The following is a 57,671-nucleotide window of genomic DNA, read 5'->3' on the forward strand; positions in this document are numbered from 1 at the left end:
GAAGCGGCGGAACTTAAAATTTTGTGTTACGGTCAGTTTCAGCAAATTCAAGTTTCCGGCCTGTGCAGGCTCGATCATTTTGTTCAACAAAAAGCTATTATCCGGATTGTCAACTTCCTTGAAATAGGTGTAATTGTTGATCAGGAAATATTCCAGCTTTCCACTGAAGCCGATCTTGTCATTGGCATATTGGAAATTCAGGTTTTGGGTCTTTGTTTTTTCCAGATCGAAAGAATCTTCATTCCAGCTGTGGTACGAAAGGTTTGCGTTCTGGAAGATCATTTCCGGCGATTTATTCTGTGTGTAAGCGCCAATGCGCAACTTGCCGACTATGTCATTGATATGGATATCAGCGTAGGCTTCATAGAGAAAGTCACCGAAGTTCCGGCCTACGACGATCTGATTGGCCATTGCATTGACATCCACCTTATCCGAAAACTTATATCCTATGGCACCCTTCACCATACTGTTCTGAAAGAACTTGCTCATGGCACTATCGGCATACCAGATCAAATCATTCTGGAAGCCAAGTTCGACCTTCGCTTCATTCTTCAGGGTTTTCCCCCGCAGGTAAAAACTGTAGGTAAAATCATTGGATATCGTGGATATTTTCGTGGTATCATCCGTTCGGACGAGGTTGTTCATCGGGAAAGCATTGGCGATGTCCGCTTGATTCTTAAAGAAAATGTATTTCTGTTGGCGAAGGCGCGTGTTATGTGCAATGACATTCGTAGGGCGTATCTCGGCATCTGGGCCGTTACCACTGACGGTATCGATACGTCCGAGGTAATAGGATTGCCTTACAAAGAATCCCATATCCTTCCATTTATTGAAAGGCCGATTGGCTTGCTGACCATCCAACCGTACGGGATAACTGGCCGGTGATTTATTGGATGAGGTGTCTCGGAAAAGGGTATCATTCAGGACAGAGCCGTTTTCCGTCGCATCCAATGTATTAAAATTGAAATTCGTCAGAAGGTTGTAACGCTTGTTCGGCGATTCATACCAAGCGAATACAGCTCCTTTACGATCACTATATTCCTGGTTGTTGTAATATCCATCCGTATTGGTGGCGTGATATTCAGCACCGATATTCAGGTGGGGGTTAATATTCTGCGCAAGTTTGGCGCGGAAAACCTGATCATCAAAGAAAAAACCGACCGCATACAGTTCCGAATAGCGCGCTCGCGCACGATAATATTGGATGGAGTCCGAGGTCAACAAGTAGCGCTCCAGTGCATGGTAACCCGACTGGAAACCGATTGTCTTGTTGGGATTGAACAATAAATCTCGTGTGGCAAGACCATAGGAACCTAAGTTGATACTGGGATCCCAAGGCAGGTTTTGTTTGTTGTAATATTGAAAGTTGACGTGTGAGGTATCGATTTGATAGGTCTTTGTACCTTTCTTCATCGTTGCCAAGTTCGTATAGCGAACATATTTAGCCGTAAAGATGACGGAATCTTTCTTGTTATCCTCAGCATTACGCGCAGAATCCAATGCCGAACTGAATTCATCCTCAGTCTGGGCGTATAGTTTAGGCAGAAGACTAAACATGATCAATACAAACAGCAACCTCTTTAGCATACTCAATCTCAATCGGTATAATTTTATGCCTCCAAAAATAGCGCAAAAAACCAATATTATTGCATGGCAATCAATTCTTTTAGAATACTTGTCATTTTAGGTTCAGCCTCTGTAGCCACCTCAACGATTTCCTTCAGTGAAACCGGACGCAAATCTGGGTGAAAACCCTCATCGGTAATAACGGAAATCGCAAATACCGGTAGTCCCATGTGATTGGCGACAATGACTTCCGGAACGGTGCTCATACCGACAATATCGCCGCCGATAATACGCATATAACGATATTCTGCGCGGGTTTCCAGATTAGGGCCGGGTGCGGAGACATAAACCACCTTATGGGCACGGACGTGCAATTTGGCCGCAATGTCCAAGGCCTGTTCGATCATCTTGAAATTATAGGGCTGGCTCATATCCGGGAATCGCGGACCGAAATCTTCATCGTTGGAACCCCGTAACGGATTATCCGGCAAAAGGTTGATGTGATCCTCAATAATACCGATATCGCCTTTTTTAATGTCTGGGTTCAGCGAGCCCGAAGCATTGGATACGAAAAGCTTCTGGATGCCAAGTACTTTCATTACCCGAACGGGAAAGGTGATCTCTGGCATATCATAGCCTTCATAGTAATGTAACCTTCCCTGCATGGCCACTACTTTGCGACCGTTCAACGTACCGAATATCAATTTCCCGGAATGGAATTCCACCGTAGATATCGGAAAGTTTGGGATGTTTGAGTACATCATCTGATGCTCAATCTCGATTTCGTTGACGAGCTTGCCGAGGCCAGTTCCTAATATAATACCAAATTCGGGGGTGAAGTCGCCGATTTTGCGGCGTATAGCTTGAACTGCTGATTCAATCATAAAAAAAATGTGTGCAAAAAAATCTGTTCACTCAAACTTAAGAGATTTTTTTTGCACACACAAATTATGAATCGAGCAGGTTATGCACTATCGGTGGTGCTGATAACTTTCCCAGGGGAAGTTAACCACAACATGATAAATGTAATCAGGCCATTGTAGACGATCAGCTCAAAGCCAATCTTATAGGCTGTATGCGGTAATACATATTGCGTCAATAGGAAAATCAGGATCGGTGCGATAATACAGATGTAAAGCACCAAATTATCATTCACACGACGCTTGGTCAAAATACCGAATGAGAATAAACCCAATAGCGGACCATACGTATATCCAGCAATCTTGAAGATCGCAGAAACCACCGATTCATCATTGATAACATGGAACAACAGGATAACCATCAGCATCAATACCGAGAATCCAAGGTGCACAAAATTACGTTGTTTGATCAACTTGGGATCATTCGGGTTTTCCTTTTTATTGAAGTTCAGGAAGTCGACACAATAGGAAGTGGTCAGCGCTGTCAAAGCAGAGTCGGTCGTTGCGAAGGTTGCAGCGGTCAATCCCATCATAAAGATAATTCCGGGTAGAATGGAAAGATGTCTTAATGCAATTTCTGGATACAAGAAATCCGATTTACCAAGAGTAGCAATATCGATACCATTGGCATCGGCATAGAAATACAGCAATGCACCTACCGCCAGGAAGAACAAATTGATCACCACGAAGATCCCTGTAAAGGTCATCATGTTGGTTTGAGCTTCCTTGATGGTTTTCATGCTGAGGTTCTTCTGCATCAAATCCTGATCCAGACCCGTCATCGCGATCGTCACGAAGATACCGCCAATGATATGCTTCCAGATGTTCCGTGGATCACCCAAAAGGTTTTCCCAGATGAAGACTTTGGAATATGTACTTTCTTTCACTTTTTCGAAAGCTTCGCCCAGCGTCCAACCAAGGCCATCGGCCATAAAGTAGATGGAAAGCACCACGGCCAAAAGCAGGAACGTTGTCTGCAAAGTGTCGGTAATAATAATGGTCTTTAAGCCTCCTTTATTGGTGTATAACCAGATCAGCACCAAGCATACGGCGACGGTCAGGATAAAAGGGACACCCCAGGCGTCGAAAATATATCGCTGTAGCACGATGGCCACCAGGTAGAGCCTGAAAGCAGAGCCAATGGTCCTGGAGATCAGGAAAATCATCGCTCCGGATTTATAGCTCTTGAAACCCAGCCGTTCTTCTAGATAGGTATAGATGGAAGTGAGGTTCATGCGGTAGTACAGAGGCAAGAGCACATAGGCAATAATGATAAAACCTATGGCGTTTCCGAGTACGAATTGAAAGTAACTGAAGTTATTGGGTTCCGTTAAACCGCCAGGGGTATTTCCGACATCACCGGGTACCGAGATAAACGTTACGCCGGAAAGTGCCGTACCAATCATACCGAAGGCAACCATGTACCATTTGGCATTTCTATTGGCAACGAAGAATGTGGAATTGTCCGAAGAATTCTTGGACGTAAAGTAGGCTACCCCCAATAGCACTGCAAAATAAACCACAATAAAGGTTAAAAGGATAATCGGTGACATATGACGTCTCTATTATTTACTGTTTTTCAGGTTATAATTATCGATTGCTTTACGCACATTGCCGAATTCCTCGATCAATGTGGTCGCTGTTTCTTCATCAGTACCGGTTTCTGCCATGACCATGCGGACACCGCGTCCTACCAGTTTATGATTGGAAAGCTGCATATCAACCATTTTATTGCCTTTTACACGGCCCAATTGGATCATGACCGATGTGCTGACCATATTCAGCACGAGTTTCTGTGCCGTCCCTGCTTTCATGCGGGTTGAACCTGTAACGAATTCTGGTCCGACGATCACTTCAATTGGATATTTTGCACGAGCAGCTACTGGTGAATTGCCGTTGCAAACGATACATCCCGTTGCAATCCCTTTTGCATTCGCTTGATCCAGTCCGCCGATCACATACGGTGTTGTACCGGAAGCAGCAATACCGATCACGACATCCTGGTCATTGATCGCGTACTCTTCTAAATCTTTCCATGCTTGGTCAACATCATCCTCCGCGAACTCAACCGCTTTACGGATGGCTGTATCGCCTCCTGCTATCAAACCAATTACCCAGTCAAAAGGAACACCATAGGTTGGCGGACATTCCGACGCATCCAAGATCCCCAAACGACCCGAAGTTCCGGCACCTATATAGAATAAGCGACCCCCGCCCTTCATGCGCTCAACGATAACATTGACTAAGGCCTCAATCTGCGGAATGACCTTCTCTACCGCCAACGGAACGGTCTTATCTTCATTATTGATGTTCGTTAAGATCTCTTGGACACTCATTTTGTCCAGATCTTGGTAATTGGAATCTTTCTCCGTTGTGTTAATCATAGCATTCAGCATTTGCAATACATTCAGTAACTTTTCCGTAAATATGCGACTTTTTGACAAAAAACGCAAAAACACGCATCCTTTATTTTAGAATTCGTTTAATGGCACGAATTTATAATTTTTATTCTTCAATAAGTCAATCAGTCTTTCCAACTGATTAAATAATTTATCCGTTCTTCTCGGATCTGTACCTAAATGGATCAACACGATGTGTCCATTCAAGGAATTCCGCTCTTCAAAATCAAGCAGTTGCCTAATGATGGCCTCCGAGCTCAGGTATTTTTTGCCCATTTGCGGATAGGTATAATCTGCTGGCGTCCTTAAACCAGGAGTGAAGTTGTAAAGTGTCAATCCAAGTTCGGATGTCCAATCCGCAATGGTTTGATTATACCACTCGTAAGGTGCAATAAACTCCTTGACATCGGCAATGCCGATCTTACTCAATTTCAACAGATTATCCTGAAGATCCTGTCTAAACTCCGCTTTTGTAACGAGCAGACTATCCCTATCCTCCCAAGGTGCATACAGCAGGTGCCTATCGGAATGCGGACCAATCAGATGCCCCTTATCGTATAATTTCTTGAGCAATCGTGCAGACTTTCCATCTTCCAGAAACCGCCCCGTTACAAAAAAGCTTCCCTTAACCTTCGTTCTCTCCAGTACTTCCGCGATCGGTTGTAAGCCTTCCCGAAACTCATCTCCCGTAAAGACAAGACTAATCTGTCGCTGGCTTGCATCACCTTTGATGATAGCCCCATGGCTATCTTTTATTCTTTTTTTTTTGCTTCATGTTCCTTTGCCGACAGCAAATAAATCAGTGAAGCTGTACCGTCCATGGTCGGTTCATTGGTGCTATAATCTCCAAAATCATCATGGTAAACCACCAAGTCACTTTGAAAATCAGCGTAAGCATCTTCTTTATATAATTTGATTCCGATCAGGTTTTTATAAATAGTTGAATATACCGGTCCATCGACCAATCCACCGTCAATTGGGTACCCGTGTAAATAAGTAAACGCTGAATGAGGGTCCTTTGGTGTATCGCCATGTGCCGGTAAACCATAAACCATACTTGTTCCCCAAGGATTCACCCCAAATAGCCAGTCAATATTGGCTTGCTCCAATTCGGCATACGCTTCATCACCGCTGGCCTCCCGGTACCAAAGGCACTGGATAGCAAAGGATGTCGTCAAATTGTTGCTGCACCAGATGAATGGGACACCGCGATAGAACATATTTTCCTTTGCGCGTCCGTAAACTTCTTCAATGCCCTGTTTGTAATAGGCTAAAACTTCCTCACGTTGTTGTTTATCGGAAGTCTTTGCCAGTTCATAATGGCCGAGATTAATAAATGGATAATATTGATAATGATTTGCCGTATCGCGTATCATCCACGGCGTAACTTTTTCTTGCCGTGCATATTCCATTGCTTTCTGGCGGTAGTCATCCTTACCATGCAAGCGAAACATGGTCGCTTCGGCAAGTTCCATATCATCCACCCAATTGTCTTCCGCATAAATATAAGGTGATTTAACCGAAACTGTCTGCGTGACACCTGGTTTCTTGTATGCATATTGGTAAGCCGTTCCGGCCTTTTCCTTTAACAATGCAGCATAACCGCTATTCTGGTCCTTTAACAGATCATGCCCCAGACCAAAAGCGCTTACAAATTTAGCTGCCGTGGAGCTGGTTCCCGTTGTATTGTTCATGAACTTGCCGCGCTGTTGCGGATTTCCGTCGATGAAATAAACCGGGCGTTCATGCCCGCGGCCATAAACGGAATCCTGTCCGGGCAACCGCATCTTGGTGTGATCTCTATCATCAGCGATCTGATTGTACATAATATTTGGATCTGGATGCATCTTGAGCAACCAATCCAATCCCCAGATGGCTTCATCCAACACATCAGCGATTCCATTCTTCCCATCCAATCCATTGGCCTGCTTCTCATCTCCGAATACGGATGGAAAATCCCGGTAGGCCGCCAAAAGATGGTATGTTGCATTCGCAGAGGTCGTGGCATACTGCAGGTAATCCGAAGCATCGTGCCATCCACCACCAACATCCACCCGGGTACTGTCCGGCAAACCTACAGCACTGGCGTACATGGTAAAGCCATCATGGGTATGACAGCTATCCTGCAGGAAAGGGTTGAACAAGGTGCGTTGCTGCCGCATGTACCGCAACGTGAAATCCGCCGCACCGGCATAGGCATCAGCTGCTATTTTAAAAACAGGAGATGTTGTCCCGTCGTCAGCTCGCAGAAAAAATTCTCCTTTCCTGGAAAAATTACTGAAATCCAAGCGATAGCCTTTTGTAAATGGGCCGTACTGCCCAAATGCTTTCCCCGATTTCCCTTTCAGAACAACTTTTTTTGTTCCCGCATCCACTACAGCAAAGGAGCGGATACCTTTATCTTGTTTGGTCACCCAAACAGCCACTTTTTTGCCCTTGGGCAAATACCCCATTTGATTGATTCGGATCCAAGCATTTTCCTGCGCAGCCAATTGCAACACAGAAAACAACAATAAAATAAACGAGAATAGGTTTTTCATAGTTGGTTTAGATGGTTAGGAGCATAATCTTGCCATCCATTGTGCTGACAGCAATTTTATTTTTCAGCACCAGTGGTGGATTGATCAACGCATTGGATAGTTTATAGGTCCATACGACCTCCCCTGTTTTGCTATCCACAGCCGTCATCACTCCCTTATCACTGGGTACAAAAGTATATTTTTTATCGGAATAGATTGCCGTTGGTGCCAATTCATAAGGCATCTTTAGTTTTGCTTTCCAGCTAACGTTCATATTTTCCGCTGTAACGGGCACCCCGATCAGTTCCCCGTCCATCGTCTTGGCATACACCATTTTCCCATCTTTGGATAACCCCATGGATTCCCGAACCCGGTAGGCATCCTGCTTTTCACGCCAGATGGTCTTTCCGGTTTTTAGGTCTATGGCTGTCATATAGCGATCCGGGGCAACGATAAAAACCCGATTGTTGCTGACAACGGGGTAACAGGCTGCTGCTGAGAACATGCGATTGGCGTGTCCATTGTGCCACTCCCATTGCAATTGTCCGGTACGTTGGTCAAGGGCATAAAAACCATTGCCCCAACTGCCAAAGATGACTTTATTGTCCGCAAGCGTAGGTAAGGTAGAGACGTAACCCTTCACGTGGTCAAAAGTCCAGACCACTTTGCCGGATCGCACATCGATGGCACGGAATACCCCGTCCGAAGCACCGATATACGCAATTCCTTTCGCTACTGCCGGTGATCCAAGTACAGCTTTGTCAGCGGCGACCTTCCACCGGAGCTTTCCTGTTCTGGCATCCAGACCATAGATAAAATGATCCGAAGAGCCAACAACAATCGTTCGTTTATGATAGGCCGGGGTGGAATACACTTTTCCCCCTGTCTTGAAGCTCCATACTTTCTTCCCGCTTTTGAGGTCCAATGCATACACATCCCCTACTGTATTTGCGGTAAAGAGCAGCTTCCCATCCGTACTTATTCCTGCACCAATATCTCCGTAGTCGACATAGGACCAGGCTACTTTCGCCTTGCTGGTTTGGTTTACCCCAAAGTCTGGTCGCTTATAATTTATAGAGGAATCAATATCTTTTTTAAGGGCAATTTTCAGCCAATGGTTTTCAGTGAGGGTCTGTGGCTTCCGCACCTGGAAGAATGCAGAATCTGCCGTCACCGTAATGATATTGTATCCACCTACGGAATCTTTCGCGCGCAGGTTTGATCTGCTCATGATTCCCTGTACCCCATCCCAGTCGTATAGCTTATTGCTGTGGCCATGTCCACAAAGGGCAAATTGGATATTCCTAGCTTTGATACGATCGATGTTTTCATACCAATTGTTCAGGGATGAATCCAACGGATAGTGGTTGATGGCGATCAAGGGTTTCGAAGGGTCAGCATGTACCTGGAAAATGGAGTCCATCCAGACCAAGTTTTCTCTTGGGATCTGCCCCGGACTCATGCGCATATTCGGCCCAGAGGTAGTTCCGATAAACTGGAAACCTTTATGTTCAAAGAAAAAGGTTTCTGCACCGAATACCTTACGGAAGCTGTTTGCTCCGCTTTCGGACCAATTGCTGTCGTGGTTTCCGGGAACCACATATAGCGGGAGATTCAAGCTATCAAGAATCTGCTTGGCCAATGCCAGTTCGGCATCCGATCCAAATTCAGTCACATCACCTGAGAGGATGACGAAGTCAATATCCTGCTGGTGATTTAAGTCGAGAACAGTTCTCCGTAAATCATCAGCTCCGGTCGCTCCACCAACATGGGTATCTGTAACTTGGGCAAATTTGAACGTCTGTGCGCAAAGGGCAATTGGAAAGAGCAGTAGCAATAAAAAGATTTTCTTCATAACGGTATTATAAAGCAAAAGGTCAATTTCTTGACCTTTTGCAATGTTATTCATTCGACTACCAACCTGGTGTCTGTGTTAATGTATATCCTTGGTCAGCATAAGCCTGAACCAAGCCTACACTTACAGGAGAAAGGTAATTTTTAGGTTGTACCGGTAGGCGGTTCGTGAAGTTTCTAACCACATAGAAACCTTCCATTTCCGCATCGTTTGTACCGTCATAGGTAACGATCGAGCCATTGGCCTTTTTCACCTGCAATCTATTTTTGAAGGCTGCAAGGATCTTGCCCGGATTCGCCTTGTCGCCAAAATCACGAACGCCGATCACCCATGAACCCAACTTATAGTTGTCTTTGGTGAAATTCAGGTAATCCAACTTTTTCCAACGGCGGATATCCTGGATCCGTGCATATTCGAATACGAATTCCATACGTCGCTCCCGGCGGATTTCCCACATCAATTGTGAGACATCAGCGTCCTTGTTCGGATCTACCGGAAGTTCACCCAATAGCAATGGTGCGGTTTGCTTAACGCCTTTTGCTACAGCAGCAGCATCCAACGGACGCAAGCGGATCGCATTGATGGAACGGTCCAAGTCGCCTTGGGAAACCGCTGCGCCACCATAAAACTCAGCAAGGATCTGTTTCGCTTCCACCCAGTTCAACACAACCTCTGCATAACGAGCCACAGGCGCGTCGTTGGTGTTGGTATTGGATGCCCACTTCGCAGGATAAGCTTGTCCTGAGTTCAGGAATGTCAAAGCCTCTCGACCTGCAAATTTATGTGCATATACCAAGGTACCAACAGCAGGTGCATTTACCGTATCCATAAAGGTAGCTTCAAAACGTGGGTCACGTGTTTTCACCAATTCCTTCAAGCGGAAGTTATCCGCATTTTCAACGGAAGAGCTCTGGAAAGTTTTACCATCGTTACAGATGAAGGATTCAATCAGGTTCAGGTTCGCTGAACGCGGTTGGTTTTCCGTACCGTTACTGTACGATGCGACAGCGTGTCTGATACCCAATGCGTCATCGTATGTTCTGAAGAAAATAACTTCTGGATTACTTGCTAAACTTTCAGAAGCGAATAAGCTCTTGAAATCCGCACCGAAGTTGAATTTTCCGGAATCCATTACATATTGCGCTGCATCGCGAGCCAATTCCAAATATTTCTTGGCGCGTGTTTTATCCAGGTTGTGGTAATGCTGCCATGAACCTTCAAACAACATCATGTTGGAGATCAAAGCTGCGGCTGCATAACGGTTTACATTGCCCACACCATCGTTTTCACGCATGTTCGCCAACACGTATTTGAAGTCCTCATAGACATGGTCCATAACCTCACCACGTGGTGTACGGTCTTTATATTGCGCGTCGAAATCGCTAGGCTGCACTTCTTCAGCGTAATAAGGAACATCGCCAAAGTTGCTCACCATACGGCTGTAGTCGTATCCACGGAAGAAACGGCCAACTGCAGTCCAGTGTTTGTATTCATCCTCAGTGAGTTTCGATTTCGAAAAAGTCTCGATACGGTTCAGCATCAAGTTTGCTTTGCGGATCCACACAAAGTTCCAATCGGTACTTGGGTGCTCGGCACGCAACACAGCAGGCGTTTTGGAATTCGAACCGCCCGAACCTGTCGGGATGTTGGATAACAAGGCCAATTGCTGGTTTTCGGATGTTAAATCATCCGAAAAGTTATAACCCGTTAGCGGAGCGTATGCCGTTCCAAAGCCCGTATTGTATCCCACAAAGAAGTTGGTGTAAAAATCGTTGGCAAAGAGACGCAAGTCATTCTCATTTCTCCAGTAGGTGTTTTCGGTATCCACCATGGAATTCAGATCTGGCCTATCCAAAAGCGTTTCACAACTGCTGAAAAGCAGGGCAGAACCGATAAGTAAATATGATAATTTTTTCATTGTCTTAGAATTAGAAGTTTAATTGCAAACCAAATGAAGCACTTTTGAAGGTAGGCGTACCTACACCCGTTCTGCTACCGTTGTAGTTATCCTCATTGAACATGGAGAATCCCGAAACCACTTCTGGATCGATCGGAAGTCCGTTCAAGTTATCCCATGTGAAGAAGTTCTCCAACGCTACATAGATACGTACGTTTGACAATTTTGCCGGAGCGATAAAGCTCTTCGGGAAAACATAACCCAAAGTAATGTTCTTGATACGTGTATAGGATAAATCCAATAAGTATCTGGATTGTACTTGCATATTATTGGCATCGTTGCTACCTGCGTTATTGAACGCTGCAGGGTAAAACGCACCTGTATTTTCTGCTGTCCAATAATCATCCACGAAAGTTGCTGGCATCGCACCATCCGCTGTATTGAAACCAGGGATCGCTAATGCACCACTACCCCAGATTGCGCGCTGGCCTGTTCCTTGAAGGAAAATCGAGAAATCAAATCCTTTGAAATCTGCACCAAGACGTAAACCGTAGTTGTAGCGAGGGGTTGAGTTACCGATGATCTTACGGTCACCTGGGTTATCCACGGTACCATCACCATTATCGATCTCACCATCACCGTTCAAATCTTTGAATTTCACGTCACCAGGACCGAAATTAAATGTATTTGTGCTCTCCAAGAACGGTTGATAAACACCATTTGGATCTTTCAATTGGTATGCTTTACCATCACCACGACCATAATATTTGGTCATATCCTCTGTCAAGTTGACCAAAACAGGCTTGCCATCTGCACCTAGGTTGAAATCATCCATTTGGTATAAACGATCTGTTTCATAACCCCAGATATCTCCATAAGCTGAACCATCATAGTAGGAACCCGTTAAGCGAGAAGTCGTTACGTTATAGAATCTGGACACCGCATCATCAAAGTTTGCGCGGGCATTGATACCCAATCCATTCTCAAAACGGTGATTGAAATCTACAGCAACCTCATAACCTTTGGTCTTCAATGTTCCGAAGTTTCCTTGAGGAGCTGATCCACCGATCGTCCAGGTTGTACCTTGAAAGCCGGTAAACATATGGTTGGTGTTACGTACGTAATAATCGAATACAAACCCCAACTTATTGTTCAAGAAACGAGCATCCACACCCACGTCGATCGTTTCCAAATCTTCCCATGAGATATCCCGCAGACTGAATGTTGGCGTAGGTACCGCATAGTATTTATTGGAGCCTCCGATCCACGTTGTTTCAAACGGGAACATATTCGGTGTATATAAACTTGGTGGAACTGCTTGGTTACCGATCACACCGTAAGATCCTCTGAATTTCAAGTGTGACAAGGCTGGCTTAGCCCATTCCATAAAGTTTTCTTCCGATACCACCCATCCAGCAGATGCCGAAGTAAACCATCTCCAGATCAATTCATCTACGAATTTCGAAGATCCGTCATAACGCGCATTGGCCTCGAAAAGGTATTTGTTCTTATAGGCGTAGTTCACACGGCCAAAGAAACCTACCTGACTGGTCCAGAACGTACCACCACTTCCGGTCACAGTTCCTGAAGCCAGGTCAAACTGTGGATTGGTTATATCCAAAAGGTTTGTTTTCTGTGTCCAGTTGTATTTACCATAGTCTGAGACCAAGTTGGAACCGACCATAAACTTAAAGTCATGGCCATTTTCCAGGTTCAGGTTATAAGTTGAGAAAGCATTTAAGGTGTGCTTGTATTCATACGCTGCACGGGCATAGACGTGGTCAGGGTTGGAACCTGGAGACGTATACATTTGATTCAACAAATCGTATGCAGGCATTGCTCCCGGCGCTCCGGCACTAACAACAGCACCTGTGTTATCCACATATACTTGGTTACCTTGCGCATCCAAACGCAATACAGGAGCAATCCAGCTGTTCGCAGCTGTAAAGCGTGTTCCTGGTCTGAACCAATCGTAATCTTCATTGGTAAAGTTATAATCGACATCTAAGCTCCAATTCTTTGTCATTTTAACGGTCGCACCTGCATTCAGGTTGATGTAGTTTCGTTTCATGGATGCTTCATTGGACGCTTCGTACTCCGACCATGGGCTACGGATTGGGTTTCCGTGCTCATCATTACCCATTGGATAAACGGAAGACCATCTGTACATGTAGTACCATGGATCGGCCGTCGTGGAGTTCGTGGCGTATGGATATAATTTCTTACGTTGGGAGAACATCGCTCCTGCACGCAAAGTCAGGTAATCATTTACATCCGTTGACAAACGCACAGCTGCATTTGAGCGTTTAAATTTATCTGAGTCGCCTGCTTTCAACATACCGCTCTGTGCGATATGACCAAAGGTAGCCGTAAATTTAGTTTTTCCAACCGTACCATTGAAGGCCGCATTGTTGGTAATGGTCGGTGCCCATTCACGTACCATATAATCGTAAGGATCGTAGGTACGCAAACCAATCTTGCGGGATGCGTTGGTAGGATCAACGATCCAGTCACGGCCGTAAACCGTTGGATCATCTTTACCAATGGAATTCCCGTAGGTATCATGCCATTGTTTTGCCAATTCATATCCTTCAGGCGTTACATAATAAAATGCCCCTGAAATATTGGAACCAACACGCTCCATGGCATCCTTGGTATATTTCAACGCATTGATACCACCCATTTCGTATTGCTTGTATGGGTTTTGGAAAGAGAAGTTATTGGAATAGGTAATATCCAGTTTCTCCCCTTTAGAACCTGTTTTTGTTGTAATCAAGATCACACCGAATGCTGCTTTAGCACCATAGATCGATGCCGAAGCAGCATCTTTCAATACGGTTATGGATTCGATATCATCGGGATTGACATATTGAATACTTGGGATCTCCACGTTATCCAATAAAATCAATGGATTTCCGGCAGCTTGTAAGGACGCTACGGCACCACGGATTTTAATGGTCGGGTCGGAACCGACCTCGCCACTAGGTACGGTCACCGTTAAACCCGGTGTTGTACCTTGGATACCACGGCCAATGTCCGCAATCGGACGGCCTTCCAAGTTGTCCTTTACAGAAATGGTGGAAACTGCGCCAGTCAAGTTTCCTTTTCTTTGTGCACCATAACCTACCACGACAACCTCATCCAGTACATCACTGGAAGATTGCAACGTCACGTTCACCGTTGAACCGGTAACCGTAACCTCGGTGGATTCATAACCCACAAATGAGATTCTTAATTTCGAACCTACTGCTGCATTGATGGTGAATTTACCTGCATCATCGGTAGCTGTCTTCACAGAAGTACCGATTACGGAAACAGTAGCGCCGGCAATTGGTCCATCAGGTCCGCTAACTGTACCTGTTACGGTATTTTGCAGGACTGATGAAGCTTTTGTCCATCCAGCGTAGTTTCCTAGTGCTGAGTTGCCAGTACTTCCACTGAAAGAAGCATAAGTCGGCATCGTCAAGCCCAGAGCGAGAGAAAAGAGTAGAAGTCTTCGCATTGCTTATTGATTAATAATTAATAATTTGTTTATCATAATCCGGTTTCAGGCTCATAATCAAGATAACCGTTGTTTTTTATATACCCCTAGATCCCCCTACCACATCACGTGGCCTGATATGCGAATAGGCCCAATTTAAATTGAGCCTTCACATGCTTGTTTTTCATTCAAAGTCTGGGTAGATCAAATATTTTTTACGCATTTTTTTGTACGCCTCCAATTCAGGTTCCCAGCTCTTGCGAATTTCCGCTTCGGTTTTGCCTGCGAGGATCTGTTTTCGTAATTCATCTGTGCCGGCCAATTTATCGAAGAACTCTGGCCGTGCGAAGAATTTGCTTTTATCTGGCATCTTATTGTAGAAGTACAAAATATATTCTAATGTGAATTTCTGATCATCTGCGTTCAGGCCACGAAGATCAAGTCCATAATTGACCTCATTCTTGCCCTCCACATGTTTGCTCATCCCGGCCTTTTCACCTGGTGTGAATTTGAAGTCACCATAAACAGGATTGGTATACCCTACAACCTGGAATGGCCATTCCGTTCCGCGGCCGACAGAAATATCCGTCCCTTCAAAAAGACATAACGAACTGTATAAACGAACGGAGAGATGATTCGGTAAACTTGGCGATGGAACAACAGGGAGTTTGTACATACTGCTGTGGGTGTAGTTCTCCACAGGGATTACGGTCACCTTACATTGCTTCCCGCCTTCTAGCCATTTTTCGCCGTTGATCATATTCGCCAACTCCCCTACGGTAAGACCGTGGATCATGGCGATTTTATGGTATGATACATTGGATTTGAATTTATCATCCTTGCGGACTGGTCCATCGACCTGGTCGCCGCATGGATTCGGTCGGTCCAGGACGATCAATTCTTTATTATGCTTCGCGCACAATTCCATTACGCGATGCAATGAAGTGATATAAGTATAGAACCGTGCGCCCACATCCTGAAGGTCAAAGATCATCACATCGATGGATTGCACGATGGAATCTTGCTTTTCATTACCACCATATAAGGTGAACAGGGGCAATCCGGTTTTGCTATCCACATCATTGCTCACCTTTTCCCCACGCTCGATATCGCCACGGAAACCATGCTCCGGCGCAAAACCAAATTTAAGGTCTACCTTTTCGCGAAGAAGCACATCCACTAAGTGCTCTTTTCCTGCACCAACAACGGAAGTCTGGTTACCCATCAATCCAACCTTTTTCCCTTTCAATAGGGGCAAATAGGCGGAAAGCTGATCAGCTGCAGGAATCAATGTCCCTGAAGCAACAACAGAAGTATCCGAACTGGTTTGCACCTGTGCTTTAGGTGTTTTGGAAACGCCACAACTGTTCGTTAACAGTAAGCTGGCTAATATGGCGATGGTATAGATGTTTCCCATTAAATTATCTTTTGATTAAACAGTGGCTATTTCTGGAAATCGAGATAAAATTAGCACAAATAACGCATAATAAAGCAATCAAAATCGGAAATTAAAGGCTTATGGGCAAAAACACGCACAAAACACGCATAAATCGGAAAGCAGTAAAACTGATTAGCCCGTACTTATAAAGCAATAATGCTTGAAATTTAGCCATTTAAAGCGTTTAAGCACGCAAACGATTGCACCATATAGTGTAAATCATACACATTTAAGTAACATTTAAGTGACAGAATAAAGGGGAAAATCGATCTGTAAAGAAAAAGGCAGAAATGAATACAATCCTTTCTGCCTTTTCCCAAAACAGGTTCAAACCCTGCGCTATCTTTTTAGGGTTATTCCACTTCTTCCCCTGCGTAATCGCCTTCATTACCCAATCTATCGATAGGCTTGATGGCCACTGCGTTTAATTTATGTCCATATTTCGTTTTCGGCACGCTCCATTCGGTCTGTGGCGCATCGAAAATCTGCATATCCCAAGTGTCGCCGTATCGAGCATAGGCTACCCATTTGAAAACCTGCTCAGGCTGCTTGTGTAACCATTTCACGAATAAACTGCTGCTCTGGTTTGTCAACAATAAAGTTGGTTTCAGAATCGGATTTGCCGGTAACCATGGAGACGCAGGCACTAATGCTTTTTGCGAATAAAGTCCTTCATGCAGGGATTTCAAGAGCACCGGATTTTTGGTTAAACCCGCAATACTCCAATGCACAGCACCCACACTGTTCGGCACCACTTTGCGTGTGACCGCAATCTGTCTGCGGATTTCCTCCGCACGGTTTGCAGCACGTACTTCCACGGTATTCAATCCTGGCCAAAGATGGCGATTGTGTTTGTTCTCCGATTGCCACCATTTCAATAAAGCAGTAAAACTCTGTCTCGGTGGGTCAATAGGCCAATAAAGCTGCGGCGTAAAATAATCGATCCAGCCTTCGTTCAGCCATAGTTTCGCATCGGCATAAAGCTCATCATATTGGGAGGAACCTGTGATCCCTGCAGGATAGCCGGGCTTCCAAATTCCAAAAGGACTCAGACCAAACTTTACGAATGGTTTTTCCGCCTTGATTTCAGCATAGACGCGTTTGATGAATTTATTGACATTGTCACGTCTCCAATCAGGACGCGATAGCGAACCTCCACTTCTGCGGTATTCTCCCCATGTTTTATCATCGGGAAAATCAGCGCCGCCATTGTAGGTGGCATAAGGGTAAAAATAATCGTCAAAATGCACGCCATCGATGTCGTAACGTTTTACGATGTCACGAACCACGGCAGAAGCATGATCCTGGGTTTTCTGACTAGATGGATCAAACCAATACATACCGTTGCGCAGTCGGAGCACATTGTCTCCGGATCTACGCACCATGGATTCACTGGTGACCTGTCCCCCATTACTGTGATGTGCACGATATGGATTGAGCCAAACATGCAGTTCCAAACCACGTTTGTGCGCTTCTTCTACCCAGAATTCCAACGGATCGTAATACGGGCTTGGCGCTTTTCCGGTTGTTCCAGTCAGGAAATACGACCAAGGCTCCAGATCTGACTTGTACAAGGCATCGGCTGAAGGACGCACCTGAAAGATCACGGCATTGAAATTATTGTCCTTCAACAAATCCAACAGGCGGATTGCCTCTTGTTTCTGCTGCTCGGTACTTAAGTTATTTTTTGATGGCCAGTTGATGTTGGCTACAGTAGCGACCCATGCAGCCCGGAATTCCCGAGGGGCTTTCGGTAAATTGGCCCGAAAGGCAGGTTTCTCCACAGGTTTCTTCTCTTCTACCTTTTTGCTGGTTTTATTTGGTGCTTCCTTCTTCTGTTCTTTACCGTTTTCGGCTGTCTTCGGATTCTCTACCTGTGTTTCGGTAGCCACGGGATTTGGTTGTTGCAATACTTTTCCCTGTTTGTTTTTAGAGCCACATGATGCTATGATCAGCACACATGCGAAAAACAAACAGAATTGAATCATTCTTCTCATCATATCTTTTTTCTTAACACACAAAACTACGTTTTTATGCATTAACCTGTTAATTATTAGTCTTCTTTATCACTTAAACGACCTGTTCCCCCTGAAAAAGAACACGTTTCACCTGATATTCGTTATCGAAAAACAACACATTGGCAATCGATCCGCTGTTCAGGTTTCCGATATCGTGGCGGTCCATCAGCCGTGCTGGGTATAGGATCGCCATACGGAGGGCTTCATCGAGTGGAATCCCCACTTTTTGCACACAATTTCTGACAGAACCCAGCATGGTCATTGCCGAACCCGACAGCGTGCCATCGGGAAGTACAAAATGGTCTCCATTGAGCACATGTTTGTAAATTCCTTTTTCACATGCCCCAACCGCATCGGTAATGAGGAATAGCCGCTCGCCCATCATTTCCTTGGAAATGCGAATGGCCTCAAAATCGACATGTACCCCATCGGCAATAATGGAGGCACACACCTCATCATGGTTAAAGGCAGCTCCCGGCAGCCCAACATCCCGATGATGTAGCGGGGACATGGCATTCCACAGGTGCGTCACGGTACGGACCCCATGATCAAAGGCCAAGGTTGCTTCTTTATAGGTTGCTGCCGAATGTCCAGCAGAAACCAATATCCCCCGTTCGATCAGGTAATCGATACACTCTTGGTCATTCACTTCCGGCGCAATCGTCATCATGGTTACCCACTCCTCATTCCCCTCCAGCACATCCGACAACAATCCAATGCTTGCTTTCTTGATCAACTCTGCAGGATGGGCACCGCGTTTGATGGGATTCAGGAAAGGCCCTTCCAAGTGCAATCCCATGGAAACCTTTGGTGCAGCCTCCTTATACACGGTAATGGCTTCCCGGAATACATCCAAAGTGTTGGTGGCCAACGTCAGGTTAAATGCGGTACAGCCCTGCTGCAACAACTGCTGTTCAATCCTTGCAATCGAATCCTTGGTCAGATCTGCAGAAAACAGATCCTGGCCAGTCCCATAGATCTGCAGATCGATCAATCCCGGACAGATGTTTGCCCCTTCCACGTCGACAGTGACATAAGATTCAGGGACCGCATCCTGAGGAACGATGCCCGCAACCTTATCGTCATCGATCAGGAGCGCATGCTGTTCGTATCGCTGGTATTCGGTATAGATGATACCGTTTATATAGGCCGTTTTGCTTTTCATATCGCAATTTACTTATTGTCCGCTTTTGTTGAAAATCCAATCACCTAATCGTATATTAGTCAACATAATTTTACGAACTTCGACTACAGAACGTTGGATGATCCATAAAATTACATGCAGATCCTGCAGGATACGAAACAATTTGAATACAATACTATGTCAAAAAAAGAAATCTTAAACACCGACAAAGCACCGGCAGCCATTGGCCCCTATAACCAAGCCGTAAAGGCTGATAGAACCCTGTACGTTTCAGGGCAAATTCCACTCATTCCAGAAACCATGGAATTGATCAGTACGGGTGTTGCGGATGAGGCACACCAGGTCCTTAAAAATGTGGGTGCCATTCTTAAACATGCCGGATACGATTATGGCGACGTCGTAAAGACCAGCATCTTCCTGAGCAGTATGGACTATTTTGCCACTGTGAATGAAGTTTATGCCGAATATTTCAAAGAGAACCAACCCGCACGTGAATGTGTCGCCGTTAAGACCCTCCCTAAAGAAGTGAATGTGGAGATCTCGGTAATTGCTTTTAAGTAGTTAGTACTTAGTATTAAGAATTAAGACCTAGGGTGGGCATGGAGGATGCTAACCTTAGGTTTTTTCCCACTGTAATAGGTGTCTTTACTATATTGGAAGGCTTAACTATTTGCGTTTACAGAAGGACCTGCTATCTTCCTTAATCTACCATAATCAGCTTATTTTAAGCTTCTTCTTCCTGTCAAAGCCCGTTCATTTGTAGCGGTTTCCTCCCCAACATCGTTCATACTTTTAATAAACACTAACGTTATGAAAAGACTAATGTATGTATTAGCGGCGGGGATATTCCTATTTACCGCCTGCAGCGAAGGGGAAATGAACGATCTGCAAAGTCAGGATGAGCACGAGTTGAGCTTACTCTATAAAAAAATCATAGACCTTTCAAATTCAGAAACCTGCACGGATGAGCAGGAATGGAAATTCACGGCAATTGGCAGCAAAGCTTGCGGTGGACCTACTGGCTATATCCCCTATTCCCTCAAGCTGGATACAGCCGAATTCCTGGATCTGGTCAAACAGTATACCGATGGCCAAAAGGAATACAACATCAAATACAATATTGTTTCCGACTGCAAGATGGAGATGCCCCCACAGACTGTCCAATGTCGTGAAGGTAAGGCTGAATTGGTCTACATCAATATGTTTCCATAGGTAGAAATCCAGTTGTACCAACTCGCCCTTGGCAAGTTCTCCCAAAATTTATTAATTTAGTGGGGTTATCTAGCGCATGGCGGAATTATCTACAGCAACTCCCATAGAATATCTAAAAGGTGTAGGCCCTCAGAAGGCCGATGTACTCAAAAAAGAGCTGCAGGTATTCACCATTGGGGACTTGCTTCAGGTATTTCCTTTTCGCTACATCGACCGCACCAAATTCCACAAGATTCGAGAATTGCATCCCGATATGATCGGTGCACAGGTACTCGGTCGGCTCATGAGCCTGAAGGAAGTTGGTGAAAAGCGCGGCAAGCGCTTGATTGCGGCATTTAAGGATGACACTGGTATCATGGAGCTGGTCTGGTTCCAGAGTCTATCCTTTATTAAAAAAAGCTTAACCGTAGGATCAGCCTATATCATTTACGGAAAGCCTTCCGAATTCAACGGCATGCTTTCCATTACCCATCCGGAGATGGAACGCTATCAGCAACAGGAGAAGCGGATCGGGAATATGACGATGCAGCCTGTTTATTCTTCCACGGAAAAGCTCAAGAAATTCAATCTCGACAGCAAGGGTATACAGAAGCTGCAACAGGTTGCCCTGGAAACGGTATGGCGGGGGATGCAGGAAACCCTGCCACCTCATTTGCTGGAACGCCAAAAATTAATGGGATACCAGCAGGCCATGCTCAATATCCACTTTCCGCAGAATGAACAGCTTATGCACGCGGCGATCCGTCGATTGAAATTTGAAGAACTGTTCTTCATCCAATTGCGCCTGCTTCGGAACAAGCAACTCAATACCCAAAAATATAAAGGCCATCGCTTTACTGAAGTCGGCGAGAAATTCAATGCATTCTTCACGGAAAGATTACCCTTTCCCCTGACGAATGCACAGAAAAGAGTGATCAAGGAAATACGCACCGATTGCAATACCGGTGCGCAGATGAATCGCTTGGTACAAGGAGATGTGGGCTCCGGAAAAACCGTAGTCGCTTTGATGAGCATGCTCTTGGCCATTGACAACGGCTTTCAGGCCTGCATGATGGCTCCCACGGAAATCCTTGCTACCCAACATTACCTGGGGTTAAAGGAACTTCTGGGCGAAGATATCTGCACCATCAAATTGTTGACGGGTTCCACCCCGGCAAAAGCCAGACGCATCATCCATCAGGAACTCGAGGAAGGGACACTTGACATCCTGATCGGTACGCATGCCCTGATCGAGGACAAAGTGAAGTTTAAGAACATCGGTTTTGTGGTGATCGATGAGCAGCATCGCTTTGGTGTGGAACAGCGCGCCAAGCTATGGCGCAAGAACGTTATTCCACCACACATGTTGGTGATGACCGCAACCCCCATCCCGCGGACCTTGGCCATGACCATGTACGGAGACTTGGACATTTCCGTTATCGACGAGCTCCCTGCGGGCAGAAAACCCATCAAAACCGTCCATTTCTTCGAAAATCAACGGCTCCGAGTTTTTGGATTCATGCGAGAAGAAATTGCCAAAGGCAGACAGGTGTACATCGTCTATCCGCTGATCAAGGAAAGTGAAAAAATGGATCTGCTGTTTTTGGAGGCAGGATTAGAAAGCCTCATGCGGGAATTTCCCCTCCCGAATTACAAGATTTCCATTGTGCACGGGAAGATGCCGGTCAAGGATAAGGATTTCGAGATGCAACGTTTCGTCAAGGGCGAGACACAGATCATGGTGGCGACGACGGTGATTGAGGTTGGGGTGAATGTTCCGAATGCCTCCGTGATGGTGATCGAGAATTCCGAACGTTTCGGCCTATCGCAGTTACACCAATTGCGCGGACGGGTTGGACGTGGTGCCGAGCAGTCCTTCTGCGTACTCATGTCCAGCAATAAGCTCAGCAAGGAAGGCCGCACGCGTTTAGAGACGATGGTGCGTACCAATGATGGATTCGAAATTGCTGAAGTTGACCTGCAATTGCGTGGTCCCGGCGACCTTTCTGGAACCCAGCAATCCGGTGTACTGGAAATGAAGATCGCTGACCTGGCCAAGGATCAGGCGATTCTCGCAGAAGCCCGCAATCTCGTCATCCAGATCTTCCAAGAGGACCCCAATCTCCTGCAGGAACAGCATCAACGCCTCGCACATTATCTAAACAGAAGTAGCCCAGCTATTTCTTGGGACAAAATCTCGTAAATTCCGTACCTTTGTACACCTGTTTCCGAAATAAACAGCATAACAGCATAAACCTTTCGGTTCGTTTAGCTGTTAATTCTAAAATCAAACATACTGAATGGCAAGAACGAAAATATATGACACGGCGATAAAACCTGAAACGGCGGTATTGGTGAGTGTAATCACCCCGGATGTTTCAGACGAAACCGCAAAAGAATACCTGGAAGAATTAGAGTTTTTGGTTTCTACCGCTGGCGGTATCACCAAGGCTATCTTCACACAGAAATTATCCTTCCCCGACCGCGCGACTTTCGTCGGTTCCGGGAAACTGGACGAAATAAAGGATTTCATCAAGGCCGAAGAGATCGATATGGTGGTCTTCGATGATGAACTCTCACCCTCGCAACTGCGAAACATCGAGAAATACTTCGAGATCAAGGTATTGGATCGCTCCAACCTGATTCTCGATATCTTTGCCAAGCATGCCAAGACTGCGCAGGCCAAAACCCAAGTGGAGCTGGCGCAACTGCAATACCTCTTACCCCGCTTGACCCGTATGTGGACTCACTTGGAGCGGCAGCGTGGTGGTATAGGTATGCGTGGACCCGGTGAAAGTCAGATCGAAAGTGATAGACGGATGATCCTCAACAAGATCTCCCTCTTGAAGGAACGTCTCAAGGTGATCGACAAACAGAACGAAACCCAACGCAAGAACCGCGGAGAAATGATCCGTGTGGCACTCGTCGGCTATACCAATGTCGGCAAGTCAACCATCATGAACATGATCTCCAAGTCCGACGTACTGATCGAGAACAAGCTCTTCGCAACGTTGGATACGACCGTGAGAAAAGTCGTTATCGACAACTTACCGTTCCTATTGTCGGATACGGTCGGTTTTATTCGCAAGTTGCCGCACCACCTCGTGGAATGTTTCAAATCCACGCTGGACGAGGTTCGTGAAGCCGATGTCCTGATCCACGTGGTTGATATCTCACATCCCTATTTCGAGGATCACATCCGGGCGGTAAATGAAACCCTGAAGGATATTGGTGCGGTAGATAAGCCGATCATTACCGTATTCAATAAGATTGATGCCTACAAGCCTCCTGTGGAAACTGATGAGGATGGTGAAGAAATCAAGGTTACCCTGGACGATTTCCGCAATTCCTGGATGGCCAAGAATTCCGATCCGGCCATCTTTATTTCGGCAACCGATAAGATAAACGTCGAAGAATTTAAGGATAAGCTTTATGAGATCATCGTCAAGATGCATAATGCACGCTATCCGTACAACAATTTGCTTTACTAGTACCCAATCATGCAGAATAAACAAGTGCAATTTATAGACTGGGGTCTATTGGATTATCAGGAAGCCTGGGACAAACAGGAGGAGATTTTCGCGAAGACCCTGGCCATTAAATCGGACAACAGAATAAATAATACCTCGGTCTCAACCCCGAACTACCTGATCTTCACCGAGCATCCCCATGTATACACCTTGGGAAAAAGTGGCCATATGGAATACCTCCTGTTGGATGAGGAAGGCCTGAAGGAGAAGGAAGCAACGTTCTATAAGATCAACCGCGGTGGCGACATTACCTACCACGGTCCTGGACAGATCGTTGGCTATCCCATCCTCGACCTGGACAATTTTTTCACCGACATCCACCTCTACCTGCGCACCTTGGAAGATGCCATCATCCTGACATTAGCGGATTACGGCATCGAAGCGGGTCGCTATCCCGGCTATACGGGTGTTTGGTTGGATCCCGACAATGAGAAAGCGCGGAAAATCTGTGCGATGGGCGTGCGGGCATCCCGTTGGGTCACCATGCATGGGTTTGCCTTCAACGTAAATGCCGATTTGAATTATTTCGGCAATATTGTCCCTTGCGGCATCGACGATAAAGATGTAACATCCATGGAACGTGAGCTGGGTAGGAAGTTGGATATGGAAGAGGTAAAATCAAAACTTAAACAGCACATCGCCACGCTATTCGCGATGGAATTGACAACGGGGTAATCCCTCACTTTAGGATAAAACACCAAGGCCAACCATATACGGTTGGCCTTTCTTTTTGGTCGTTTATTATCCCCTGATTTTCAGCAATTGACCTAGACCTTGTCCGAGGTGTGAGCGTGGTCAGAGCGTGGTGAGAGCGTGGTGAGAGCGTGTCTATAGCACGCTCTCACCACGCTTGGACTTCGGACGCACCTCGAATGCACCTCGGACAAAACCCCAACAACTCACCTAGAACACACAGTAAATCAGCGGATTACAAAAACCATAAAATCATCAAGTCCTATTCTGAATTCTAGCTGCTAAAAAAGGACACGATGAAATGCTTCAAAAACATAGAAAAAAAAGATGTACAAAGCATTTATACAGCATTTCCAAAGCGTAACCACGGAGTTGGGATGGATAGCCTAGCGACTCCCATAAAATTCTTTGGGAAACAGTCGGGACAATATCCCCCTCGACCCGTCTTCTTTCTACAATGCGATTATAAACATGAAGAAAATCTTATTTCTATTGAGTTTTGCCCTGTGCTGTGTTTCCTTTTCTCATGGACAGGAATACATGGACGAGGATGCCTTATTTATGAATTTGGTGAAACAGGTACGTTCACCGGAATTTAATTTGGAGGACTACGGCAAGTTCTATGAAACGGTTCACCTGAATCGGGAAAACAGAAAGGTGTCGATTAAAACATTACAGCCCAGCAAAAAGGTATTATCCCGCAATGAGCTTTTCAAGCAGAACCGTCCCCATGTTTACCGTTTTGTTCGGGTCTTCCTAAACAGCCAAGGCGCGCGAATGATCGAAAATATAGGAACTGCTTTCCCCATATCCGAAGATGGTTATTTCAGTTTAAATGAACATATGACAGCCTTGTGGGATGCGGGTTCCGGAGATCCGGAGGCTGCAAACAGGGAACATTATTATTTCCTGGCAGATTATGACGGAAATATCCTACCCATTGATTCCGTATGTACGTACAATGCGCAGGCCGATGTAGCCATCGTAAAGGCCGATACAAAGGGCAAAAAAATCACGGCGTTCCGATTGGGAAATGACCTTGATGTTGGCGAGGATGTGTTTATTATTGCCCATCCAAGAGCCTACCTGTACTATTTCAGCACAGGGATGATCAACAGAATGCTTCAAAAGGGCGATAACATCTATTCCCGGAAAATGGAAATCTCTGCCGATTATGCAGGTGGATCCTCCGGCGGACCTATTTTCGACAACAAAGGAAACATCACGGGTATGGTGTCCTTGACGCAATCGTTCTACTATGATCAGAAGAATTATAAGAACCTGCAAATGGTAGTCAAACAGGCGATTCCTGTTTCGGTTATCAAAGCATTTATTAACTAATTAGATTCCGATGGAAATGAAATCTTTAAAAATTGTTCTTGCACTTACTTTATCGATTATTGTTTCACATGTACGTGCACAGGTTTATATCAACTCCACCAAAATGCTGGAGAACCTGGAAGAGAAGGTCAATACCGGACTGGTAAAGATGGAAGACATCAACAAACTGTACACGACATTTCACGAGGATAAGAACAACCGCAAGATCACCTTTAAAACGCGTGAAGCGGAGAAAAGGGAATTATCGCCTGAGGACCTCTTTGCCAACCGTATGCCCATGGTATACATGTTTTTGCAGGTCTATGAATCCGCCCGGGCGGGAAAGATGAAGATCAATGGCTCAGGCACGGCCTTCCCCATTTCGGAGGATGGCTACTTTTTGATCAATAGTCACATGATCGACGAATTGGGTCTGGGAAGTGGCGATCCCAGCAAAGTGGACACCAGTATCCACCTGATCCTTTCGGATTATGAAGGCAATATATTGACGATTGATTCTGTTGTCAGCTACAGCAAGGAAGCGGACATTGCGATCATCAAGGCCAATACGAAAGGCAAGAAAATTCAGGCGATCCCCTTGGGACAGGACCTGAAGGCTGGCGCGAGTGTATTCGCCATAACACATCCACGCGGGTATTATTACTATTATAGCACGGGGCGCGTGGCCAGGATGACGGAAAATGATTTCGGCATTATGGGCAGGAAGATGGAAATAACGGCCGATTATGCAGCCGGTTCCAGTGGCGGCCCCATATTCGATAGCAAGGGCAATATTGCGGGCATCGTATCGCTGACCAAGTCCTTCTATTACAACCAGCAAGAACAGAAAAACCTGCAGATGGTCATCAAAGAAGCCATTCCGGTGAGTTCCATCCGCAATTTGATAAACAATTAGCAAATCCCTCCCTTTAAAATAAAACGGCTATATACTTACTCCGCATCATTCCCCGATGTAGGAGTAAGTTTTTTTTAGGGGTTACCCTACGGAAATGATCTCTATGGATTGATAATGGAATGTTTCGACATGGAGTTCCGGCATTGGCATCAAACTGATCTCAAATAGCGACGTGGGTTCGGTCCGCTTGGCGACCGACATCTTTACATCCGTGCAATGCGGGGCAAATACTTCCTCGACCAACCCCACCGTATTGTTTTCCCCCGAAAGGTGACCCAATATGACGTGTTTCAGTCGATTACTTTTGCTCTCTATGAGGGCCGCTACGGATGCCGCATTGGAAATATGGCCCCAACCCCCACTGATCCTATTCTTAAGGTAATAGGGGTACCGCCCATTGCGCAGCATATCTTCGTCGTAATTGGCCTCCAGGAAAAGGACATCAGCAATGCGTATGGCTTTCTTCACATTGTCGCATACACGCCCCAGATCGGTCATTACGGCAACATTGATCTGCCCATCCGAAACCAGAAAACTGCACGGCTCTTTGGCATCATGGTATTTCGGAATACCGTATACCGTCAGTGAACCAACGGTTACCGCAGCATTTGGACTGATAAAATTCACTAAATAATCGGGCAGTTGCAGTCGGGAGGATTCGTAAGTGCCACGGGTGATATAGACCGGTATTTGATAGCGCTTGGCAAAAACCGAAAGACCACAGATGTGATCCGTATGTTCATGGGTAATGAAAATGGCACTAATGGACGCCGGATTGATCTGCAGGGAAGCCATCCGCAGGTGCAGGTGCTTATTGTTGATACCCACATCCACCAGGATCGCTGTATCATCTTTTGCTACAAAATAGCTATTCCCATTACTTCCTGACGCTAATGCCGCATATCGAACCATAAAGGCAAAGATAATCAATAAGTCATGTTGCCACAAAGGCTGTGCAAAAAAGAGAAGCCACTACCCGAAAGTAGCGGCTTGCATCTCATATAAACAACAAACTAAGGTTAGGTGTGACCTAAATATTATAGATTCTTTTCCAGGAATTGGATCAGCGCATCACCACGCAGGTCCTTCGCCAGGATCTTTCCTTCCGGAGAAATCAAGAAGTTGGAAGGAACAGCCTTCACGGCATACAGTTCGCCGACCTCATTTTTCCAGCCCTTCAGATCGGATACATTGGTCCAGGTCAGGCCGTCGTCCTTGATAGCTTTTAACCAGCTCGCCTTATCGGCATCTAAGGAAACGCCCAATATTTCAAAATTCTTGCCTTTATATTTTTCGTACGCTGCTACGACATGAGGATTTTCCTTTCTGCACGGAACGCACCATGAAGCCCAGAAGTCAATCAATACATATTTGCCTTTGAAGTCGGACAATTTAACAGGTTTCCCATTCGGGTCATTCTGTTGGAAATCAAATGCAGTTCCACCTACGCCCAATGCTCTGGCACGAAGCGTAGCCTGGAAGCGTTTTGCACGCGATGAGGTCTTGATACGTTCAGATAAGCTATTGAAAAGGCCGTCGATATCGTATTTCGGTTCCTCAGCTTGTTCCAACCCCTCTAAGTACACCAAACTCAAGGTATTATCTGGATTTTTCTTCACGAAGTCAAGACGGTTTTCAGCCATTTTTGCTTCCCATTGTGCTTCTAAATCTCGTTGTTTCGCTTGCAATTTTTTGACTTGGAGCTGTAAACTGTCGATCAGGAGCACATTGGCTTGATATTCCTTGGCATTGAATTGTTCACGCACTTTCTGCATCGCGGCTTCCGAAGCGATATATTCTTTTACCAATGGTGATCCATCCACTAATTTAGCGGTCCGTCCCTGTGTCGCATCGACCACGGTCTTCCCTTCGTTCATAAAGAACCAGAATTCCTTTACAGGATCTTTGGATTTATCCGCTTTGTAATCATTTCTAAAATAAAGACCGGCATAGGAAGCACCACCGAATTCACCGGCAAAGGCAAACTTCCCCTTATTGACCACCGCAGAGTCGATGACGGGTTCATTGGTGTTGAAATCATAATACGTCAGATACACTTTCTTCAACCCTTCCGGAGCTTTTCCTTCCAGTACATAGCTAGATTCCTGGCTAAAAGCAACCGCTGGCAACACCATTGCTGCACACAGCATTTTTAATATATTTTTCATATTCATCATCATATAGTTTATGTCTTGTTATAATTCCACACCTAACGTTACGGAAACCGCTTTATCAATCTTGTAGAGTTCTGAGGAAATTGGTGTTACCTGTTGTCCCTTACCATCTGGTTTAAGGGAATAGTGGTAGAATGAGCCTTTTTTCTCTTTCGTTGAATTGGGGTTGTAAGTAGCGATGGCGATGTTCTGGTGATTCGCTTTCGCTTCCTCGCGATCAAAGTTCCAAGCGACAATATCACCTGAGCCGTCGTCTGGCAATGTCAGGTATGCAGAAGGAGTAACGCTAGCAAATGGCAATCGGTAAATTGTTCTCCCTACGGCATAATAGAAGTAGGCATTCCACCTGTTGAATCGAATATCAACTGCTTTTTCCGCATTGGGAACCGTTCCTTCACCTACTTTTTTGAACTTGGTCCATTCATATCGATAGGTTTTCCAATTGAACTCATTCATCGTTTGATAATTGGATATTTTATCTCCGTTTCTCAAAAGAATCGCATAGCCCGTTCCGTAATCCTGGTCACTTCCGGATCCCCAGTACGATACGCCCTCGATCGGATCACTGGAAAGCGTTTGCGATACACTTGGGAAAACAAATGGGGTAGAACCATTGTATTGCATCAGTAAAATACGCTTGCTATTTTCATCAAAGCCTAATAAACCAGTTCCTTTAATCTGATTGAAGTTGGTAAAGGCGATATTGCCCTTTCCAAAATCATAGGTATTGTCAGCTCCGGCATAGACATCTCCACGTAGGTACCCATTGGCTAAATAACGGACCTTCCCGTTTTCTACCATGTACCCGCTTCCGTTAATCTCATTCCAGAAATTCTTGTAATAGGTGATATTCAGGTCTCCGCCATTCATCCCCGTTCCCTTTCTACTGACCAATTTGGTTGGCGTCATGGTCGGCAGATCCACCAGCATCCAGGCATAGTCTCCTTTTTTGCTGCTCAATGCAAATGATGGGTATCTACCGCCAGAGTAAATCAGCTCTACATTCAAGGGTTCTGCGCCAATGGGGTATTCATCATTTTTACCAAGCGCACTGTAAGTCAATAATTTAGATGTTGTCGTCAGGCTTGATTTCAGATAAAGCACACCATTCTTTGCGGCATCTTCTGCTAGGATCATAATTCCACGGGTTATTCCGCGGGTTACATTGACATTGATTGTATACAGGTACTCTGCATTGGTCATATAGTCTACAGCTCGGATCATGACCACATTCGCACCCCCAGCAAACATACTGCTGTTAAAAGACACTTTTGTTCCCTTGGCGATGGTATCTTTACCTAGCACCCAGGTAAAATTGACCTTTGTCGGATCAAAATCCGGCATCGTACCGGAAACTTTCAATTGGATATCAATGGTGTCACCGGCCATCAAATCATAGGTTTTTTCGGTTATCGGTGTACCTGCGGTGTCCACAACTGTCAATTTATTCACTTCCGAATAATCATAGTTCCCAGAATCCTTGGAACAAGCGTAACAGATCAATAGAAGTATGGAGAATAAGATATATTTCGTTTTCATTTTGAATCTATTAAGGTAATTTAATACGTGGCAAAGAGGTGTCTCCACCTGGGTGTACGACATTGTCTTCAAAGTATTGCTTCAATTGGCGGATATGCGTATATAGGACCGGATAGGTGTTTGCCAAGAAATTCGCATCATCTGGCATTCTTCCCCAGTATAAATAAGGCTCTCCGGTAATAATATTTGGTGTTGGATCCACTCCTAGTGGATAGATTTGTATCCATTGTTGATACACTTCCTTATGATACGGACCGAAATAGGCTCTGAATTTCTCCCACCATGTCGGTTTGGTCAACATATCCGAAACATTAACTTTGAGTTTTACGTTATCGCCCAGGCCTTTTTTGAAATGTGCATTCTCTTGAACTTCCAGTGTAAAATGCAACACCTGGTTTGCCATTTGTTCTGTTTTGTTCACAACAACGTATAAGGTGTCCACAAATAATCCGGCGTGAAAGATTGCCGGTTCAATCTTGACGTCACTGGCTTTAATTTTAGATAGTGAATCAATAATTGAAACGGTATAGGGTAGATCTTCGGTTGGTGAAGTTCCCATGACCCGAACCGGAATGGCCAATCTTTTTTTGGTTAACCCAAGCTCATCCATGGCAAATGTATAGTTCATGGTGGTGTCATAAGGAGGCAAACCATCATCATAGGTAGAGGATCCGAAATAGATCATCCGTTGTTCCAGGTCAAATTGCGTAATATCCTGGTTTTCCTTACACCCCGTTAACATCAGGGCAGCAATAAGGATAATAAATATATTTTTCATGGTTAGCGACATTATCAGTTATACAATTTTTCATCAACAGGAAATGGAAATTTATACAGCCCTAAGCTGGCTGGAATTTCATCCCCAGCTGTTGGAATAGGCAAATATTTCCGCTTCAGGAAGCTGAAGACATAACCTTCGCCGATATATTCCCGACGGACTTCATCGATTAGCAGCTGTTGCAGATCCAGTCCATCCAATTTCAAATCCTCACGGAAGGACCTGTTCTTGCGGAACTCATTCATTAAACGTAGGAATTCTGCTGGGTCGGTATCGATCTTTGCTTCTGCGGCTGTAAAATACATTTCCGGTAAATTGATCATTTGAATTTCAAAAGCTTTCGCATTGTAGGTTAATTCGTTCTGGTCATCATCGGTCACCGTATATTTGGAGAAATGGCTCCCGTTGATCCCCCATTTCAGGCGAATATCTACCGGATCGGAGGTACCACCATTGTAGATATATTCCAAGTTCCGTGCATACAGTGCTTCGTAATTATTGTTCAAAAAGTTTGCGGTGAAAACATTCATGGCAGCGCGATCGTATAAAGCGAAGATGTTATCACTTGTGAACCGTAGGTCCTTGTTCTTCTGACGATCGACTTCTTCAGGTTGGATAAATCGTACAGCCTTCGATTCCTTGAGTTCATTGATTACAGCCATGGATCTTTCATAAGCTTTGGGCAGATCGCCCTCCCACAGGGATTTCCGAGCTAAAAGGGCCTTGACAGCATAATAGTTCATCCGTATGCCACGACGATCCAATAGGGCAGAATAGGTACTCCCATTTGGATTGTTTCCATCGCCTTCCCTTCCCAAAGTCTGGATAGGGTCTTCCTTAAAAAATACGGCAGCCTGCTGTAGATCTTGTTCCACCTTGGCCAAAACTTCCTTTGCCGACAGCGCTCGAACAGGATTTTTCTCACTGCTTTCATAATATGGAATTGCAGTTGCCGAAAGCCCCTCTTTCTTCACGACTGGACCGTACAACTTGAATACTTCGAGGTGTAAGTAGGCTCTCAGACCATAAGCTTCGCCCGCAATAAGGTTATAATTTGGATCTCCCTCAATATTCGGCAGATTATCAATGATGATATTTACCTGGTGGATGGCATTGTAAAGGCCTCCCCAGATGCCATCAATGATTATTCTAGCCCCCAAATTTTCATATTTATACGCCATTAAATCTTCCGCGGCGCCATCTGGGCTATACGCTTCCCAATAGTGCACCAAAAGATCCAAGGTCTTGAACTTCATGTGCTGCTGATAAAGGCTTTCCTGTGCCAGGAATTTATATATGCCGGTCAATGATTTGGTAAATCCATCTTGATCCAGGAAGATATCTTTCTCATAGGCCCGGTCATCAGGAGCGACATCTAAGAATTTCTCACATCCACATAGTAAAAATATGGACAGGAATAATAGGATATGTTTTTTCATAATTGTTAGGTTAATAATCAACAGATAGTCCAAAGTTGAAGGTACGCGCAAAAGGATAATCCGTTCCGCGCTCCATGCGGATGCTGCTGATATGGAATAGATCATTCATGGAAAAGTTGACGCGTGCACGTTGGATTTTCAATCTGGTCATCCAATCGCCATTGAACACATAATTAAAGTTTAAGGATCCGAGTCTGATGGAGTTGTCCTCTTGGATAAACCTGCTGGTCAATTGTGTAGCTGTTTTCTCGGTTATCCCCTTATAAGTGGTAATATCTCCCGGCTGTTTCCAACGCTCCTCCAATGCGCGACGATCTGCATTGTAACGAGGTTCCACATTTTCGATTTTGGAAACTAACGTTCCATTATAGGTTGGAACCCCAACGACATAATTGAATATTGCTTGGATGGAGAATCCCTTATAATTTAGCGTGGTACCAAAGTTACCGGCAAATTTAGGCTGGGCCTCTGCCAATACTTGGATATCCATCGCATCCCATACATTGGTTAATGAACCATCCCGGCGCTGAAAAATTTCTTTACCTGTGGCTGGGTCAATACCCAAGGAAAGTACACCTTTGATATTATCTAAGGATTTCCCTTCTTCGAAATATGGTGTTTGCGGAATGAACACCTCCCCTGGCATTTTTTTATTATTGTCTTCATTCAGCTTACGCAACGCGTCTGAAATTTTCGTCAGTTTATTGGTATTCTTCGCTGCTGAGGCGTTTAGGAACCATGAAAAACCCGATCCCGTATTACGTATCACCTCCAGATTCACATAGGCTTCCACCCCCTTATTGGTCACTTCTCCAATGTTCTCAAAATATTGGTTCAATGCCAAGCCAATGGAAGGAGCAACGGAAATCTCGGAAACCATGTTTTTCGTACGCTTATGGTACACATTGAAACGCATATTCACGCGGTCATCCAGAATTGAACCGTCAATACCGGCGCTTAAAGAATGGATCTGTGGCCAGCTTAAATTCGCGTTTCCTTCCGATTCATAGTTATATCCCAATTGCTTATAGTAGATACCATTTCTGGCTTCTGCTAAATATGCAGTGTTGGTCATGGTTGGGCTGAAGGAGTCTGCGCCACTGATTCCGTAGTTACCGAAGATACGCAACATGCGAACAGGGAAATCCTTCATGAATTTTTCAGCATGGAGGTTATACGCCAAACCTGTACTCCAATAACTTGTAAATCGCTTTTCTTTACCAAACGCTGATGAACCATCCAGGCGGAAATTGCTCTCCAAGACGAAACGCTGATCGTAATTGTAGGTTAAATTGACCAAATTACCCAGTAAACGGCTTGTTAAATCCGTATAGCGGGGCAAAGATCCAGTAGCATATTGGCTGGCCATTTTCGGGGTCAGGTACCTGTCGTCCAGAAACCCTACAACCGAGTACCCTGTTGTCTTTGATTTTCGCGAAATGATCTCCGATACAGCCAATACATTCAGCACATGCTTACCTAAGTTGAGTCCGTAATTCAACGATAATGTACCGGAAACATTCATTCCTTCACCGGAATCATGGGAATATCCACCACGTTGATTTGCAGGGGCATTATTCAGCAAGAAATAGGAGTTCTGAGGTGAGGTAAAACTTTCAGCACTGTTGTAGGACTTGGTGATCACACCCGATGCGGCAATCCTAAAGTTCGGCAGGACATAATATTCCAAGCTGACATTGTTGCTGATACTGCTGCTGTTGGATTTGCTTGCGTACGGCAATTGGGCATCATACAATGGGTTATACACAATATGAGCACGTCCTCCACCCATCAGATCGGAATACGATTTATTGTATTCCCGGATCAGGTCTCCGTTTGCATCATGAATGGCATAATAGGGATTGATCATGGTATACTGTGAAAAGGAACCGTAAGGGGAATTATTGGCTTTGGCGGAGGTGAAATTTGCCATATTCCTGAAGGTAATCTTATCCGCAATTCGGTACATCAGGGTAAAACCTGCGCCTGCACGGTTTCTGTCGGAGCCCTTCATGACACCCTTGGTGTCGCCATAATTTCCATCGATGCTATAACGCACCTGTCCCGTTCCACCTTCAAGACGAAGGGAGTGGGCGAAGGACGTGGTGGAACGTACCGGTTGTGAAATCCAATCGGTATTTACACCTGATTCCGCCGCTAAGTACTTTTCCAAATAGAGGTTATTCAATAATTCTTGACGTTCGGGCTGTTTATCAGCATATACGCCTGCCAACTGCTCAAATTGCAATTTCTCTTTCGCATTCATCAAATTGTAATCCGACAGATCCACGACAACAGTCGATGGTTGTAGGGAATAGGAAACGGTCAATTTTCCATCTTTAGGCAATCTTGTTTCAATGACCAATACACCATTTGCACCACGCGAACCATATAGGGCGGTTGCACTGGCATCTTTCAACAAGGTGATGGATTCGATCCTGTTCATATCAAAGTCATACAAACGTTCGATATCGATCTGAAAACCATCCATGATGATCAATGGCGTATTTACCGCATAACTACCGCGTTGATTTTCTCCCCTATTCCGGTCTGTCCCCGTCACCATATTCTGACCACGAACAGTGATATCTGGAATGCGGTTCGGATCGGATCCTGCAGCATTATCCACTGTTAACTTGAAGGCAGGATCTAAGTTTTGGATTATGGAAAAGATATTGCGGTTATTGAATTTTTCCAACTGCTCCCTTGTAATGGTCGTACTTGCGCCAGTAAAAGAATTTTTACTCTTGGTGCTATATCCCGTTACCACGGTTTCTTCAATCTGGTTGTTGCTTTCCTCCATACGGATGCTAATTTCCGTGCGACCATTTACTTTAACCACCTGGGATTCATAGCCCAACATCGAGAATATAAGTTCGGAGTTTTTGGAAACAATAATTTCAAATGTTCCCTGTTGGGACGTGAAACTAGCCCAATTGTTGGAGGTATTCACCTTTACCGTAACCCCTGCCAATGGCTTGCCATGGGCATCCGTCACCTTTCCGCGCAAGCGGTAGGTATCTTGTTGGACCCCGGCGGTGTTCCGTTGACCGGCGATGACACGGGCTTCATTCTTATTCTTGATCAGAATGGTGTTATTGGAAAGTATAAGATCAAAATCCTGTCCTCTGCTCAGTTGAGCGAGCACATCGGACAAAGGCTTTTCAGACACTTGGATATTGACCTTCTTTGCACCCTTCACCAATCCCATATCCCCGAGTATGTCCACCTTACTCTGTTTCTTAATCTTATTCAACACCGTTTGAATGGTTGCGTTCTTCTCGTTCAAGTTGATTTTCTGCGCCATTAAAACCCCGCTAGCACAGAAAGATATCATCAAGATCAAGCAAGTAAGCATCAATTTTTTGGGCAATCGCATCCCATTGGGACTTAGGAAAGCCCCAGCATAGTAATCATACTTCATTTTCAATAATGGTTATTTTTTTAGGTGTTTCAGTTTAACTTTATTGTCTTCTATAACATAGGTAACTGGTAATATTTCTTTCAATAGCTCACACACCTGCCGCAAACTCTTATCCTTTGAAATGTTTCCAAAGAGCTCCATGTTCTTGATATCACCGTCCATTTCGAACTCGACATCATACCAAATGGACATCTTTTCTGCGGCCTCTTCCATGGTCAATCCCGTCAGATCGAAATAGCCTTCTTTCCAATCCAACACCTTCTGAGCATCTTCAACGTAGGTGACCTGACGGCCATTGAATGCCTCGTTCGGCTTCAGAACGACAGGGTATGAAATGTTCGCTTCATCACCCAATTTGGTCGTTTCATTGGTCACGGCAATCTTACCTTCCAAGAGCGTGGACATAAATCCATCAGGACGGTTGTTCACGTTGAAGCGTGTTCCGAGCACCTTAATCGTATGTCCTTCCGAACGCACATAAAAAGGACGTTCAGCTGCTTTTTCCACTTCGAAATAGGCTTCCCCTTTTAAGGCCACCTCACGATAATTCGGATTAAAGTTAACCGGATATCGGATTTCCGACTTGGAATTCAACCATACTTTTGACCCATCCGCTAGGACCAAAGAGGTAATGCCTCCTGCTTTCGTACGAACTGTATTGTATATCACATCGACTTCCGGATCGGTTGCCGTATAACTGATTTCTCCGTCTGCATTTCGTGTGACCAAGTAGCCATCACCCATTACAGTATCCCCAATCTTCAGGTTGTCCAATTCCAATTCGCGGTTATCCTCAAAAACAAGAATGGAATTTTCACCTTTTGGCGCCTTCACATCAACAAGGGCTGGGTTCGCAACTTGGTCTGGCTGGAAAAAGAACAGCCCAAAAACGAATAGTATGGCAGCTGCCGCCGCGGCATACAACCAATGGGTTAGTTTTCTGACCTTCTTGTCCACTACAGGTTCTTCGATTTCCTCCAATGGCACACGCGCATCAAGTTTCGCCACGATCTGCTCCACACGATTATCATCCAACAGCACATCCTCCCCTAATTGGGCATACCATTGCTCAACAAGTTGTTGCTCTTCTGTAGAACAGGTCCCTTGAAGGTATCGGTTCAATATGTTGTTATCTATATGCATTGAATTGCTGGTTCTAAATCTCCGAAGAGCACTTTTTGGTTAAAGTAAAGTGAAGACGGGTGGAAAAAGGTTATGTCCCTAAAAAAAAGAAAAAAAGTGCAAGAATCTTCAACTTACCACCTAAATCTTTGATAATCAAGCTGTATTTGTTTCGAATTGTTTTTTCAGAAAGGCCCAAATGTTCGGCAATTTCCGTATTGGAATAGCCGTCGATACGCATTTTGAGAATAATGCGGTCTTGTGAAGAATATTTGTCCATGAGGCGATCCAACTCTGCCAGGAACTGCCTTTCACGGATCTGATGGTCTGCACTTTCGACAAACCCTTCCCCATGAAGACGTAGGGAATCTAGGTATTTACGTTCATGGACTTGATGGGCAAAATAATCCAATATCTTATTGCGCAGTGCACGATATATATAGGATTTGAAATGTTGTGTAATCTGGATGTTCTCTCTGTTTGCCCAAAGTTTGATGAAGAGATCGTGGACAATATCCTCGACCGCGTCATCATCATCCAATTTTTTGAGTGCCAAACCGACCATAGGCCGCTTGTAACGATTATAGAGTTCATTGAACGCAGGCTCTTCATTCTTTTTGACCAGGTCAAAAAGTTCCTCATCGGTTAATATGAAGTAATTATGCATGCCTTAGGTAAATGTTAGCCACGCAAATTAAAAACTTTCTCGTAATTAACCTAACATTCAGGCAAGCTTAGCGGTACTTTTATTGCCAATCCTCCATCTGCGGTCTCCTTATACTTGATATTCATGTCCTGTGCAGTGTCCCACATTGTGCTTACTACGGCATCTAAACTCACTTTCGCTTTATCCGGGTTGGACTGCAATGCCAATTGGGCAGCGGTAATGGCTTTGATAGCGCCCATGGTATTTCTTTCGATGCATGGAATTTGCACCAAACCGCCTATAGGGTCGCAGGTGAGGCCTAAATGGTGCTCCATCGCGATCTCCGCAGCCATCAATACTTGGCGCTGGGATCCGCCCAAGCATTCCGTCAGCGCGCCGGCGGCCATAGCCGATGAGACGCCAATTTCTGCCTGACATCCGCCCATAGCAGCTGAGATTGTCGCCCCTTTTTTGAAAATAGAGCCGATTTCCGAAGCAGTGGCTATAAACTGAATAATCTTGTCTTCTTTATAACAATCATGGAAGACAATGTAATACTGAAGTACGGCAGGAATTACGCCTGCAGCACCGTTTGTTGGCGCCGTAACAACCCGACCAAAGGAAGCATTCTCTTCATTTACAGCAAGTGCAAAACACGAGACACAATCCAGGATATAACCGAAATCCCGTCCACCAGCACGTATCGCCTCCACCCACGAATCAAAGTCGGTATAGGAACGTCCCTTCAACATGCGCTTGTTTAATTTCGCAGCTCGGCGTTCCACATGTAAGCCACCGGGCAGCACACCTTCGGTATGGCAACCTTTATAGATACATTCTTTAATGGCTTGGAAAATCTGTAACACACCTGCCTTGGTTTCCTGTTCCGGGCGCCAAGACAATTCATTCTCCAGCACCAGTTCCGAAATTTTCAAACCCGTGCGCATACAGGCCACCATCAATTCTTGGGCAGTATCTATCGGGAAAGGCAGATCAATCTCCGATAGGAAACTCTCGGTATCTCCTTCCTGCACCACGAAACCACCACCAATAGAATAATAGGTTTCCGAAACAGCAGTTTCGTTCGCTAAGAAAGCTTGAAATGTAACAGCATTCGGGTGGAATGGCAAACTTTGGTCATATAGGAACAACAGGTCATCCGTATAGGAAAATGGAATTTCCTTCTTCCCGCCCAATTGCAGCTGTTGATTGGTTTTTATACGATCTACTTTTGGCACGACATCGCTGACATCAAAGGTAACGGGATCATCTCCACTGAGACCAAGTAGCACGGCAATATCCGTTCCGTGACCGACACCCGTTTTAGCCAATGAGCCGTACAGCAGGATTTTTATTTCCTTCACCTCCCCTAAAACACCTTTACTCTCAAGCACTTCCACAAAACGTTGTGCTGCGCGCCAAGGTCCTAACGTATGGGAACTGGAGGGACCAATCCCAATCTTAAACATATCGAAAATAGAAATCTGCTCTTTTGCCATGTTACAAATTATTCATAACAAAATTAGGCTTTCTTTTCGATAAAAAAAGCCAGTATCGATTACTGGCTCAATTCTTATTTTTTTAACATTTGGAATTAAATTCCGTCACCATTCTTAAGATCCTTAGAAATCGTAACAGGTAATCTCCCCTCTGGTTTTATTTGTTTCAATAAAGCCTTCAATGCCGCTTTTTGCATAAAGAAATCATTCTGGTATCCCAAAAGAATGGATGAACTGCGCATCACATCTACGGAATTCAAGGCATACGGATTGGTAAACATAACGGTTACTGTTCTTCTACCGGCCAACCTGTCGATGAAATGCTTGGTAGCATCGTTGAAATGCAACTCGGAACGTGGTCTAGATCGGTTATCATGGACAACAAGTACAATCTGACGATGTCCCCGTGCTGCCTTGATCAATTCCTCCAACTGTTCCTCGGTTTCATTACCCTTCACATAATATTGGTCATGCTGCGTCAATTGCAAGGCTAACCCTTTTTCAAAATCCTGCGCCTTATCGATACCCACGCTGACAACTGCAGTTCCTCTGCGCACATCAAAGCGTTTCAATCCGCGTTCGGACTTCACTAACGTGATTGCTGCATCGGCCATGCGTTGCACCAAACTCTGCGCACTTGGCGTGTTGAGGTCTTGGATCAGGTTCCGCGTATTTACATTTTGGCGTTTATCCAGACCAACCCAAAGTTTTGCTGCCAATACTTTTTTAACACGCGCATCGATGTCGGCCTGTTTGATTCTTCCTGAAGCGATTGCTTTTTGAATGAGGTCAATGGCACGACCGGAGTTTTCCGAAACCTCGAGTAAATCGTGACCGGCTTCAATGGCCATGACGTCCGCTTCACCATTCGGAAAAAACTTCTTCACCCCTTTCATATCCATCGCATCCGTAACAGTCAGCCCCTTGAAGCCCAATTCATTGCGCAATAGGTCAGTGACTACCTTTTTAGAAATGGAAGATGGCATATTTGGCGTGGCATCCAATGCCGGAATATTCATATGCGCCACCATAACCGATGGTGCACCCGCTTGAATCAACTGGCGGAAAGGATAGATCTCCAAGCTGTCCAAACGTTTTCTATCGAACTTCAATTGGGGAAGATCGTGGTGTGAATCCACGTCAGTATCGCCATGACCCGGGAAGTGTTTCAAAGAGGCTAGGATCCCACCTTGAACCATACCATCCATATAGGCTTTGGCCTTGGCCGTTACTTTCAACTTGTCGTCACCAAACGATCGGAAATTGATCACGGGGTTCTTCGGGTTATTATTGATGTCAACAACGGGAGCAAAATTGAAATGCATGCCTATGCGCTGAAAATCACGTGCAACCTGTCTGCCCATTTCATAGATAATGTTATTATTCTGGATAGCACCCAAGGTCATCTGATATGGGAAAGAAATCGTCGAATCCGGCATGCGCATGCCCAATCCCCATTCCCCATCAAAGGTAATCAACAAAGGCACCTTACTTGCTTTCTGGTATTTGTTGAACATATTCGCATGGCGAACAGGGCCTCCCTGAAAGACAACAAGACCACCTAACTGTTCCCGTTCAATTACACGTTGTACGGAATCGATGTATTTCTGTCCAAGATTCGTATGCGCACGAACCAGAAATAACTGAGCGATCCGTTGTTTCGGTGTCAATGTATTAAATACCGAATCAACCCATGTATGCTTTTGGTTGATAAAAGTCACAAAATCAGCCTTTTTTGTCTGCGCGAAACCAGCAGTAACAAGCACCGTGGACAGTAAGACTATTCCTAAAAGTTTTTTAATCATCACAAATTAGTTTATGCGAAATACGGGAATTTTGCTTGATTTATAAAATATATTGCATATTTAAATCAAGAACACGCACAAAAGCGCATTACACGAGGTTGTATTTTTGCTCAACCAAACGGGACAGCTCAACAGCATTCTCAATTTCACCACAGGCTTCCTTCTTCCAGAGCATATCGATAATCAACAAAAGAAATTGGGTTTCGAGTTCCGGATTAGGATAACCGAGTTCTAAAAAAGCACGTTGGATAATGGGCTGAACAGGCTTAATGAACAATTCATGTTGGGATTTTGAAAAACTGTGGTGCGATAGACGCTCCTGAAGTTTCCAGAACAAGGGCTCTTCCGCAACCAATTTCCCAGGTAACTGCACCATATTCCGTAAAAAGTCCTTTGCACTCTTATAGGTCATCATACCTTTATGATGCAACAGCACTTTACGATAGCCTGATTTAACAATATGCGCCAATAGGGCATCCTTATTACCGAAGTGCTTAAAGATCAATGCTTCGGAAACCCCAGCATTGGAGGCAATCTCCTTCGTCGAGGTATCCAAATAGCCCTTACTCGCAAATAATTGCAAGGCTGTCTGTAAAATTCTTTCCTTTCTACTGAATGTTGTTTCTTTCATCTATAATATCGGAACAAATATATCCTTTTTTTTGAAAACAGCGCCTAATTGACCGGGTTGAACCCTGCGCAAGATATTGGAAAGAAAAGGCAATCAAATACAAGATTGAATGGCAAAAATGTATCTTTTTTGTGATTATAAAGTGGCAACCAACGAATTGTAGTAATATTGACAAATCAATTAAATCGACCAATGAAACACATCCTTTTCCTGTTATTGTCCATCTTTATCGGGCACAATGCTTTCGCCCAGGTGCAGCTTCAAGGAAAAGTAATCGACAAGACAAAAAACAGCGGGTTGCAGGATGCGACCATTCAATTACTGAACCTACAGGATTCCACCATCCGCACTGCTAAATCAGTTGATCAAGGAGCATTTAGCGTGGATCGACTTGCCCATGGCGACTACCAGGTTCAGGTTACCCTATTGGGCTATAAAAAGTATGAGGAAAAACTGAAGGTTCAACAAAACAACCCTCTGCTATCGATTTCCCTCGAACCGGGGGAAATCCTGATCGAAGAAATCAATATCGAAGCGCCTGCGAGCATTGCGATCAAGGGAGATACCATGGAATTCAATGCCCGTAATTTTGCTACCCGGCAATATGCCGATGCGGACGAAATGGTCTCCCAGGTTCCCGGTGTGACGGTGGATGAGGACGGCAATGTTTCTGCCCATGGGGAAGAGGTCAAACGGATCTTGGTGGATGGTAAGGAGTTCTTCAGTACGGATCCAAAGATTGCACTCAAGAACCTTCCTGCCGACATTATCGACAAAATCCAGCTCATCGATGAAAAAAGCGAACAGGCAAGATTTTCCGGATTTGATGACGGTAAGCGCAATAAGGTGATCAATATCGTGACCAAACCGGATAAAAAGAAGGGTTACTTCGGTAAAGCGAATGCCGGAAAAGGCGATAGCGATAAATTCACGTTGAGCACCGCCATGAATGCTTTTAAGGGCGACCAGAAAATCGGCATCAACATCATGGCCAACAACCTGAACGAGACAGAATTCCATCAAGCTGGTGGAGGAAGCCGCAGGAGCAACAACAATGTAACAGGTGGGATTTCCGATACCTATGCCGCCGGCGCCAACTACAGCAACACCTTCCTGAACAAAAAAATGGAGGTCAATGGGAACTATCGGTTCCGCAGTGTGAACGCCTTTACGGACACGTATTCGGACATTGAATACCTCATGGGCAGTCGTGCGAATCAGTTCCAGAATCAACATGAGATCAGCGATGTGGGCAATACGGCCCACAATGTGAATGCCCGGGTACGTTGGGAAATCGACAGCCTAAACCGGCTGGACTTTACACCAAACATCAGCTACCAGAAGAATGACCGCATCGGCTCTAATATCAGCAGCATGACTAAGGGCGGCACCGAGATGTTGAACAATTCCGACCGAACGGTAAACAACAGCAACAACAACTTCAGCTATGGTGCAGGCTTCACGTACATGCGGCGCCTGAAAAACCCCGGCCAGACCATCTCCCTCAACGTCAATGCCAATAAAAGCAGCAACGAAGCGCTGGGAAAAACGCTGGCGTTCAATGAATATTACCAAGACGCCGTATTGAACAGGATAGACACCAACGACCGGGAGAGCACCACCAATGGATATGGCTCCGGCATAAACACCAAGTTGGCCTATACGCATAATATCACTAAATTATCCCGTTTCCAGGCGAATTATGGGTACCGCAACACCAATAATTATTCCGACCGAAAGACCATGGAATTCCTGGCAGAAACGGGGCAATATGAAGAGTTGAATGAGCGCCTGAGCAATGCTTTTCGGAATGATTTCAACCACCACAGCGCAGGATTGTCCTATTCCTACAACAAAAGAGATACCTTCCGCTTCCAGATTGGGCTGAATTATGAGCACGGTATCCGCATAAATGACCGGACCGTTCCCATTAACCTCAAAACAAAAGCAGACTTTGGCAGCTTCCTGCCGGAGATGACCATGGTTTATTTTTTCAATAAGCAACGAAACCTGGAGTTCAATTACAATACGGCCACCAATACACCGAGCATTAACCAATTGCAGGATTATATCGACAACTCCAATGAGCTGATGGTTCGCAACGGTAATCCCAACCTGGATCAGGAATATAACCACAACCTGCGCCTTCAGTTTCGGGACGTAAATCGGCAGAACGGCAGAAGCTTCAACAGCAACCTTAACTTTTCGTACATCAACAATAAGATCATCAACTCGACCATGACCACGGACAGTACCATTACGCTCTTTGATGACATCATTTTGGGTGCTGGTGGGCAATACATCGTCCCTGAAAATGTGGACGGTGAGATATCCCTACGTTCGACCAACAGTTATGGCCTACCGATCAAAAAATGGGGCATCAACCTGAACCTCAACAACGCGCTTTTCTACAACCGCAAGTATGCGATATTAAATAAAGTCTTGACACCCAACCATGGCTACGGATTGAATCAACGGGTCGGAATTGCCAGTAATTTCAGCAGGAAAGTGATACTAGGATTGGATTATGGCGTCAGCATGAACTTTACGAACAACCCTCAGGCCGAAATACAGCATTATAAGGTCATCAACCATTACTTCAGAAACAAGGCCACATTTGAGGCATGGAAAGACCTCACCTTTGGCTACGACCTATCCTATTACTATAATGATGGCCTGTTGAACAGTAGCGGAACATCGACGACCTTAATGAATGCCTTTGTGGGTTATAAAATCTTGAAGGCCAAGAATGCTGAAATTGCACTTCGGGGCTTCGACCTCTTCAATAATGCCACCAATATCAACCGTCGGATTACGGAGATCGCTGTTACCGATATCCAATCCAACACCCTAAACCGGTATTTTCTGTTGAGCTTAACCTATAACCTACGCAGCTTTGGATCAATGGGATCTGATAATGGGGACTCAGACAGCGACAGAAGGGGCAATAGAAGGAGAAACAGGTAAGATTACTGGGGTTCTGCTCCAAGATAATCCTGTATGCGGCGCTTTAGTGCTTTATATGTTTCTCTGGAAATAGGGCTCTTATACGTTCCGCTTTGCTGGCCATCCAATTTCTTTCTGATATAGGCCTTCCGTTCCGAAGGATTGGGATGGGAAGAAACCCAGCTGTCCACGTCATCTGAGCCAAAGAATATGTCAAATAGTTCCATCACTTTGACCAAGCTATTTGGATCCACCTTAGTCTGCTGCAGATAATCAACTGCAGTTTCATCAGCTTCTTTTTCCAATTTGCGGGAAAAGGCTTGCGAGGTCAGGAAACTGGTCACCTCTCCAGCTCCCGAACTGGACAGCAAGAGATCCAGCCCGAAATTGGTAACGAGGGCGCGCATCACATGATTCTTTTCACAGTGTGCGATTTCATGGGCAAGAATGGCCGAGACATAATCCGCACTATCCAAGAAATCAATCAATCCGGTGGTCAATACGATTTGATCATCCGGAAGGGCAAAAGCATTCACCTCTTCGCTCACCATCAGGTATAACCTGTAATCTTTGGCATCGATATGATTTTGATCCAACAGGGGAACAAAAAGGGAATCCAGCGTTGGCATGATACTATCGGTATCGATAAAGTCATGGGAATATTCCAGATTTTCCAATACCATTTCCCCTAGCTTCTCTTCCAGCCGATGTTGATTTTCATCAACCTTAAAGATCGAGAGCCAATTGACCTGCGCTAAAAGTATATAGGCGAGTGCAATCCCACCCAGCAAAAGAAAGAATTTACCTGCTATCTTCATCGCTTCATCATATTATCGGTTAAGTCCGCAAACAGAAACCAGCGAACATGAATGCCCTTCCGGGTTTGAATGGAGGTATAGATTGTCGAGATAATCTCAATGGCATTGAGTGCCACCACCAACATCATATAGGCGATGTAGGCATTGGTGACAACTGATTTTTGAAGAATAATTCCCAGGGTCCACCAGAATGCGGTAGTATTAAAAAAGAAAATAGAAAATTGAGAGATCAGTGCTTGGGTACAGTGCCATTTCACGAATTGTGGGGCCTTTCTGTTGGCCAGATAGAAGGCAACCGTAGCAATAAGATTGAATATGGGCAGCGGTAATCCGACAAACAGCGCAAATAACGACATCAAGTAACTATTGGATGCGTATTCGCGTTCCGACTCTGTAATCTCTCGGGGATTAAAGGCTATAGCCCTTTCTTGATATTCCATATCCAGTTCAGTAAAATGAGTACGACTAAAACGCTACTGATTAAGGTATGCCGCTGTAGGAAAAGCTCCGTTCGGCGATACATCTTTTCGTAAACCCGCTTTTTGGCTAGCCCATCATACAGCATGAGCGCGAGAATAGCAATAAACAGCAAGGCCGATAGCACGCCTAATGGGTTGATGAGGATCGCCCCTCTCCAATCGCCCTGCAGCAGTGCGGTTATGGACCTTGTACTTCCGCAGGATGGGCATGGATAACCAGTAACAGCTTTTACCGGGCACACAACAATATGCGCATCGCTGTAATAGTCCAGTGCCAACCACAAAAGGCCAAAGAAACAAACTATCGCTGTTGTCAGGTATAGCTTGTTCTTTTCCTGTCTCATCGATTAATAGCTTAATGCAGTGACTACTTTTTCAAAATTCTTGGACTTCGTAGCGCCCATGATCAAGAACCAGTCAATAATGGTCCAGATTCCCAGACCACCACAGGTAAGTAACTTTGCAATGCCCAGACCGGTATCCCCGATCATAAAGCGGTCTATTCCAAAGTGGCCAGCCAGGATGGAAACGATCAAAACTGTCGTTGGATCCTTGTATTGCTGAATCTGAACGTTCGTGTATTTATTCTCATCAGCTTTGGACAACAAGTCCTTGATTTCCATCAAGTGGTACGATTCAAAAAACTTGTTATTGGTCATTAAGAACATATCGACCTTTTGACTATCCATTTCTTTAAATTTATTAGGTTAATAAAAAATCCATTTATCAAGGGAAGATAAATGGATTTTTTCAAATATTTTAATAAAGCGTTAATTTTTAACTAATTTCTTATGCTTTCTTTTGGATATTTTTTCCACGTTTACAGGCTGAGGAACTTTCACGTAATACCCTGTCCCATCGTATTCCCTTTTGCGGGGATGTGTTTTACAGGCATCCGAACAACAGCCATCCATTTCCCAACCACAGTCGTCACATTGCGTGAAATGTTCATTACATACCGGATTAGCACAGTTGATCATCTTCGCAGTCACTTTACCACAGTTCTTGCAAGTTGAAACTACCGAAGGGTTCACCGAATTGACAGGCACTGTAACACGGTTGTCAAAGACATAACATTCACCTTCGAAATCTTCACCGCCAGCTTCTTTACCGTATTTGATAATTCCGCCATGCAATTGATAAACCTCTTCGAAGCCTTCCTTAAGTAACAGCGCAGAAGCCTTCTCACACTTGATACCGCCTGTACAATAGGTTAGGATCTTTTTTCCTTTTAAGTGTTCCAGTTCTTTCACTTTTTCCGGAAACTCGCGGAAATTCTCGATATCCAAAGTCACGGCATTTTTAAATCTGCCGACATTGTGTTCATAGTTTGAACGCACGTCCAAAACGACTACATCGTCCTGATCTTTCATCGCCAGGAATTCCTGCGGTTCCAAGTGCTTACCGGTCTGCTTGTTGGGATCAATCTCCTCCGGATTACGCAATCCAGAATGGACAATCTCCGATTTATACCGGCAATGCATCTTGATAAACGAAGGCTCATCCACATTGTCGATCTTGAATTCGGTCTTTGCGAAACGAGGGTCACTGTGTACCTGTTCCATATAGGCTTTACAGCTCTCCGGAGTACCGGAAACCGTTCCGTTCAAACCTTCATCAGCTACGATAATACGGCCGACAAGGTTTAGCGATTTACAAAATTCTAAGTGATCTTCCGCAAATTTCTCTGCGTTTTCGATAGGGCTGTAACAGTAGTACAGCAATGTTTGATATTGTGCCATAAAGTCATTGATACCGCTGCAAACGGCGTTTAATGTTAAAATTCTGATGCAAAGATAGAAAAAAGGATGTTAACCGAAATTGACTTTCATCACTTTTTGATCAATGGTATCAGGAGATACTCCAGACCATTGAGTTTTATTTCATAGAGAGTTTCCAGTAGAACGCCCATCTTTCCGGGTGGGAATCCCTTTTGCTTGAACCAAGCAAGATAGGGTTCAGGAAGGTGACAAAGCCGATATCCCTGGTATTTTCCAAAGGGCATCCGGGTGTTTGCCAATTCGACCAACATATTCGGGTTGAACAGACTAGTCTCTTGTTTTGCCATTTTTCAGTCGGTGTAACATCATGCGCATGGCAATTACGCCATGGTTGATCAAATTAGGGATAAACCCATAGTATTTCTTGAATATTTCGTAGCGTTCTTTCAAGCTCTGCTTATGGCGCTGCTGCGACATGCCTCCCACCAGGTATTTGGCCACATAATCCTTTACATTCACTATTTTATTGGCTTTCTGTGCCGCACGGATGACCCAATCAATATCAGAACTCAATTTATATTGCAGATCATAGGGGCTGGTCAGACTCCGCTTGATATAGATGGCTTGGTGGCATACATTCATCCCATACTTGAAGGAAGTCCAATCAAATTGTTCCGGAGTCTTATGTCGGCGGTCACCGATAATCTCCCGTTCTTCATTGATCAATTTTGTTTCACCGTAATAGATATCGGCATGATCATCATTGCTGAATATCTTTTCCAGGGTAGTCGGCTCATATAGCTCATCACCGGAATTCAGGAACAGCACATAATCTCCAGTAGCTAGGGCAAGACCCTTATTCATCGCATCATATATGCCCTTATCCTTTTCTGACATCAAGATATTGATGGTATCACGATACCCCTCGATCACCTTCATGGTGCCATCCGTGGAGGCGCCATCGATCACGATGTATTCGATATTTGGATAGGTCTGGCAATCTACCGAAGCCAGGGTATGCCCAATATCGCGGACATTGTTGTAAACTATCGTAATGATCGAAACTTTAGGATAAGCCATGCGCCAATTGAATGAGTAATGTAAAGTAAGAACAAAAATAGGCAAATTTTAGAATAGAATTGAAAGAACATGAGCTCATTTTGAAGGCCTCTTTTTGCAAAAGGGGGCTTTCATTTTCCAAGACAGCTTAGTAATTGAGATTCAATTGGCATTTCCCGAGGCTTGAAAGTGTTAAAAGGTATTAAAAAAAACACGACTAAAGATTAATGCTTGGAAATTTATCGTACTTTCAAGCAAAATATTAACGAATTATAACCCGAACTGCATGTCAACCTTAAAAAAGACAATCCTGAAGTATTTTCCGATTCACAAATTCTTCCATGCGCGTTCGTTCTCGCAGGAAGGCGAGGATATGGTGCTGCGTGGGTTCTATGAAGGGAGGAAGCATTACCGGGGATTTTATGTTGATGTAGGCGCTCACCACCCCTACCGTTTTTCGAACACCATGTATTTTTACAAAAAGGGCTGGCGGGGCATTAATATCGAACCTTCACCTGAGGCCTTAAAATGGTTCAAGTGGTTCCGTAGCAAGGACACCAACCTGAACATCGGCATCAGTGCCAGTCCACAGGAGCTGACTTACTATTGCTTTAACGAACCGGCACTCAATGGCTTCTCCAAGGAAGTATCGGAAAAAAGAGATGGTCTGAATGCCAAGTACCATCTTGTTAAGACCATTCCTGTCCCAACGCTGCCACTTGCGGAGGTGTTGGATAAACATGTACCGAAAGGGCAGAAAATCGACTTTCTCTCTGTAGATGCGGAAGGATTTGACCTGATCGTGCTGAACTCCAACGATTGGAAAAAGTACCGACCGACCTTCGTCCTGGTAGAGGAAGAATTATCGATCATCGAATTGGATAGATCTGAGGTATTTCAGTTGATGCTGCAGAAGGGATATGACCTTGTCGCAAAAACCAAACGAACCCTCTTTTTCAAAAATGCTGACGAGAAATAAATCAGGGCTTTAGCCTACGCATCTTGCGCTGTTGGATTTTTTTCTCTAGGAATCGGGCAAGGCGCTCAAAGAAAGTACCTTTTCTGTTCTTGTAGAAGTGCTTGATGGCTTCGTAAGCTATTGGATCTTCTTCAACTAACGCAGGAAATTTCCTTACCGGCTTCCGCGCCAGTTCAACCCGGTAAACCTGATCGACATCTGAATGGGTCCCCGATCCATCGGTGCCCGTATTCTGGATATAGGAATATCGCGGATAGAGCACCATCCCGTTCTGTTTGAATACAGAAAGGTACCACCGGATTGCCCATGAATTTATTTTGCCGGCCTTAAATTGCTTCACCTGCTTCCAGAAGTTCTCTGTACCATCAATGGAAAATGCTTTGTGATCGCGTCTTTTAAAATCCTTGGTCAACTCCTCGATATCGGGGTTGAAATGCTCCCATGCGCGGGCCCATGTTGCCCAGCCCCAGCTGTTAGCTACACGGAAGAAAAAGGACTGCGGAAGCTTCTTGGGCTGCTCCACCGGATACATATATCCGGAGATTTCCATAACCCGTGGATCATCCTGATAGCGGACCAAGGCCTCATTAAAATATTGCAGGGCATGCGGCGAAGTTTCCAGATCGTCCTCCAGCACGATGATACTGCCATGCTTCTGGACCACCTGTGTCACTCCCTCAATGATGCTATTTGCCAAGCCCTTGTTCTGCGAACGCTCGATGATGTAGATGTGCTTGAATTTCCAGGGCTCACGAATGATAGAGCGCACCTGATTTACGGCATCAACGTCCTGTGCCGTTTTTGCGCCGTCCGAAAAGATATAGATATCCGACTGCTCCGCTAAGCTATTGGCCTCCAATGCGGACAGGGTTTTACGTGTATGGGTCGGTCTGTTGTAAACAAATAAAGCGATTGGTGCTAGCATGAAATTTGGAAAATCAATCAATTCAGAATCAAATATATGAGTAAATATCGTATTGCATTAAGTATAATGCTCTTTTTCTTATGCTGTACAAGAATCTTTCCTAAATTTGTCGTTTAACCTGTACATGAGCGAGAATACGAAGAACATTACTATCAAGGGTCTCTATTGGAACACACTGGACCGTTTTGGGAATCAGGCGGTGGTAACCATTTTAGGGATTATTACCGCACGCTTACTCGTTCCGGAAGCCTTCGGTATAATCAGTATCCTGATGATCTTTACCACCATTGCAACCGCATTTGTGGACAGTGGTCTGGCCACTTCGCTCGTCCGTACAAAAAATGTGTCCGAAGCCGATTACTCGACCATGTTCGTGTTCAATCTGTTGGTCAGTATAGGCTTCTACCTGGTCCTTTTTTTCGCAGCACCTTATATCGAACGCTTCAATGGCATTGATAACCTTGCCCTATACGCACGGGTGCTATTCCTGCAAATTATAGCACAGTCGCTAGGTATCGTCCAATACGTTAAGATTCTCAAGAATTTTCAATTTCACATCACGGCGAAGGTCAATTTATTGGCAATTTTCTTTGCTGGCCTCATCGTGGTGGCCCTTGCCTTGATGGATATGGGTGTCTGGGCACTGATCCTGCAGCCTGTTCTGTATGCGCTGTTCAGGTCGGTTCTCTTTTGGCTATGGGGAAATTGGAAAATGAGTTTCAACTTTAGTAAAGCGTCCCTGAGAAATCACCTTGGATTCTCCGTATCCTTTATGATATCCAATATGATGGGAAAAATATTGTCTCCATTCTACTATTCCTTTATCGGAAAGCATTATTCCGTTGGAGATGCGGGATATTATTTCCAAGGGAATAAATGGGGAGAAACACCCAGCATGTTGATTTCCTCAATTATTCAGGGCACGACCCTTTCAACTTTAACGCCGATACAAGACGATTATCCGCGGTTCCTGAATGCCTGTCGGAAAACCATGGCTACCTTGGCCTTTGTCCTTTTTCCGGTCAGCATATTGGCCATCTGCATCGCAAGACCTGCATTTGACTTTGCCCTCACAGAAACTTGGTTGCCTTCCGTGCCGTTCTTTCAGCTGCTCTGTTTCGGGAGTTTGTTTATTTCCATTACCGACATGAATGTCAACTTCCTCAATATCAAAGGGCGCTCTAAATTCTCCCTCTCCCTGGAAGTCATCAAATTCAGTTTAGCGATTCTCTTGCTATTCTTAACCTATCAACAGGGTTTTTTGGCCATCATATACGGGCAGATATCCGTTAGGATAGTTTGTTTTATTATTGCAAGCATCATGAGCGGAAGAGTCTACGGCTATAATACCTTATCCCAATTGAAGGATTTATTCCCATCGCTGTTGATGAGCTTATTGGCAGCTATCGTCGCCTATCTTCCCCTGCATTTCAACCTGATCCAGCATAATTTACTACTTCTCATCGTTCAAACCATTATATTCGCAGGAATATACCTTGGCTTGAACCAACTGACCGGGAATGATGTCTGGCAGGAAGTATTGGCATTGGTAAGGAAGAAAATCATTAAGAAATAGGAATGGACGCAATTAAAGGAGATTGGGTAGGCTATCAGACTGTATTTTACCACGAAAAGACCGGAAAATACAGCCAGGACATCAATGAGGTCATTGATTACAACAACCTGGAAATAGATCCTGCCGGCCTTTCCGCTTATTTGGATTATGGTTATTCCGTATTCGGCCATACGCCGGTTAAATACGTCAGGTACCTCTTGCCCCATGAAACACTGGAAATTATCGATGGTAAGGTCCGCACCACAATGGGCAAGGATCGGACCCTGGATCTGTTGGGGAAAACAAGCCATGAAGATGATGTGCTCGGCAAGATCGAAAATGCGGTCAATACATGGGCAGCGGGTTTCCAGGAAGACATCCTCATCCCAACCAGCGGAGGGTTTGATTCCCGGTTGATGAATGTCTTGATCAACGATAAATCCAGGATCCATGCCTATACCTATGGCACGTCCCTAAATCAGGGCGAATCCAGAGAATCGGTGTATGCGAATTTGCTATCCCAACGTTTGGGCACGCAATGGAGCCGTATTCCCTTGGGTACCTTCAATGTCTATATGGACGATTGGTATACCCAATTTGGCCCGGCAGTGGCTGCATCTGGAACCTATCACATGGAATTCTACCACAAGATCAAAGAGAAAGAGGGCGGGAATCCTATGCAGCTCCTGAGCGGTATCATTGGTGATGCCTGGGCGGGTGCCGTCAAAGTTCCCATGGTCCATAACCCGAAAGAATACCGTACGCTGGGGTATACTCACGGCATGAGTGCCGACTCCAAACGGGCCACAGGTGTAGATTATACCTCTTTGATCGAACCGATATTCGATCGCCAAAAGGAACATCTCGCCTCTCCGGAGTACCGCATCATTACCGCGATGCGAACTAAAATGATGATGTTGCAGTATTTGATTTCCGTACCGGCACGCATTGCCTATCCAGGATACTCCCCTTTTATCGACGAGGACATCGCGATCGCTATGCTCAACCTCCCAGTCGAGCGAAAAGAAAATCGAGCCTGGCAGCAGGATTTCTTCCGCAAGCACAATCTCCTTTTTGAAGAAGAGAAGCATAAATATACCTATCAGAATAGCCTGAACTATTATGCACTGTTGCATGAGCGTCTAGAGTCTCTATCTGTCGATCTGTTGCGCGAGCACATCCAGCCCGACTATCTGCATTGGATCAACCAGAAGATCATGCACATCGGCACGAAGGAACGGATATTCCAGACGCTAATGCATACGCCTAAGGTGAAGGGTGTGCTGAAGCTTTTGGGTGCGAAGAATGAATTACTTGAGGCCTATTTTGCGTATATTACGATAAAACCAATCGAAACGCTGTTAAAGAAACGTCATGTCGGAATCCACCAAGCATAAGTTTATTTTTGTTGGCGATGTCGTGCTGCAGAGCCAGCCCCATTTCGATGCGGGCATGCAGGCATTGATGGCAGCCGCGCAGATCCGGGGGTGCAACTTTGAAGCACCGTTACAGGGATTGGGTCAACCGATCCGTAAAACCGGCCCGCACGTTGCGCAACGTCCTGAAGCTCCACTGTGGCTGAAGGAACTCGGATTCAACCTCTATAACTTAGCGAACAACCATATCTTTGACTATGGTGCGGACGCAATGTATAAAACCGAAGAGGCGATCGGCATTGAGCATGTCATAGGCATCAGCAACGATGATGCAGCCTATGGCATGACGCTAAAACACTTGGACGGTGTCAAATATGGTTTCCTGGCCTACGGCGAAAATGGATATGGCGCTCTGAACGGTGACCGGATGGACGGACATGCGTGGGTCAATGCCCCACAGGTAAACCAGCAGATCAATAATTATAGCAAAGAAGCGGATATCCTGATCGTACAGGTCCATGCCGGTGTGGAACTCCTCAATGTTCCGATTCCGGAATGGAGACAACGCTATCGGGAACTCATCGACCAAGGTGCCGATATGGTTATTGCACACCATCCCCATATCGTTCAGGGTGTGGAGGAATATAAAGGAAAACCGATATTTTACAGCTTGGGGAATTTCTATTTCGACTATCCCTCAAATCACCCTGCATGGAATACCGGCGCGGTGCTGGAATTGGATTTCGCGGATAAGGCACTTCAAGGGTACCAGATCCACATCGTACAGAAAGAGAAGGATTTAATAAAGTTGCAGGACCGCACTTTCTCCGATAATTACATGCAAGTGCTGAACGACTTGCTCAATAGCCCGGATTACGAAGCTTATGTGGATAGCAAAGCCGTAGAAGAATGGGAAAAGCATCATGCTGCATACTATGCCAAGCCCTTCAACGGACTGGCATCCTATAGTCTGACAAAGCTATTGAAGCATGCGAAACGAACATTATTCAACCGCCAAATTGATTACAACATGATCTGGCACAACATGTTCATCGAAAGCAACAAATGGCTCGTAGAAAGAGCCATTCGAAATAAGATGAAGCAGCAGTAGACTGCTGCGATTAGATCACTGTAATTTGCTTGCTGAATTCTGCAAGGCTTGGATGCTTGGGATTCAAATCCGTAATCAGGTAACTGATATCCTTCAATGGACATACGCGCAATTTCTGATTGGAGTTCAATTTCTCCACAATGCTCAATACGCCCAATTTCTGGGAGCAGCGGATCATGGCCTTCTTGATCTGAACGACTTCCCAATCCGAGTCCGTCACCCCTTCTTCCACCGAGAGACTGTTCGTCCCCAGCAAACAAAGATCAACTTTGATGTCCGTAAGCTCGTTGATCACTTGCGATCCGGATACCACATTGGTGTTCCGGCTAAGTTTCCCACCGATCAGGATCACCTCCAGATTTTCTTTCTCCGCGAGCTCCAAAGCCACCAGTGGACTGATGGTAAAAAAGGTGCATTGGATATCTTTGGGCACCAAACGCGCTAATTCTATCATGCTGGTACCACCTCCGACCAGGATCGTCATGCCGCTTTTGATCAGCGATATCGCTTTGGAAGCAATTTCCTTCTTGGCCTCCTTTGCATAGACGTTCCCTTCCTGAAAAGGATATTGAAACGATTTAGAGAGTGCACCCCCATAAACTTTTAAAACCTTCCCACTTTCCGCCAACTCATTCAAGTCGCGACGGATGGTGTCTTCCGAAACATTTAACTGTACACTCAAGTCCGAGGAAAGGACTTTATTATGGATATTAATCTGATGTATAATGTAGGCTTGCCGTTCTTCCTTTAACATATTCTAAAAAGTATTTGACTATAAAAATAAAATATTATCAGGATTTTTCGCTTTTATTCTCATCCTGACCGTCATTTTGTGTTCCTTTATTTTTCACGACAAATCTCGGCTTAAAGCCTGTCGATTTCTTTTCCTTTTTTATCTCAGCTTCCGGATTAGTCGGCTCACCAGCATCCCCCTCCGTTGAATCCTCTGGTTTCAAGGCAGATGCAGGACTTTCTGTAGACTCATCTTTCGTCTGGATTTGGGATTTTATCTTTGGTTTGAATCCGAGTTTTACAGGTTTAGCGGCATCGGATGCAGCAGATGTTTCGTCGGGACTTTTAATTTCTTCTTGGTCATCCTCTTGTTTTGGGACCTGAGCAGCCTTAAACCGTGGGGTAAAACCCTTCGGTTTTGACGGATTCGGTTCTGTATCGGGAGTATCTTGATTGTCTTCCGCCTTACGGTCCGCCGTATCATCCACTTTTACCGGAGGTGCACTCGCTTTGAATCTCGGTGTGAAACCCTTAGGTTTCGCTGTGCTCACAGGCGTCTCTTCCTTATTCGGTTGCGCATCTTCCTTGTTGTCAGCGGCCTCTACCTTTTTCGGAGGTGTTGCCGCTTTGAAACGTGGCTTGAAGCCAGCCGGTTTTGAGGATGGAGCTGCCTCTGCATCAGAAGAAGTCGTTTTAGGCGTATCTGTGGGATTCTTATCAACCCCACCCTCAATACCTTCTTCAACTTGCTTGGGCGGCGCAGCGGCCTTGAAACGGGGCTTAAAACCGGAAGGCGCAGCAGGCTTCTTCTCTTCCGTGGTCAAATCTCCAGGCCTCTCTGGAATTTCCGGCGTAGATTGAGTTGTCTTCGGTCTAAACTTCGGTGTAAAGCCGGCTGGTTTCGCTGGCTCCGTCTCCTTAACCTCAGGTTGATCTTCAGTAGGTTTGGCAACCGCAGCTGCTTTAAATTTCGGACGGAATCCGGCAGGTTTGGAAGCTCCCTCAACTGGCGGAGTTGCTACAGGCACGGTTTCCGCTTTCTTCTCCGCAGGAGGAATTTCCACAGAAATCTCTTCGAGCAGGAAATCCTTGCGCAGTCGATTGAACCAAAATTTCTTGCTATGATCAAAGCTTTTCTCACCCATCAATGCATAATCGCGATCAAATTCCTGATACAGCTCAGGACGTTCCTGTCGCAATGCATGAAGGTCGATCTTCTTCTTGGTGAAAAATTCAGTGAATGTTAGCATATACAAATGTATACATTTAGACACAAAAAAAGAGGGCAAAGCCCTCTTCCTGATTTCTATTGCGCTTGTTGCGTGTTAATCCATGTTGTGGTAAACCGCTTGCACATCATCGTCTTCTTCGATCTTATCGATCAATTTCAATACGTCGGCAGCTTGCTCTTCAGTAAGATCCGTATGCGAAAGGGCAATACGTTCCAATTTTGCTGAGCTCACTTCGATACCTTTTTCTTCCAATAAGCGCTGCATGTTTCCGAAGTCCTCAAAAGAAGTCTGTACAACGACTACATCGTTTCCTTCTTCGTCTGCCTCCACATATAATTCTTCAAGACCACCATCGATCAATTCCAATTCCAGTTCTTCCACATCCAATTCTTCACTTGCCGGAAAACGGAAGATAGACTTGCGTTGGAAAATAAAATCAAGAGATCCTGTTTTTCCCAAGGAACCACCGGATTTGGTGAAGTAACTACGGATGTTGGCAACCGTTCTATTGGTATTATCGGTTGCTGTTTCGATCAGCACCGGTACGCCATGTGGGCCGTATCCTTCATATACAAACTCTTCATAGCCTTTGGAATCCTTTTCCGAAGCTCTTTTTATGGCTGCTTCCACACGGTCTTTCGGCATGTTGACAGCCTTAGCGTTCTGGACAGCGGTACGTAAGCGTGAGTTATTCTCCGGGTGAGGACCGCCTTCTTTTACTGCGATTGCAATTTCTTTTCCAAGACGCGTAAATTGAACGGCCATCTTGGCCCAGCGTTTAAATTTCCTTTCTT

The 57,671-nt window shown here is 45.0% G+C and carries 46 protein-coding genes (2 of these 46 cut by a window edge); 12 read left to right on the forward strand and 34 right to left on the reverse strand.

Annotated features, from left to right (window positions below):
* The 12 genes from G6N79_RS02340 to nagA all read right to left on the reverse strand — a co-directional run.
* Positions 1–1,587 carry the 5' portion of a putative porin gene (locus tag G6N79_RS02340; RefSeq protein WP_241241725.1) on the reverse strand. It extends 396 nt beyond the left edge of the window, so 1,587 of the gene's 1,983 nt are visible here — the first part of the coding sequence; its start codon is at positions 1,585–1,587; the stop codon falls past the left edge of the window.
* 56 nt (positions 1,588–1,643) lie between these two features.
* On the reverse strand, positions 1,644–2,450 hold the full coding sequence (locus tag G6N79_RS02345) for a purine-nucleoside phosphorylase (RefSeq protein WP_103904996.1): 807 nt from the start codon (positions 2,448–2,450) through the stop codon (positions 1,644–1,646).
* A gap of 80 nt (positions 2,451–2,530) precedes the next feature.
* Positions 2,531–4,039, reverse strand: a complete 1,509-nt coding sequence (locus G6N79_RS02350; RefSeq protein ID WP_103904997.1) for a sodium:solute symporter — start codon at positions 4,037–4,039, stop codon at positions 2,531–2,533.
* Positions 4,040–4,051: 12 nt separating this feature from the next.
* The gene (gene murQ, locus G6N79_RS02355) at positions 4,052–4,870 is read right to left on the reverse strand and encodes an N-acetylmuramic acid 6-phosphate etherase (RefSeq protein ID WP_103905080.1); all 819 of its coding nucleotides are present in this window, start codon (positions 4,868–4,870) and stop codon (positions 4,052–4,054) included.
* 87 nt (positions 4,871–4,957) lie between these two features.
* Positions 4,958–5,641, reverse strand: coding sequence for a polysaccharide deacetylase family protein (locus tag G6N79_RS17590; protein ID WP_317046369.1), 684 nt, complete (start codon positions 5,639–5,641; stop codon positions 4,958–4,960).
* The gene (locus G6N79_RS02360; RefSeq protein ID WP_234993137.1) at positions 5,638–7,425 is read right to left on the reverse strand and encodes a glycoside hydrolase family 9 protein; all 1,788 of its coding nucleotides are present in this window, start codon (positions 7,423–7,425) and stop codon (positions 5,638–5,640) included. The genes G6N79_RS17590 and G6N79_RS02360 overlap by 4 nt, the downstream gene beginning before the upstream one ends.
* A gap of 7 nt (positions 7,426–7,432) precedes the next feature.
* Positions 7,433–9,259 carry an outer membrane protein assembly factor BamB family protein gene (locus tag G6N79_RS02365; RefSeq protein WP_103905081.1) on the reverse strand — a complete coding sequence of 609 codons (1,827 nt, stop codon included), beginning with the start codon at positions 9,257–9,259 and terminating at the stop codon, positions 7,433–7,435.
* Between the two features lie 58 nt (positions 9,260–9,317).
* A complete protein-coding gene (locus G6N79_RS02370; RefSeq protein WP_103904998.1) occupies positions 9,318–11,177 on the reverse strand; it encodes a RagB/SusD family nutrient uptake outer membrane protein in 1,860 nt (619 codons plus the stop codon).
* Positions 11,178–11,187: 10 nt separating this feature from the next.
* Positions 11,188–14,658: a SusC/RagA family TonB-linked outer membrane protein gene (locus G6N79_RS02375; RefSeq protein WP_103904999.1), complete on the reverse strand. Its 3,471-nt coding sequence runs from the start codon at positions 14,656–14,658 to the stop codon at positions 11,188–11,190.
* Positions 14,659–14,821: 163 nt separating this feature from the next.
* Positions 14,822–16,054: an exo-beta-N-acetylmuramidase NamZ family protein gene (locus G6N79_RS02380; protein ID WP_103905000.1), complete on the reverse strand. Its 1,233-nt coding sequence runs from the start codon at positions 16,052–16,054 to the stop codon at positions 14,822–14,824.
* A 374-nt stretch (positions 16,055–16,428) separates the two neighbouring features.
* Positions 16,429–18,075, reverse strand: coding sequence for a glycoside hydrolase family 10-like protein (locus G6N79_RS02385; RefSeq protein ID WP_234993138.1), 1,647 nt, complete (start codon positions 18,073–18,075; stop codon positions 16,429–16,431).
* 70 nt (positions 18,076–18,145) lie between these two features.
* On the reverse strand, positions 18,146–19,258 hold the full coding sequence (nagA, locus tag G6N79_RS02390; protein ID WP_103905002.1) for an N-acetylglucosamine-6-phosphate deacetylase: 1,113 nt from the start codon (positions 19,256–19,258) through the stop codon (positions 18,146–18,148).
* A gap of 156 nt (positions 19,259–19,414) precedes the next feature.
* Between nagA and G6N79_RS02395 the strand changes: the two genes are divergently transcribed.
* The 7 genes from G6N79_RS02395 (at position 19,415) to G6N79_RS02425 (ending at position 26,887) form a co-directional block, all read left to right on the forward strand.
* Entirely contained in the window at positions 19,415–19,798 is a 384-nt protein-coding gene (locus G6N79_RS02395) for a RidA family protein (RefSeq protein ID WP_103905082.1), read from the forward strand.
* A 249-nt stretch (positions 19,799–20,047) separates the two neighbouring features.
* Complete coding sequence (locus tag G6N79_RS02400; protein ID WP_146060565.1) at positions 20,048–20,449, forward strand: hypothetical protein; 402 nt, start codon at positions 20,048–20,050, stop codon at positions 20,447–20,449.
* A gap of 76 nt (positions 20,450–20,525) precedes the next feature.
* The gene (gene recG / locus G6N79_RS02405; protein WP_103905004.1) at positions 20,526–22,631 is read left to right on the forward strand and encodes an ATP-dependent DNA helicase RecG; all 2,106 of its coding nucleotides are present in this window, start codon (positions 20,526–20,528) and stop codon (positions 22,629–22,631) included.
* A 97-nt stretch (positions 22,632–22,728) separates the two neighbouring features.
* Entirely contained in the window at positions 22,729–23,919 is a 1,191-nt protein-coding gene (gene hflX / locus G6N79_RS02410; RefSeq protein ID WP_103905005.1) for a GTPase HflX, read from the forward strand.
* A gap of 9 nt (positions 23,920–23,928) precedes the next feature.
* The gene (lipB, locus tag G6N79_RS02415; RefSeq protein WP_103905006.1) at positions 23,929–24,633 is read left to right on the forward strand and encodes a lipoyl(octanoyl) transferase LipB; all 705 of its coding nucleotides are present in this window, start codon (positions 23,929–23,931) and stop codon (positions 24,631–24,633) included.
* 489 nt (positions 24,634–25,122) lie between these two features.
* Positions 25,123–25,992: a S1 family peptidase gene (locus G6N79_RS02420; RefSeq protein WP_103905007.1), complete on the forward strand. Its 870-nt coding sequence runs from the start codon at positions 25,123–25,125 to the stop codon at positions 25,990–25,992.
* Positions 25,993–26,008: 16 nt separating this feature from the next.
* The gene (locus G6N79_RS02425) at positions 26,009–26,887 is read left to right on the forward strand and encodes a S1 family peptidase (RefSeq protein WP_160003600.1); all 879 of its coding nucleotides are present in this window, start codon (positions 26,009–26,011) and stop codon (positions 26,885–26,887) included.
* An 81-nt stretch (positions 26,888–26,968) separates the two neighbouring features.
* Here the strand turns inward: G6N79_RS02425 and G6N79_RS02430 are convergent, their stop codons facing one another.
* The 11 genes from G6N79_RS02430 to G6N79_RS02480 all read right to left on the reverse strand — a co-directional run bounded on the left by G6N79_RS02430 (position 26,969) and on the right by G6N79_RS02480 (position 41,944).
* The gene (locus G6N79_RS02430; protein WP_103905009.1) at positions 26,969–27,799 is read right to left on the reverse strand and encodes an MBL fold metallo-hydrolase; all 831 of its coding nucleotides are present in this window, start codon (positions 27,797–27,799) and stop codon (positions 26,969–26,971) included.
* Positions 27,800–27,924: 125 nt separating this feature from the next.
* Positions 27,925–29,055: a TlpA disulfide reductase family protein gene (locus G6N79_RS02435; protein WP_160003602.1), complete on the reverse strand. Its 1,131-nt coding sequence runs from the start codon at positions 29,053–29,055 to the stop codon at positions 27,925–27,927.
* Between the two features lie 27 nt (positions 29,056–29,082).
* Positions 29,083–30,600 (reverse strand): PKD-like family lipoprotein, encoded by a 1,518-nt coding sequence (locus tag G6N79_RS02440; protein WP_160003604.1) that lies wholly within the window; start codon positions 30,598–30,600, stop codon positions 29,083–29,085.
* A 10-nt stretch (positions 30,601–30,610) separates the two neighbouring features.
* Complete coding sequence (locus G6N79_RS02445; RefSeq protein WP_160003606.1) at positions 30,611–31,378, reverse strand: DUF4843 domain-containing protein; 768 nt, start codon at positions 31,376–31,378, stop codon at positions 30,611–30,613.
* Between the two features lie 14 nt (positions 31,379–31,392).
* Positions 31,393–32,817, reverse strand: a complete 1,425-nt coding sequence (locus tag G6N79_RS02450; RefSeq protein WP_160003608.1) for a RagB/SusD family nutrient uptake outer membrane protein — start codon at positions 32,815–32,817, stop codon at positions 31,393–31,395.
* Positions 32,818–32,827: 10 nt separating this feature from the next.
* On the reverse strand, positions 32,828–36,241 hold the full coding sequence (locus G6N79_RS02455; protein WP_103905014.1) for a SusC/RagA family TonB-linked outer membrane protein: 3,414 nt from the start codon (positions 36,239–36,241) through the stop codon (positions 32,828–32,830).
* A gap of 12 nt (positions 36,242–36,253) precedes the next feature.
* Complete coding sequence (locus tag G6N79_RS02460) at positions 36,254–37,384, reverse strand: FecR family protein (protein ID WP_103905015.1); 1,131 nt, start codon at positions 37,382–37,384, stop codon at positions 36,254–36,256.
* Positions 37,385–37,454: 70 nt separating this feature from the next.
* Positions 37,455–38,030, reverse strand: coding sequence for an RNA polymerase sigma factor (locus tag G6N79_RS02465; protein ID WP_103905016.1), 576 nt, complete (start codon positions 38,028–38,030; stop codon positions 37,455–37,457).
* A 50-nt stretch (positions 38,031–38,080) separates the two neighbouring features.
* Complete coding sequence (locus G6N79_RS02470) at positions 38,081–39,508, reverse strand: L-serine ammonia-lyase (protein WP_103905017.1); 1,428 nt, start codon at positions 39,506–39,508, stop codon at positions 38,081–38,083.
* A 95-nt stretch (positions 39,509–39,603) separates the two neighbouring features.
* The gene (locus G6N79_RS02475) at positions 39,604–41,313 is read right to left on the reverse strand and encodes a glycoside hydrolase family 3 protein (protein WP_103905018.1); all 1,710 of its coding nucleotides are present in this window, start codon (positions 41,311–41,313) and stop codon (positions 39,604–39,606) included.
* 88 nt (positions 41,314–41,401) lie between these two features.
* Positions 41,402–41,944 carry a TetR/AcrR family transcriptional regulator gene (locus G6N79_RS02480; protein ID WP_103905019.1) on the reverse strand — a complete coding sequence of 181 codons (543 nt, stop codon included), beginning with the start codon at positions 41,942–41,944 and terminating at the stop codon, positions 41,402–41,404.
* Positions 41,945–42,136: 192 nt separating this feature from the next.
* Here G6N79_RS02480 and G6N79_RS02485 point away from each other — a divergent pair, with 192 nt between their 5' ends.
* On the forward strand, positions 42,137–44,911 hold the full coding sequence (locus tag G6N79_RS02485; protein ID WP_103905020.1) for a TonB-dependent receptor: 2,775 nt from the start codon (positions 42,137–42,139) through the stop codon (positions 44,909–44,911).
* 2 nt (positions 44,912–44,913) lie between these two features.
* Here the strand turns inward: G6N79_RS02485 and G6N79_RS02490 are convergent, their stop codons facing one another.
* The 7 genes from G6N79_RS02490 to G6N79_RS02520 all read right to left on the reverse strand — a co-directional run bounded on the left by G6N79_RS02490 (position 44,914) and on the right by G6N79_RS02520 (position 48,988).
* On the reverse strand, positions 44,914–45,708 hold the full coding sequence (locus G6N79_RS02490; protein WP_103905021.1) for a M48 family metallopeptidase: 795 nt from the start codon (positions 45,706–45,708) through the stop codon (positions 44,914–44,916).
* Positions 45,705–46,148, reverse strand: a complete 444-nt coding sequence (locus G6N79_RS02495; RefSeq protein ID WP_103905022.1) for a magnetosome magnetite crystal formation protein family — start codon at positions 46,146–46,148, stop codon at positions 45,705–45,707. Before G6N79_RS02495 ends, G6N79_RS02490 begins: the two co-directional genes overlap by 4 nt.
* The gene (locus G6N79_RS02500) at positions 46,124–46,531 is read right to left on the reverse strand and encodes a DUF2752 domain-containing protein (RefSeq protein ID WP_103905023.1); all 408 of its coding nucleotides are present in this window, start codon (positions 46,529–46,531) and stop codon (positions 46,124–46,126) included. The genes G6N79_RS02495 and G6N79_RS02500 overlap by 25 nt, the downstream gene beginning before the upstream one ends.
* A gap of 3 nt (positions 46,532–46,534) precedes the next feature.
* A complete protein-coding gene (locus G6N79_RS02505) occupies positions 46,535–46,876 on the reverse strand; it encodes a TM2 domain-containing protein (RefSeq protein WP_103905024.1) in 342 nt (113 codons plus the stop codon).
* An 81-nt stretch (positions 46,877–46,957) separates the two neighbouring features.
* The gene (gene trhO, locus G6N79_RS02510; RefSeq protein WP_103905025.1) at positions 46,958–47,929 is read right to left on the reverse strand and encodes an oxygen-dependent tRNA uridine(34) hydroxylase TrhO; all 972 of its coding nucleotides are present in this window, start codon (positions 47,927–47,929) and stop codon (positions 46,958–46,960) included.
* 89 nt (positions 47,930–48,018) lie between these two features.
* Entirely contained in the window at positions 48,019–48,255 is a 237-nt protein-coding gene (locus tag G6N79_RS02515) for a DUF3820 family protein (RefSeq protein WP_200818747.1), read from the reverse strand.
* On the reverse strand, positions 48,236–48,988 hold the full coding sequence (locus G6N79_RS02520) for a glycosyltransferase family 2 protein (protein ID WP_103905026.1): 753 nt from the start codon (positions 48,986–48,988) through the stop codon (positions 48,236–48,238). The genes G6N79_RS02515 and G6N79_RS02520 overlap by 20 nt, the downstream gene beginning before the upstream one ends.
* Positions 48,989–49,253: 265 nt before the next feature.
* On the opposite strand from G6N79_RS02520, the gene G6N79_RS02525 reads away from it, so the two are divergent.
* The gene (locus G6N79_RS02525) at positions 49,254–49,946 is read left to right on the forward strand and encodes an FkbM family methyltransferase (RefSeq protein ID WP_200818748.1); all 693 of its coding nucleotides are present in this window, start codon (positions 49,254–49,256) and stop codon (positions 49,944–49,946) included.
* Position 49,947: 1 nt separating this feature from the next.
* Here the strand turns inward: G6N79_RS02525 and G6N79_RS02530 are convergent, their stop codons facing one another.
* A complete protein-coding gene (locus G6N79_RS02530; RefSeq protein WP_103905027.1) occupies positions 49,948–50,871 on the reverse strand; it encodes a glycosyltransferase in 924 nt (307 codons plus the stop codon).
* 124 nt (positions 50,872–50,995) lie between these two features.
* Between G6N79_RS02530 and G6N79_RS02535 the strand changes: the two genes are divergently transcribed.
* From G6N79_RS02535 to G6N79_RS02545, 3 genes are read left to right on the forward strand one after another with little or no spacing between them, the layout of a single operon-like run.
* Complete coding sequence (locus G6N79_RS02535; protein ID WP_103905028.1) at positions 50,996–52,447, forward strand: lipopolysaccharide biosynthesis protein; 1,452 nt, start codon at positions 50,996–50,998, stop codon at positions 52,445–52,447.
* A gap of 2 nt (positions 52,448–52,449) precedes the next feature.
* On the forward strand, positions 52,450–53,823 hold the full coding sequence (locus tag G6N79_RS02540) for an asparagine synthetase B family protein (RefSeq protein WP_103905029.1): 1,374 nt from the start codon (positions 52,450–52,452) through the stop codon (positions 53,821–53,823).
* Positions 53,801–54,913 carry a CapA family protein gene (locus G6N79_RS02545; RefSeq protein ID WP_103905030.1) on the forward strand — a complete coding sequence of 371 codons (1,113 nt, stop codon included), beginning with the start codon at positions 53,801–53,803 and terminating at the stop codon, positions 54,911–54,913. The genes G6N79_RS02540 and G6N79_RS02545 overlap by 23 nt, the downstream gene beginning before the upstream one ends.
* A gap of 10 nt (positions 54,914–54,923) precedes the next feature.
* Here the strand turns inward: G6N79_RS02545 and G6N79_RS02550 are convergent, their stop codons facing one another.
* The 3 genes from G6N79_RS02550 to G6N79_RS02560 all read right to left on the reverse strand — a co-directional run.
* Positions 54,924–55,667 carry a DeoR/GlpR family DNA-binding transcription regulator gene (locus G6N79_RS02550; RefSeq protein ID WP_103905031.1) on the reverse strand — a complete coding sequence of 248 codons (744 nt, stop codon included), beginning with the start codon at positions 55,665–55,667 and terminating at the stop codon, positions 54,924–54,926.
* A gap of 37 nt (positions 55,668–55,704) precedes the next feature.
* Complete coding sequence (locus G6N79_RS02555) at positions 55,705–56,895, reverse strand: hypothetical protein (protein WP_103905032.1); 1,191 nt, start codon at positions 56,893–56,895, stop codon at positions 55,705–55,707.
* A 75-nt stretch (positions 56,896–56,970) separates the two neighbouring features.
* Positions 56,971–57,671 carry the 3' portion of a YebC/PmpR family DNA-binding transcriptional regulator gene (locus G6N79_RS02560; protein WP_103905033.1) on the reverse strand. The gene runs 25 nt beyond the window's last position, so 701 of the gene's 726 nt are visible here — the last part of the coding sequence; its start codon lies beyond the right edge, outside the window; it ends in the stop codon at positions 56,971–56,973.

The organism is Sphingobacterium lactis, assembly GCF_011046555.1.
Taxonomy (GTDB): Bacteria; Bacteroidota; Bacteroidia; order Sphingobacteriales; family Sphingobacteriaceae; genus Sphingobacterium; species Sphingobacterium lactis.

Excerpts from the sequence above, each read along its gene's own strand:
- G6N79_RS02370 (WP_103904998.1), bottom strand. The coding sequence starts at position 11,177 with ATGAAAAAATTATCATATTTACTTATCGGTTCTGCCCTGCTTTTCAGC.
- G6N79_RS02545 (WP_103905030.1), top strand. The coding sequence starts at position 53,801 with ATGTCGGAATCCACCAAGCATAAGTTTATTTTTGTTGGCGATGTCGTG.
- G6N79_RS02525 (WP_200818748.1), top strand. The coding sequence starts at position 49,254 with ATGTCAACCTTAAAAAAGACAATCCTGAAGTATTTTCCGATTCACAAA.
- G6N79_RS02500 (WP_103905023.1), bottom strand. The coding sequence starts at position 46,531 with ATGAGACAGGAAAAGAACAAGCTATACCTGACAACAGCGATAGTTTGT.
- G6N79_RS02515 (WP_200818747.1), bottom strand. The coding sequence starts at position 48,255 with ATGGCAAAACAAGAGACTAGTCTGTTCAACCCGAATATGTTGGTCGAA.
- recG (WP_103905004.1), top strand. The coding sequence starts at position 20,526 with ATGGCGGAATTATCTACAGCAACTCCCATAGAATATCTAAAAGGTGTA.
- trhO (WP_103905025.1), bottom strand. The coding sequence starts at position 47,929 with ATGGCACAATATCAAACATTGCTGTACTACTGTTACAGCCCTATCGAA.
- G6N79_RS02435 (WP_160003602.1), bottom strand. The coding sequence starts at position 29,055 with ATGAAAAATATATTAAAAATGCTGTGTGCAGCAATGGTGTTGCCAGCG.
- G6N79_RS02445 (WP_160003606.1), bottom strand. The coding sequence starts at position 31,378 with ATGAAAAATATATTTATTATCCTTATTGCTGCCCTGATGTTAACGGGG.
- G6N79_RS02550 (WP_103905031.1), bottom strand. The coding sequence starts at position 55,667 with ATGTTAAAGGAAGAACGGCAAGCCTACATTATACATCAGATTAATATC.
- hflX (WP_103905005.1), top strand. The coding sequence starts at position 22,729 with ATGGCAAGAACGAAAATATATGACACGGCGATAAAACCTGAAACGGCG.
- G6N79_RS02350 (WP_103904997.1), bottom strand. The coding sequence starts at position 4,039 with ATGTCACCGATTATCCTTTTAACCTTTATTGTGGTTTATTTTGCAGTG.
- lipB (WP_103905006.1), top strand. The coding sequence starts at position 23,929 with ATGCAGAATAAACAAGTGCAATTTATAGACTGGGGTCTATTGGATTAT.
- G6N79_RS02490 (WP_103905021.1), bottom strand. The coding sequence starts at position 45,708 with ATGAAGATAGCAGGTAAATTCTTTCTTTTGCTGGGTGGGATTGCACTC.
- G6N79_RS02465 (WP_103905016.1), bottom strand. The coding sequence starts at position 38,030 with ATGCATAATTACTTCATATTAACCGATGAGGAACTTTTTGACCTGGTC.
- G6N79_RS02425 (WP_160003600.1), top strand. The coding sequence starts at position 26,009 with ATGAAATCTTTAAAAATTGTTCTTGCACTTACTTTATCGATTATTGTT.
- G6N79_RS02385 (WP_234993138.1), bottom strand. The coding sequence starts at position 18,075 with ATGATGAGAAGAATGATTCAATTCTGTTTGTTTTTCGCATGTGTGCTG.
- G6N79_RS02495 (WP_103905022.1), bottom strand. The coding sequence starts at position 46,148 with ATGGAATATCAAGAAAGGGCTATAGCCTTTAATCCCCGAGAGATTACA.
- G6N79_RS02455 (WP_103905014.1), bottom strand. The coding sequence starts at position 36,241 with ATGAAGTATGATTACTATGCTGGGGCTTTCCTAAGTCCCAATGGGATG.
- G6N79_RS02450 (WP_160003608.1), bottom strand. The coding sequence starts at position 32,817 with ATGAAAAAACATATCCTATTATTCCTGTCCATATTTTTACTATGTGGA.
- G6N79_RS02470 (WP_103905017.1), bottom strand. The coding sequence starts at position 39,508 with ATGGCAAAAGAGCAGATTTCTATTTTCGATATGTTTAAGATTGGGATT.
- G6N79_RS02555 (WP_103905032.1), bottom strand. The coding sequence starts at position 56,895 with ATGCTAACATTCACTGAATTTTTCACCAAGAAGAAGATCGACCTTCAT.
- G6N79_RS02375 (WP_103904999.1), bottom strand. The coding sequence starts at position 14,658 with ATGCGAAGACTTCTACTCTTTTCTCTCGCTCTGGGCTTGACGATGCCG.
- G6N79_RS02505 (WP_103905024.1), bottom strand. The coding sequence starts at position 46,876 with ATGGATAGTCAAAAGGTCGATATGTTCTTAATGACCAATAACAAGTTT.
- G6N79_RS02535 (WP_103905028.1), top strand. The coding sequence starts at position 50,996 with ATGAGCGAGAATACGAAGAACATTACTATCAAGGGTCTCTATTGGAAC.
- G6N79_RS02380 (WP_103905000.1), bottom strand. The coding sequence starts at position 16,054 with ATGGGAAACATCTATACCATCGCCATATTAGCCAGCTTACTGTTAACG.
- nagA (WP_103905002.1), bottom strand. The coding sequence starts at position 19,258 with ATGAAAAGCAAAACGGCCTATATAAACGGTATCATCTATACCGAATAC.
- G6N79_RS02480 (WP_103905019.1), bottom strand. The coding sequence starts at position 41,944 with ATGAAAGAAACAACATTCAGTAGAAAGGAAAGAATTTTACAGACAGCC.
- G6N79_RS02475 (WP_103905018.1), bottom strand. The coding sequence starts at position 41,313 with ATGATTAAAAAACTTTTAGGAATAGTCTTACTGTCCACGGTGCTTGTT.
- G6N79_RS02400 (WP_146060565.1), top strand. The coding sequence starts at position 20,048 with ATGAAAAGACTAATGTATGTATTAGCGGCGGGGATATTCCTATTTACC.
- G6N79_RS02530 (WP_103905027.1), bottom strand. The coding sequence starts at position 50,871 with ATGCTAGCACCAATCGCTTTATTTGTTTACAACAGACCGACCCATACA.
- G6N79_RS02395 (WP_103905082.1), top strand. The coding sequence starts at position 19,415 with ATGTCAAAAAAAGAAATCTTAAACACCGACAAAGCACCGGCAGCCATT.
- G6N79_RS02360 (WP_234993137.1), bottom strand. The coding sequence starts at position 7,425 with ATGAAAAACCTATTCTCGTTTATTTTATTGTTGTTTTCTGTGTTGCAA.
- G6N79_RS02520 (WP_103905026.1), bottom strand. The coding sequence starts at position 48,988 with ATGGCTTATCCTAAAGTTTCGATCATTACGATAGTTTACAACAATGTC.
- G6N79_RS02460 (WP_103905015.1), bottom strand. The coding sequence starts at position 37,384 with ATGCATATAGATAACAACATATTGAACCGATACCTTCAAGGGACCTGT.
- murQ (WP_103905080.1), bottom strand. The coding sequence starts at position 4,870 with ATGATTAACACAACGGAGAAAGATTCCAATTACCAAGATCTGGACAAA.
- G6N79_RS02440 (WP_160003604.1), bottom strand. The coding sequence starts at position 30,600 with ATGAAAACGAAATATATCTTATTCTCCATACTTCTATTGATCTGTTAC.
- G6N79_RS02540 (WP_103905029.1), top strand. The coding sequence starts at position 52,450 with ATGGACGCAATTAAAGGAGATTGGGTAGGCTATCAGACTGTATTTTAC.
- G6N79_RS02420 (WP_103905007.1), top strand. The coding sequence starts at position 25,123 with ATGAAGAAAATCTTATTTCTATTGAGTTTTGCCCTGTGCTGTGTTTCC.
- G6N79_RS02485 (WP_103905020.1), top strand. The coding sequence starts at position 42,137 with ATGAAACACATCCTTTTCCTGTTATTGTCCATCTTTATCGGGCACAAT.
- G6N79_RS02365 (WP_103905081.1), bottom strand. The coding sequence starts at position 9,259 with ATGAAGAAAATCTTTTTATTGCTACTGCTCTTTCCAATTGCCCTTTGC.
- G6N79_RS02430 (WP_103905009.1), bottom strand. The coding sequence starts at position 27,799 with ATGGTTCGATATGCGGCATTAGCGTCAGGAAGTAATGGGAATAGCTAT.
- G6N79_RS02345 (WP_103904996.1), bottom strand. The coding sequence starts at position 2,450 with ATGATTGAATCAGCAGTTCAAGCTATACGCCGCAAAATCGGCGACTTC.